The organism is uncultured Tessaracoccus sp. (genome assembly GCF_947286155.1).
In the GTDB taxonomy this organism is placed as follows: Bacteria; Actinomycetota; Actinomycetes; order Propionibacteriales; family Propionibacteriaceae; genus Arachnia.
The window spans coordinates 1-53,382 of sequence record NZ_CAMYPD010000016.1 but is presented as its reverse complement, the minus strand read 5'-3'; the positions used below and the strand labels follow the sequence as shown (position 1 = coordinate 53,382).

The 53,382-nt window shown below is 64.5% G+C and carries 46 protein-coding genes and 1 riboswitch; of the genes, 21 read left to right on the top strand and 25 right to left on the bottom strand.

Annotation, left to right across the window (positions count from 1 at the left end):
* Nucleotides 1-364 precede the first annotated feature (364 nt).
* Both map and Q0X68_RS05855 read right to left on the bottom strand, forming a co-directional pair.
* Entirely contained in the window at nucleotides 365-1,210 is an 846-nt protein-coding gene (map, locus tag Q0X68_RS05860; RefSeq protein ID WP_108869934.1) for a type I methionyl aminopeptidase, read from the bottom strand.
* Between the two features lie 31 nt (nucleotides 1,211-1,241).
* Nucleotides 1,242-2,069: a DUF2510 domain-containing protein gene (locus Q0X68_RS05855; RefSeq protein ID WP_108869932.1), complete on the bottom strand. Its 828-nt coding sequence runs from the start codon at nucleotides 2,067-2,069 to the stop codon at nucleotides 1,242-1,244.
* A gap of 107 nt (nucleotides 2,070-2,176) precedes the next feature.
* Here Q0X68_RS05855 and Q0X68_RS05850 point away from each other — a divergent pair, with 107 nt between their 5' ends.
* Nucleotides 2,177-3,472, top strand: a complete 1,296-nt coding sequence (locus tag Q0X68_RS05850; protein ID WP_297748896.1) for a glutamine synthetase family protein — start codon at nucleotides 2,177-2,179, stop codon at nucleotides 3,470-3,472.
* Here the strand turns inward: Q0X68_RS05850 and Q0X68_RS05845 are convergent.
* Nucleotides 3,465-3,884, bottom strand: coding sequence for a sterol carrier family protein (locus Q0X68_RS05845; protein ID WP_297748887.1), 420 nt, complete (start codon nucleotides 3,882-3,884; stop codon nucleotides 3,465-3,467). The two genes, Q0X68_RS05850 and Q0X68_RS05845, sit on opposite strands and share 8 nt — an antisense overlap.
* 59 nt (nucleotides 3,885-3,943) lie before the next feature.
* Here Q0X68_RS05845 and Q0X68_RS05840 point away from each other — a divergent pair, with 59 nt between their 5' ends.
* The 3 genes from Q0X68_RS05840 (at nucleotide 3,944) to Q0X68_RS05830 (ending at nucleotide 8,789) form a co-directional block, all read left to right on the top strand.
* Complete coding sequence (locus tag Q0X68_RS05840; RefSeq protein WP_297748884.1) at nucleotides 3,944-6,841, top strand: bifunctional [glutamine synthetase] adenylyltransferase/[glutamine synthetase]-adenylyl-L-tyrosine phosphorylase; 2,898 nt, start codon at nucleotides 3,944-3,946, stop codon at nucleotides 6,839-6,841.
* A 33-nt stretch (nucleotides 6,842-6,874) separates the two neighbouring features.
* Nucleotides 6,875-7,008, top strand: a riboswitch (FMN riboswitch).
* 183 nt (nucleotides 7,009-7,191) lie between these two features.
* Nucleotides 7,192-7,881: an ABC transporter permease gene (locus tag Q0X68_RS05835; RefSeq protein ID WP_297748881.1), complete on the top strand. Its 690-nt coding sequence runs from the start codon at nucleotides 7,192-7,194 to the stop codon at nucleotides 7,879-7,881.
* Nucleotides 7,878-8,789 carry an ABC transporter substrate-binding protein gene (locus Q0X68_RS05830; RefSeq protein WP_297748879.1) on the top strand — a complete coding sequence of 304 codons (912 nt, stop codon included), beginning with the start codon at nucleotides 7,878-7,880 and terminating at the stop codon, nucleotides 8,787-8,789. The genes Q0X68_RS05835 and Q0X68_RS05830 overlap by 4 nt, the downstream gene beginning before the upstream one ends.
* A gap of 3 nt (nucleotides 8,790-8,792) precedes the next feature.
* On the opposite strand, the gene Q0X68_RS05825 is transcribed toward Q0X68_RS05830, so the two are convergent.
* Entirely contained in the window at nucleotides 8,793-9,194 is a 402-nt protein-coding gene (locus Q0X68_RS05825) for a hypothetical protein (RefSeq protein WP_297748876.1), read from the bottom strand.
* 79 nt (nucleotides 9,195-9,273) lie between these two features.
* Nucleotides 9,274-10,245: an MDR family oxidoreductase gene (locus tag Q0X68_RS05820; protein ID WP_297748873.1), complete on the bottom strand. Its 972-nt coding sequence runs from the start codon at nucleotides 10,243-10,245 to the stop codon at nucleotides 9,274-9,276.
* A 225-nt stretch (nucleotides 10,246-10,470) separates the two neighbouring features.
* On the opposite strand from Q0X68_RS05820, the gene Q0X68_RS05815 reads away from it, so the two are divergent.
* The 6 genes from Q0X68_RS05815 to Q0X68_RS05790 all read left to right on the top strand — a co-directional run bounded on the left by Q0X68_RS05815 (nucleotide 10,471) and on the right by Q0X68_RS05790 (nucleotide 17,892).
* Nucleotides 10,471-11,973 carry an acetyl-CoA hydrolase/transferase family protein gene (locus tag Q0X68_RS05815; RefSeq protein WP_108869910.1) on the top strand — a complete coding sequence of 501 codons (1,503 nt, stop codon included), beginning with the start codon at nucleotides 10,471-10,473 and terminating at the stop codon, nucleotides 11,971-11,973.
* A gap of 93 nt (nucleotides 11,974-12,066) precedes the next feature.
* Nucleotides 12,067-13,305, top strand: a complete 1,239-nt coding sequence (locus tag Q0X68_RS05810; RefSeq protein ID WP_297748868.1) for an ROK family transcriptional regulator — start codon at nucleotides 12,067-12,069, stop codon at nucleotides 13,303-13,305.
* A 120-nt stretch (nucleotides 13,306-13,425) separates the two neighbouring features.
* Nucleotides 13,426-14,841: a phosphoglucomutase/phosphomannomutase family protein gene (locus tag Q0X68_RS05805; protein WP_297748864.1), complete on the top strand. Its 1,416-nt coding sequence runs from the start codon at nucleotides 13,426-13,428 to the stop codon at nucleotides 14,839-14,841.
* A complete protein-coding gene (locus Q0X68_RS05800) occupies nucleotides 14,838-15,629 on the top strand; it encodes a sugar phosphate nucleotidyltransferase (RefSeq protein ID WP_297748861.1) in 792 nt (263 codons plus the stop codon). Before Q0X68_RS05805 ends, Q0X68_RS05800 begins: the two co-directional genes overlap by 4 nt.
* Nucleotides 15,626-16,810, top strand: a complete 1,185-nt coding sequence (locus Q0X68_RS05795) for a galactokinase family protein (RefSeq protein ID WP_297748858.1) — start codon at nucleotides 15,626-15,628, stop codon at nucleotides 16,808-16,810. Before Q0X68_RS05800 ends, Q0X68_RS05795 begins: the two co-directional genes overlap by 4 nt.
* A 704-nt stretch (nucleotides 16,811-17,514) precedes the next feature.
* Nucleotides 17,515-17,892 carry a hypothetical protein gene (locus Q0X68_RS05790; RefSeq protein ID WP_297748853.1) on the top strand — a complete coding sequence of 126 codons (378 nt, stop codon included), beginning with the start codon at nucleotides 17,515-17,517 and terminating at the stop codon, nucleotides 17,890-17,892.
* A 545-nt stretch (nucleotides 17,893-18,437) separates the two neighbouring features.
* On the opposite strand, the gene Q0X68_RS05785 is transcribed toward Q0X68_RS05790, so the two are convergent.
* From Q0X68_RS05785 to Q0X68_RS13125, 3 genes are all read right to left on the bottom strand, one after another.
* The gene (locus tag Q0X68_RS05785) at nucleotides 18,438-19,079 is read right to left on the bottom strand and encodes a hypothetical protein (protein ID WP_297748851.1); all 642 of its coding nucleotides are present in this window, start codon (nucleotides 19,077-19,079) and stop codon (nucleotides 18,438-18,440) included.
* Nucleotides 19,080-19,495: 416 nt separating this feature from the next.
* On the bottom strand, nucleotides 19,496-21,130 hold the full coding sequence (locus Q0X68_RS05780; protein ID WP_297748847.1) for a hypothetical protein: 1,635 nt from the start codon (nucleotides 21,128-21,130) through the stop codon (nucleotides 19,496-19,498).
* 287 nt (nucleotides 21,131-21,417) lie between these two features.
* On the bottom strand, nucleotides 21,418-21,579 hold the full coding sequence (locus tag Q0X68_RS13125; protein WP_366127838.1) for an aminomethyltransferase beta-barrel domain-containing protein: 162 nt from the start codon (nucleotides 21,577-21,579) through the stop codon (nucleotides 21,418-21,420).
* A 274-nt stretch (nucleotides 21,580-21,853) separates the two neighbouring features.
* Here Q0X68_RS13125 and Q0X68_RS05775 point away from each other — a divergent pair, with 274 nt between their 5' ends.
* The 4 genes from Q0X68_RS05775 (at nucleotide 21,854) to Q0X68_RS05760 (ending at nucleotide 25,393) form a co-directional block, all read left to right on the top strand.
* Nucleotides 21,854-22,483: a YiiX/YebB-like N1pC/P60 family cysteine hydrolase gene (locus Q0X68_RS05775; RefSeq protein WP_297748844.1), complete on the top strand. Its 630-nt coding sequence runs from the start codon at nucleotides 21,854-21,856 to the stop codon at nucleotides 22,481-22,483.
* Nucleotides 22,468-23,601, top strand: a complete 1,134-nt coding sequence (locus Q0X68_RS05770) for a hypothetical protein (RefSeq protein WP_297748841.1) — start codon at nucleotides 22,468-22,470, stop codon at nucleotides 23,599-23,601. Before Q0X68_RS05775 ends, Q0X68_RS05770 begins: the two co-directional genes overlap by 16 nt.
* Nucleotides 23,598-24,257 carry a response regulator transcription factor gene (locus Q0X68_RS05765; protein ID WP_297748838.1) on the top strand — a complete coding sequence of 220 codons (660 nt, stop codon included), beginning with the start codon at nucleotides 23,598-23,600 and terminating at the stop codon, nucleotides 24,255-24,257. Before Q0X68_RS05770 ends, Q0X68_RS05765 begins: the two co-directional genes overlap by 4 nt.
* Before the next feature lie 284 nt (nucleotides 24,258-24,541).
* Entirely contained in the window at nucleotides 24,542-25,393 is an 852-nt protein-coding gene (locus tag Q0X68_RS05760) for a sensor histidine kinase (RefSeq protein WP_297748836.1), read from the top strand.
* On the opposite strand, the gene glnA is transcribed toward Q0X68_RS05760, so the two are convergent.
* Entirely contained in the window at nucleotides 25,381-26,802 is a 1,422-nt protein-coding gene (gene glnA / locus Q0X68_RS05755; RefSeq protein ID WP_297748835.1) for a type I glutamate--ammonia ligase, read from the bottom strand. The genes Q0X68_RS05760 and glnA overlap by 13 nt on opposite strands.
* Before the next feature lie 157 nt (nucleotides 26,803-26,959).
* Between glnA and Q0X68_RS05750 the strand changes: the two genes are divergently transcribed.
* Nucleotides 26,960-27,379, top strand: coding sequence for an RDD family protein (locus Q0X68_RS05750; RefSeq protein WP_297748834.1), 420 nt, complete (start codon nucleotides 26,960-26,962; stop codon nucleotides 27,377-27,379).
* Nucleotide 27,380: 1 nt separating this feature from the next.
* On the opposite strand, the gene Q0X68_RS05745 is transcribed toward Q0X68_RS05750, so the two are convergent.
* From Q0X68_RS05745 to Q0X68_RS05720, 6 genes are all read right to left on the bottom strand, one after another.
* Entirely contained in the window at nucleotides 27,381-28,046 is a 666-nt protein-coding gene (locus Q0X68_RS05745; protein ID WP_297748833.1) for an NAD(P)H-binding protein, read from the bottom strand.
* A gap of 60 nt (nucleotides 28,047-28,106) precedes the next feature.
* A complete protein-coding gene (locus Q0X68_RS05740; RefSeq protein WP_297748832.1) occupies nucleotides 28,107-28,940 on the bottom strand; it encodes an aldo/keto reductase in 834 nt (277 codons plus the stop codon).
* A gap of 165 nt (nucleotides 28,941-29,105) precedes the next feature.
* Nucleotides 29,106-29,687, bottom strand: coding sequence for a TetR family transcriptional regulator (locus tag Q0X68_RS05735; RefSeq protein ID WP_297748831.1), 582 nt, complete (start codon nucleotides 29,685-29,687; stop codon nucleotides 29,106-29,108).
* A complete protein-coding gene (locus tag Q0X68_RS05730) occupies nucleotides 29,684-30,499 on the bottom strand; it encodes an ABC transporter permease (RefSeq protein WP_297748830.1) in 816 nt (271 codons plus the stop codon). The genes Q0X68_RS05735 and Q0X68_RS05730 overlap by 4 nt, the downstream gene beginning before the upstream one ends.
* Complete coding sequence (locus Q0X68_RS05725; protein WP_297748893.1) at nucleotides 30,496-31,236, bottom strand: ABC transporter ATP-binding protein; 741 nt, start codon at nucleotides 31,234-31,236, stop codon at nucleotides 30,496-30,498. The genes Q0X68_RS05730 and Q0X68_RS05725 overlap by 4 nt, the downstream gene beginning before the upstream one ends.
* A gap of 79 nt (nucleotides 31,237-31,315) precedes the next feature.
* The gene (locus Q0X68_RS05720; RefSeq protein WP_297748829.1) at nucleotides 31,316-32,452 is read right to left on the bottom strand and encodes an AAA family ATPase; all 1,137 of its coding nucleotides are present in this window, start codon (nucleotides 32,450-32,452) and stop codon (nucleotides 31,316-31,318) included.
* Nucleotides 32,453-32,586: 134 nt separating this feature from the next.
* On the opposite strand from Q0X68_RS05720, the gene Q0X68_RS05715 reads away from it, so the two are divergent.
* A complete protein-coding gene (locus Q0X68_RS05715; protein WP_297748828.1) occupies nucleotides 32,587-33,498 on the top strand; it encodes a hypothetical protein in 912 nt (303 codons plus the stop codon).
* A 3-nt stretch (nucleotides 33,499-33,501) separates the two neighbouring features.
* On the opposite strand, the gene Q0X68_RS05710 is transcribed toward Q0X68_RS05715, so the two are convergent.
* The 4 genes from Q0X68_RS05710 to lipB are packed head-to-tail and all read right to left on the bottom strand — an operon-like array spanning nucleotide 33,502 to nucleotide 37,641.
* Nucleotides 33,502-35,262 carry an ABC-F family ATP-binding cassette domain-containing protein gene (locus tag Q0X68_RS05710; RefSeq protein ID WP_297748827.1) on the bottom strand — a complete coding sequence of 587 codons (1,761 nt, stop codon included), beginning with the start codon at nucleotides 35,260-35,262 and terminating at the stop codon, nucleotides 33,502-33,504.
* Between the two features lies 1 nt (nucleotide 35,263).
* Entirely contained in the window at nucleotides 35,264-36,037 is a 774-nt protein-coding gene (locus Q0X68_RS05705; protein WP_297748826.1) for a DUF4191 domain-containing protein, read from the bottom strand.
* 15 nt (nucleotides 36,038-36,052) lie between these two features.
* Entirely contained in the window at nucleotides 36,053-36,982 is a 930-nt protein-coding gene (gene lipA, locus Q0X68_RS05700; protein WP_297748823.1) for a lipoyl synthase, read from the bottom strand.
* 17 nt (nucleotides 36,983-36,999) lie between these two features.
* Nucleotides 37,000-37,641 (bottom strand): lipoyl(octanoyl) transferase LipB, encoded by a 642-nt coding sequence (lipB, locus tag Q0X68_RS05695; RefSeq protein ID WP_297748819.1) that lies wholly within the window; start codon nucleotides 37,639-37,641, stop codon nucleotides 37,000-37,002.
* Nucleotides 37,642-37,727: 86 nt separating this feature from the next.
* Here lipB and Q0X68_RS05690 point away from each other — a divergent pair, with 86 nt between their 5' ends.
* From Q0X68_RS05690 to Q0X68_RS05670, 5 genes are read left to right on the top strand one after another with little or no spacing between them, the layout of a single operon-like run.
* Nucleotides 37,728-40,337, top strand: a complete 2,610-nt coding sequence (locus tag Q0X68_RS05690; protein WP_297748816.1) for a choice-of-anchor M domain-containing protein — start codon at nucleotides 37,728-37,730, stop codon at nucleotides 40,335-40,337.
* On the top strand, nucleotides 40,334-41,926 hold the full coding sequence (locus tag Q0X68_RS05685; protein WP_297748815.1) for an anchored repeat ABC transporter, substrate-binding protein: 1,593 nt from the start codon (nucleotides 40,334-40,336) through the stop codon (nucleotides 41,924-41,926). Before Q0X68_RS05690 ends, Q0X68_RS05685 begins: the two co-directional genes overlap by 4 nt.
* On the top strand, nucleotides 41,923-42,960 hold the full coding sequence (locus Q0X68_RS05680; RefSeq protein ID WP_297748812.1) for a choice-of-anchor M domain-containing protein: 1,038 nt from the start codon (nucleotides 41,923-41,925) through the stop codon (nucleotides 42,958-42,960). Before Q0X68_RS05685 ends, Q0X68_RS05680 begins: the two co-directional genes overlap by 4 nt.
* Nucleotides 42,950-43,738, top strand: coding sequence for an anchored repeat-type ABC transporter ATP-binding subunit (locus Q0X68_RS05675; RefSeq protein ID WP_297748809.1), 789 nt, complete (start codon nucleotides 42,950-42,952; stop codon nucleotides 43,736-43,738). The genes Q0X68_RS05680 and Q0X68_RS05675 overlap by 11 nt, the downstream gene beginning before the upstream one ends.
* Complete coding sequence (locus Q0X68_RS05670; RefSeq protein WP_197709338.1) at nucleotides 43,732-44,598, top strand: anchored repeat-type ABC transporter permease subunit; 867 nt, start codon at nucleotides 43,732-43,734, stop codon at nucleotides 44,596-44,598. The genes Q0X68_RS05675 and Q0X68_RS05670 overlap by 7 nt, the downstream gene beginning before the upstream one ends.
* A 16-nt stretch (nucleotides 44,599-44,614) precedes the next feature.
* Here the strand turns inward: Q0X68_RS05670 and Q0X68_RS05665 are convergent, their stop codons facing one another.
* The 6 genes from Q0X68_RS05665 to sucB all read right to left on the bottom strand — a co-directional run.
* Nucleotides 44,615-47,593: a glycoside hydrolase family 2 TIM barrel-domain containing protein gene (locus tag Q0X68_RS05665; protein ID WP_297748806.1), complete on the bottom strand. Its 2,979-nt coding sequence runs from the start codon at nucleotides 47,591-47,593 to the stop codon at nucleotides 44,615-44,617.
* Nucleotides 47,594-47,620: 27 nt separating this feature from the next.
* Nucleotides 47,621-48,634: a LacI family DNA-binding transcriptional regulator gene (locus tag Q0X68_RS05660; RefSeq protein WP_297748802.1), complete on the bottom strand. Its 1,014-nt coding sequence runs from the start codon at nucleotides 48,632-48,634 to the stop codon at nucleotides 47,621-47,623.
* An 11-nt stretch (nucleotides 48,635-48,645) separates the two neighbouring features.
* Nucleotides 48,646-49,530, bottom strand: a complete 885-nt coding sequence (locus Q0X68_RS05655; protein ID WP_297748799.1) for a carbohydrate ABC transporter permease — start codon at nucleotides 49,528-49,530, stop codon at nucleotides 48,646-48,648.
* Nucleotides 49,527-50,357 carry a carbohydrate ABC transporter permease gene (locus Q0X68_RS05650; protein WP_297748796.1) on the bottom strand — a complete coding sequence of 277 codons (831 nt, stop codon included), beginning with the start codon at nucleotides 50,355-50,357 and terminating at the stop codon, nucleotides 49,527-49,529. The genes Q0X68_RS05655 and Q0X68_RS05650 overlap by 4 nt, the downstream gene beginning before the upstream one ends.
* A 91-nt stretch (nucleotides 50,358-50,448) precedes the next feature.
* A complete protein-coding gene (locus Q0X68_RS05645; RefSeq protein WP_297748793.1) occupies nucleotides 50,449-51,717 on the bottom strand; it encodes an ABC transporter substrate-binding protein in 1,269 nt (422 codons plus the stop codon).
* A gap of 469 nt (nucleotides 51,718-52,186) precedes the next feature.
* Nucleotides 52,187-53,382, bottom strand: a 1,196-nt coding sequence (gene sucB, locus Q0X68_RS05640; RefSeq protein ID WP_297748790.1) for a 2-oxoglutarate dehydrogenase, E2 component, dihydrolipoamide succinyltransferase, incomplete at its 5' end; no start/stop codon positions are given.

The window sequence follows — 53,382 nt, the reverse complement described above, 5'->3', positions numbered from 1 at the left end:
ATACGGGCCTGCGGCCCTACTCGACGGTCGGGGGGGGGCAGTCGCTTCAGCACCGGTGGTTGAGTGGCCACGAAGTGGCGTGTCGAAACTCGTTGCTGCGTCTCGATACGGGCCTGCGGCCCTACTCGACGGTCGGGGGCAGTCGCTTCGGCACCGGTGGTTGAGTAGCGACGTAGGCGCGTATCGAAGCCACATCTGGCGGATGATTTCGACTCGCGGGCTGCGCCCGCGGCTCAATCATTGGAGGGAGAAACTGCAAAACTCGCCATCAGACGGAATTGTCCCCGCTCAGGTGAGCGTGAGGCATCCAGCTGTTGTCGAGTTTTGCAGTTTTGTTTGGGGCGGGGAAACAGTCGGGAGCAGCTCAGGCGGTGAGGATCTCGGCTCCGTCGTCGGTGACGACGAGGGTTTGCTCGAACTGGGCGCACCACGACTTGTCGAGTGTGGTGACGGTCCAGTCGTCGTCCCAGACCTCCGACTCGTAGTTGCCGAGCGTGAGCATCGGCTCGATGGTGAAGGTCATGCCCGGCTCCATGCGCGTGTCGAGGCGTGGCTCGTCGTAGTGCAGCACCACGAGCCCGGAATGGAACTGCGTGTGCACGCCGTGGCCGGTGTAGTCACGCACCACCCCATAACCGAAGCGCTTGGCGTAGCTTTCGATCACCCGCCCGATCACGGACATCGGCCGCCCGGGCTTCACTGCCTTAATGCCGCGGTTGAGCGCCTCCTGCGTGCGCTCGACGAGCAGCTTGTGCTCCTCGGACACATCACCACACAGAAACGTGTAGCAGTTGTCGCCGTGGACACCGTCGTAGAACGCGGTGCAGTCGATCTTCACGATGTCGCCGTCTTCGAGCGGGCGGCTATCCGGAATGCCGTGGCAAATGACCTCGTTCACCGACGTACAGATCGATTTCGGGAAGCCGCGGTACCCCAACGACGACGGGTAGGCGTGGTGGTCGAGCATGTACTCGTGCGCGATGCGGTCGAGCTCATCCGTCGTAACGCCGGGCGCGACGGCCTTGCCGGCCTCGTGCATCGCGTCGTGGGCAATCTTGCCAGCCACCCGCATGCGCTCGATCACGTCGTCGGACTGCACATGCGACCCGGTGTAGGGGGTCGGCCCTTCCTTCCCGACGTACTCCGGCCGGGCAATCGACGCGGGAACTGGGCGGACGGGGGAGACGGTATGCGGGGTAATGATGCTCACAGTTTCACCCTAGCGCTTGTCTCGAGCGGGTTCACTCGACGGCGATGCTGTCGAGCGACTGGCGAACCTCCTCGATGGAGGAGGCATCGTCGATGGTGGCGCAGCCCGCCACGACGCTGAGCTCACCGTCGCGCCCGAGATCGAAGACGTACACATCCAGTAGGTCGCCTTCGATGCCGTCCTCCCTGTCCACATAGATGTTCGTCTGAATATGCCAACCTGTGACCCCGGAAATCTCCACCTGTTCATTGACCAGGTCTTCGCGACCAGTGAAGCCGTCGTACATCCACGACGACGCCATGCACGACACCATCGCCGCCGCAGCCTGCTTCGGGTTGCGGAACCCGTCCTCGGCGCGCACGGTACCGATGTCCATCGACGCCACCCAGCCCGGCACGATTTGCCGTGTCACCGAGTTTTGCTCCGCCATCCACGGCATATATGTGGGCTCGTTGCTCCAACCGTCGGCGCTCGGAGCCACGACGGTGAGCCCGCCGCCATGCAACAGCCCATTCGCGTCCACTTCACTCGTCGGGTAACCGACGGTGGGGCAGTCCTCAGGTTTGGCGCCGCCGTCCTCGGTGGGCGCGGGCTCGTCGGGTTCTCGCGTGCGCTCATCCCACGGCTTCACGCTCGGACGATCGGAGCGGGAATCTTCTGGCGGCGCAGCGAGAGGTTTCATGATGCTCGAAGGTTGCAATACCAGAACGACGATCACCGTCGCGATGAGCAGCAGGCCGCCGACGATCCAGCCCGCAGGCGACGACTTCTGGGGTTTCTCGTCGTGCCATTGGGCACCATCCCAGTACCGCGGCGTACCGCGGCCTTCCGGGTTGGGGTACCAGCCGGGCTGACTCATACCCCGCAGTGTAGTTGTCCAACAAACCGTGGTGTGAGCGCCGCGACGGTGCGCCGTACGGCACACTTGGGCCCATGGACACTCAGGCCGAAACCGTATTTCGACTCATCGAAGAGCATCAGGTTCGATTCATCCTGCTGTGGTTCACCGACGTGCTGGGCAACCTGAAATCCGTGGCTATCGGGCCGGGTGAGGTTGAGGTGGCGCTCGCGGAAGGCGTCGGCTTCGACGGCTCGGCCATCGAGGGTTTTGCCCGCGTGTTCGAGGCCGACATGGTGGCCCACCCGGACCCCTCTACGTTCCAAGTGCTGCCGTGGATGACCGAATCCGGCCTTGTCACGGCACGCATGTTCTGTGATGTGCGGCTCCGTGATGGGTCCCCGAGCTTCGCCGACCCCCGCTACGTACTGAAACGCGCCGTCGACAAAGCCGCCGACGCCGGGTTCAGCCTGCAGGTGCACCCCGAGATTGAGTTCTTCGTGCTGAGCCAGCTCAACCCGCCAGTGCCCTTCGACAACGGCGGATACTTCGACCACACCACCCTGAGCAGAGCCAACGACGTGCGACGCGAGGCCATTCTTGGCCTCGAGGACATGGGCATCTCCGTCGAGTTCAGCCACCACGAAGGCGCCCCCGGACAGCACGAGATCGACCTGCGTCACGCCGACGCGCTCACGATGGCGGACAACATCATGTCGTTCCGGGTGGCGGTGCGCGAGGCCGCAGCCTCACGCGGTCTGCATGCCACGTTCATGCCGAAGCCGTTCACGCAGTATCCAGGCTCGGGCATGCACTCGCACCTGTCGCTGTTCGAGGGCGACACGAACGCGTTCTTTGACGCCGCCGACGAATACCAGCTGTCGAAGGTGGGACGGCACTTCATCGCGGGGCTGCTGCGGCACGCTCCCGAGATCACTGCGGTGACGAACCAGTGGGTGAACTCCTACAAGCGCCTCGCCGCAGGCGACGAGGCCCCGAGCTATGTGTGCTGGGGGAGAGCCAACCGGTCCGCCCTCGTGCGCGTTCCGCAGTGGACGCCTGGCAAGGCATCGAGTGCGCGCGTGGAGTATCGGGCGATCGATTCCGCCGCGAACCCGTACCTCGCCTACGCGCTCCTGCTTCGCGCAGGGCTGCAGGGTATCGAGGGCGAATACCCCCTGCCGACTGAGGCGGAAGAAGCGGTGTGGACGCTGTCTCGTCGCGAACGCCAGGCGCTGGGCATCGACGAGCTGCCCCGCAACCTCGACGGCGCGTTGCGGGTGATGGAGGGCTCGGAACTCGTCGCGGATACCCTCGGCGAGCACGTCTTCGAGCACTTCCTACGCAACAAGCACGAGGAGTTTGAGGACTACCGCCGCCAGACCTCGCAATGGGAGATTGACCAAAACATCGCCGTCATGTGAGCGGGAACGCCTGCGCCACCTCGTGCGCGTGGGCGCCCGATGCCCGGACCGCAGCGTCGGCATAGGCCACGCGCCCCGTCACGAGGGCGAGAAACACCGTCGGATCAATCTCGACGACGTTGGGCGGGGTACCACGCGTGTGCCGCGGGCCGGAACCGAAGCTCAACTGCACCGCCGCAAATGGCGGCACGCGCAACTCGATGGCGTGGCCGCCGAAACGCTCGCCCAACAGCCCACACGCCGCGCGCGTAGCCGCAGCGACGAGGGGGCGCGGCAGCTCTGCATGCTCCGACGCCGCCCGCAGCAGCAGCTGCGTCAGGTCGGGGCGTTTCGCCGACAATTCCGCATCGAGATCGCGCTCATCCACGAGCGGGCGGAGCGCTTGCGTGACGGCATCGGTGGGGCGAAACATGCATCGAGCCTAGCCGGGCACGCCTGTAGCCGACGCGTCGAGGGCCGTAGACTCCTTCCATGGCGCGGCTCCACTCACCCCAAGCTGAGTTTGCGCGGCGAGGATTCGCCCAACCCACCTCGGCCGCGCGTATCTGGCAATCCTGGCCGGACGACGTCCGCGCCAAGTTGGATCTCGACTGGTTCGCCCCGGTAGGCGACCGCTTCGGGGCACTCCACGCCCTCGACGCCATCGTGCAGGCCGGGCGGCATCGCGAGTTGCTGGGCGACGCGGATTGGGCGCGACGCGTGCTCCTCGTCGCGGGTGCATCGTCGGTGCTGGCCACGGCGCTCGGGCGCGAAGAGCACCTGCTGGATCTCCTGCGCGACCCACCGCGCCCGCGCAGTGCCGACGACTGGCGCCGCTTTTTTGCGGAGCGCCTACCCATCGTCGACGGGGTCTGTGCCGACACCGCAGACGAGCTGCGCGTGGCAAACCGAGCCGCGCTCACGCTCATCGCCGCGCGAGACCTCGAGGCAGAGGATCCGACGGCGCTCCTCGCCGACATCACGCACGAGCTCGCGCACGTGGCTGACGCCGTGCTCGACACGTCGCTCGCACTCGCGCGCGCCGAGGTGCCGCAGTGGGCCGACGCGAAACTCGCGGTGATCGCGCTCGGCAAAACCGGCGCCCAGGAGCTCAACTACATCTCGGATGTGGACGTGCTCTACGTCGCAGAGCCCGCCCGCGACGACGTGCCCACCGACCACGCCCTCGCCGTCGCCACGCGCATCGCGGCCGCCCAAGCGCGCATCTGCTCCGCCCGCACCAGCGCCGGCACCATCTGGACTGTCGACGCCGCGCTGCGCCCCGAAGGCAAAGCCGGGCCGCTCGTACGCACGCTCGAATCATGCCGCCACTACTACGAACGCTGGGCCAAGCCCTGGGAGTTCCAGGCCATGCTGAAGGCACGCCCGGCCGCCGGCGACCTGCAACTGGGGCAAGCGTTCGTCGACATGCTTGCGCCCAAGGTGTGGCAGGTCGCCCACACCGACGGTTTCCTCCCCGAGATGCGCGCCATGCGCGAGCGGGTCATCTCACTTATCCCGAAGTCGCAGGCCGACCGCGACATCAAACTCGCCAGCGGCGGCCTGCGCGACACCGAGTTCTCCGTGCAGCTCCTGCAGCTCGTCCACGGCACCTCCGACGAACGCATCCGCTGCCAAGGCACGCTCGACGGCCTCGAGGCCCTCGTCGCACACGGATACATCGGCCGCGACGACGGCGCCAAGCTCGCGCAGGACTACCGCATCCAGCGCGTGATCGAGCACCGCATCCAACTCGCCCGATTGCGGCGCACCCACCTCGTTCCCGACGACGAGCACCAGCTCGCGGAACTCTCACGCACCGCGCGGATACCGGACGTGTGGGAGCAGTGGAAAACCACCCGACGAGATGTGCGACGTCTGCGTCAGCGCATCTTCTTCTCGCCCCTGCTCGATGTGGTGGCGCAATCACCGTCGGGTGCCCTGCTCAGCCAAGACGCTGCCCGAGCGCGCGCGAAGGCGCTCGGTTTTCTCGACCCGCGAGCCGCACTCACCCACATCGAGGCGCTCACGACGGGTACGTCGCGGGCAGCGGAGATCCGTCGGCACCTCATGCCAGCCATGCTCGAATGGATCGCCGACGGGCCGAACCCCGACTTCGGGTTGCTCTCGTTTCGTCAGCTCTCGGAAGCGCTGGGGGAGGAGAGCTGGTACCTGCGGGCACTGCGCGACGAGGGCTACATGGCCAGGCGGTTCGCGACGGTGGCTTCCACGAGTCGGTTCGCCGTCGCGCTGCTCCAGCGGGTGCCGCAATCCGTGCGGCTGCTGGCCTCCGACGACGACCTTCAGCCACGCCCGCGCGACGAGCTCGTCGCGGCCTTCAAGACCACCGCCGCCCGCCACGACGACGCCGACCGCGCCGTCGCGTCCATGCGCGCGCTGCGGCGTTCCGAGCTCGCCCGTATCGCCATCACCGACGTGCTGGGCCGCGTCGACGTCGCCCAATGCGGCCAGGCGCTGTCGTCGCTGGCGGACGCGACGCTCGAGGCTGCGCTGGATATCGCCCGACGCGAACACGCCGCGCCGGAGCTCGGCATCATCGCGCTCGGACGTTGGGGTGGCTCGGAGATGAGCTACTCGTCAGACCTCGACGCGATGTTCGTGGTACCCGACGGCACCGACGCCGCCGGACTGGAAGCGGCGACGAAACTCGTCCGACGTGCCGCCGAGATCCTCGGGCGTCCTGGCCCAGACCACGGGCTGACGCTGGATTCCGACCTGCGTCCCGGCGGGAAGAGCGGCCCGCAGGTGCGCACCCTGGCCTCATACCGTACCTACTACGAGCGATGGGCCGCGACGTGGGAGCGGCAGATGCTCCTTCGCGCCCGACACGGCGCCGGCGATGCCGCGCTCGTCGCACAGCTGCTGCACGACGCAGACCCCTACCGGTACCCGCCCGAGGGGCTCGCGCCGTCGGAGGTGACAGAGATCCGTCGACTGAAATCGCGCATGGAGCGCGAGCGCATTCCGCGCGGTATCGATCGCGACCGCCACCTCAAGCTCGGCCCGGGCGGGTTGGCCGACATCGAATGGACCGTGCAGTTGCTGCAGCTTCAGCACGGCCATGCGAACCCCGAGTTGCAGACCACGTCGACGCTCGCAGCCCTCGACGCCGCCCGCTCGCTCGGGCTCATCGCGGCCCCCGACGCGGACGCGCTGCAGGAGGCATGGCGGCACGCCAGCAGCGTTCGCGACGCGGTGATGCTCGTGCGTGGCCGCGCCGCCGACGCGCTCCCCACTGACCCCAGAGACCTCGCGGCCATCAACACGCTGCTAGGCATCGACGGGCCGGCGAGTGAGCTCGTCGAGATCACCCGACGACACGCGCGCCGAGCGGCGGCCGTCGTCGAGCGCTACTTCTGGGGCGAGTGACGATGCCGAGGTGCGGTGGGGTACAGTGAGCGGCACGTATTCCGGGGTCGGTGAAAGTCCGAACCGGCGGTGACAGCCCGCGACCCTCGCGCTGCCTTACGCAGCAACAGGTTGACTCGGTGAAACTCCGAGGCCGACAGTCAGAGTCTGGATGGGAGGAATGCGAACGGCTCGCGCCCTACATCGCGCGTGCCCGCTTGCTGCCCCGGTATTGGAAGAAGGGACACCGGATGGCAGCGAGATCGCGGTTCTGGACCGCATTCCCCGCGCGTTCGCGCCCCCGAACCAGTACCGAACGCATCGTCGTGCCCACAATCTCGGCGGTCGTCTTCGTCGCCTGTTGGTGGGTAGTGAGCCTCTTCGTTCCGACGCTACTCCTGCCGAGCCCCTTCGACGTGGCCACCCGCGTCGGGCAGCAGGCCGTGAACGGCGTCGCCTCCCAATACTTGTGGCCGACGGTGGGTCCGGCCCTGCTTGGGGTCGGTATCGCCGTCATCGCGTCGGTGACGATCGGCATCCTCGTCACACACTCGCGCCGGTTGGCGTCGGTGTTTGAGCCGTGGGTGGCGCTGTCTCAGACCGTGCCGCTCGTCGCTATCGCCCCTCTCCTCGTCCTCTGGCTCGGATACGGCACCGTGCCGATCGCGTGCTTGTGCGCGATCGTCGCGTTCTTCCCGATGGTGACCACCACCATCGTCGGGTTCCGGAATCTCGACATGCGCGTCCTCGAACAGGCCGTGCTCGACGGCGCCTCCCCCTGGCAGCGCCTCATCGTCGTCGAGATCCCCATGGCCGCGCCCTCCGTGTTGGCGGGCATCCGAGCCGGATCCGTGCTGGGCATGACGGGCGCCGTCGTCGGCGAATTCGTCATGGGCGGCACGGGGCTCGGCACTCTGCTCACGCTGTCTCGGCAGGCCTCCGACACCGTCGGGGTGTTCACCGTGATCGTGTGGATTTCAGCGGTGGCCATGGTGCTCTACTGGCTCGTCGCGCTGTGCGAGCGAGCCGCCACCAACCGCGTCCAAGGAGAGGACACATGACCATCAACCGCCGCACCTTCATCACCGGCGCGAGCCTGGCTGGGCTCGCCGCATGTAGCCCGTCGCAGCAGCCAGCCGAGCGCGAGGCGATCACAGTCGGGCTCACCTATATCCCGAACGTGCAGTTCTGCCCGTTCTACCTGGGGGTGCAGGAGCGCCTGTTCGACAATCTCGACGTGACGCTGCGCCACCACGGTGAACAAGAAGGGCTGTTCGAGGCGGTGAAGCTGGGACGCGAAGACATCGTGTTCGCCTCAGCCGACGAGGCCGTTATCGCCGGCGACCTCGAGGTGGTCGCCACCGCCTACCAGCGCTACCCGGCCGAGATCATGATCGCGGGAGGAGCATCGTCGCTGGAGGACCTACGCGGGAAATCCCTGGGCATCCCCGGTCGCTTCGGCTCCAGCTACTACGCCGCGCTCGCCGCGCTGGATACCGCCGGACTCACGGAACAGGACGTGAAGCTCGTGGAAATCGGGTTCACGTCGGTGGCGGCACTCTCGACGGGCAAGGTGGACGCCATCGTCGGATTCAGGAACAACGAGCTCGTGCAGTTCGAACAGCAGGGGATCGAAGTGGCCTCGCTGCCCATCGCGCCCAAACCCGTACTCGTGGGCCCCAGCCTCATCACGACGAAGGAGCGCGCGAAGGAGCCGTGGGTGCGGGCAATCGTCGACGGGATGCTCGAGGCAGAGCGGCGCATCGTCGGCGACCCGAAGGCCGCGATCGACGCCACGGCGAAGGAAGTGCCCGCGCTGCAGGAGGCCGAGCAGCGTGCGAGCGCCGAGCGGGTACTCGCGGCCACCGCAGAGCTCTGGAAGGGCGACGCGGACGCGCCACACGTCGACGTTGATCCGGCTGCGATGCAGCGGATGGAGGAGTTCCTGCAGAAGGCAGGCATCAAGTAGCGCTCAGTCGCGGGGCGCGTACGACTTCGGCTTGAACACCAGCGCTGCCACGATAGGCGGCACGACGAGGAACATCACCGTGCCGAGCGGCTCGGGCAGCGCGCCGCGCAGCGCATAGGTGAGGCTCGATACCAACACTGTCAGCAGCAGCCACCACAGCCCAAGCCGCAGCCACACGCACAGCACGATCACCGCGACGATCGCGACGCCGGCCGCCACCAGCCCGTAGACCAGCCACGGGGGAGCGGCGAGTGGATCCGCGACGGTGGAAGCCCCACCATGCGTTTGTTCCCACACCAGCCGACCCAGCTGCGGACTCGCCATGATGATGAGCCACAACACGACGGCCACCATCACCCACATGGCGACAGCTATCGGATCACGCCAGGTTTCGTTCTTCGCCACGCGTTCATCCTATGGCATCGCGACGGGGTGGCCGGGGCACGCGACGGGCGCCGCGCCAGCCTGGGTGAGCTGTGCCCGATCAGTCGCCCACACGAATGAGGGTGCGGCCGTGCCGCTTACCGGCGAGCAGTTCCTCGCCGGCGGCGATCGTGTCATCCAACCCGACGCACGTGGTCATCTCGTCGAGCAGCTGCTGATCGACGCCCTGGGCCAGCACGCGCCAGGCATCGGCGCGGTCGTCGGCATCAGCGGTGACCGAGTTGATGCCCGCGAGCGTCACGCCGCGCAAGATGAACGGCATCACGCTCGACGGCAACTCGTGCCCGGCTGCGTTACCACAAGCGGTGACGGTGCCGTCGGGCACGGTTTGCGCGATGGCGTTCGCGAGCACTTCGCCGCCCACGGAGTCGACCACACCGGCGTAGGTGGCGCGCTGGAGCGGCTTGCCGCGGCCTGTGAATGCGTCGCGGTGCAGCACCTCGTTGGCGCCAAGCCGGGTGAGCAGGTCGCCGAACTCATCGGGGCGCCCTGTCACCGCCGCCACCTCGAACCCTGCGGCCGCGAGGAGCATCGTCGCAATGGAGCCGACGCCGCCCGTCGCCCCAGTGACCAGTACCGGACCCTGGTCAGGGGAGACGCCTTCCATCACTAGGCGTAGGACGCTGAGTGCGGCGGTGAAACCGGCGGTGCCGAGCGCGGCAGCACGTGCGGGGGAGAACGCTTCGGGCAGCGGCACGGCGAGGGTTGGATCGACTTTGGCGACGGTGGCGTAGCCGCCATGCAGCGTCTCGGACAGCCCAGCGCCGTTCAGGATCAGCCACTCACCGGGTGCGAAGCGCTCGTCGCGAGACTCGCGGACCACGCCCACCACATCGATGCCTGCGATGAGCGGATGGGTGCGAACGACACCCTTGCGGCCAGTCACGGCGAGGGCATCCTTGTAGTTCAGATCAGACCAACGCACGTCGACGGTGACGGGCGCGTCGGGCAGAAACGCCTCCTCGAGATTCTCGACGGATACGGACTCTTCACGAACGACGATTGCGCGCATAGCCTCATGCTACGCGACGAAGGAGGGCCGGCGTCGGCGCCCAAAACGCAGCCGATATATTCATAGTTGCGAGTTCGAGCAACGCGACCGGCATGGAACACGTCGCCCGCGACGGTTCTCTTGCGCCTGTTTTCGTGCCAGACTAGACGAAACCTGTCCGGTCCAACGTCCGATCTCGCAGTGGAGCGAGTCTCTTCTATAGGACAGAACAAGGAGATTGAGCACATGTCCCGTATCGACAACGCCGACCTGCGCGGCAAGGTCATGTCGGCCGACGAGGCCGCCCAGTTCATCAACCATGGTGATCGCGTCGGCCTGTCCGGATTCACCGGCGCCGCCTACCCCAAGGCCCTGCCCACCGCCATCGCGAACCGCGCCAAGGCTGAGCACGAGGCAGGTCGAGAATTCCAGATCGACGTCTTCACCGGCGCTTCCACCGCGCCCGACTGCGACGGTGTGCTCGCCGAGGCCGACGCGGTGCGCTTCCGTTCCCCCTACCAGTCTGATCCCGTCATGCGTAGGGGCATCAACGCGGGCAAGATTCTCTACGACGACGTGCACCTCTCGCACGCCGGTTGGCAGGTGCGCTACGGATTCTTCGGCCAGATGAACGTCGCCATCGTCGAGGCCACACGCATCGACGAAAACGGCAACATCATCCCCTCGTCTGGTGTGGGTAACAACGTCGAATACCTCGACTCCGCCGAGAAGATCATCATCGAGGTCAACTCCTGGCAGTCCGAGAACCTCGAGGGCATGGCCGATATCTACCGCATCGGCAACACTCCCGGCCGCAAGCCCATCCCGATCACCGAAGCCGGGCAGCGCATCGGCACCCCCTACATCGACATTGACACGTCGAAGGTGGTCGCCGTCGTCGAAACGGACGCTCCCGACCGCAACGCACCGTTCAAGCCACTCGACGACACGTCGAAGCAGATCGCGGGCCACTTCCTCGACTTCCTCGAGGGTGAAGTCGCCGCTGGGCGCCTCAAGTACGACCAGTACGTTATGCAGTCCGGCGTGGGCAACGTGCCGAACGCCGTGATGGCAGGCCTCCTCGACTCGAAGTTCGAGAACATTCAGGCCTACACCGAGGTCATCCAGGACGGCATGATCGACCTGATCGACTCCGGCAAGATGTCTGTGGCCTCCGCGACGTCGTTCTCGCTCTCGCCCGAATATGCCGAGCGGATGAACGAGAACGCCGGCTTCTACCGCGAGCACATCGTCATGCGCCCGCAGCAGGTGTCGAACCACCCCGAGGTGATCCGTCGCCTCGGCCTGATCGCCACGAACGGCCTCATCGAAGCCGACATCTACGGCAACGTGAACTCCACCAACGTGGCAGGTTCGCGCATGATGAATGGCATCGGCGGCTCGGGCGACTTCACCCGCAACGCCTTCATCTCGTCGTTCATCTCCCCGTCGGAGGCCAAGAACGGTGCCATCTCCGCGATCGTGCCGTTCGCGTCGCACATCGACCACACCGAGCACGACGTGATGGTCGTCATCACGGAGTACGGGTACGCCGACCTGCGCGGCCTCGCGCCCAAGCAGCGCGTCGAGAAGATGATCTCCATCGCTCACCCGGACTTCCGTCCGCTCCTGCAGGAGTACGTCGACATGGCGAACCAGAAGGCCGGCACCATGCAAACCCCGCATGATCTTGCGCACGCCTTCGACTTCCACACCCGGTTCCTCGAGACCGACACGATGCAGAAGTAAGAAACCCACGAGAGCCCTGGTGGGGCTGCACCCCTGTCTTTCCGGGATGCGGCCCCACGGCCTTTGTGGGCACGACGTAGGTAGTAACGCATCATGGACGAACATCACGGTTTTGGAATTCCGCACGCGGGCCATCAGCGACCGATCGGGCACGCGCAGATGCGTGCCGCCAACCTCGGCTTGGTGCTGAGGTATCTCCGCGACCATGGCGGACGCTCGAGGGCCGAACTCGCTGCCGAGACAGGGCTGTCGAAGGCCACCATCACGAACGTCATCGCCGGGCTCGCCGGTGTGGGTCTCATTGAGGAAGGTGACGTCGAACATCACCGACGCGTGGGGCGCCCTGGCATCGAAATTCGGCTCCGCCCCGACGGTGCCCGCGGCCTGGGCATCGAACTGGCACAGCACCATCTGGCTCTCTCAGTGGTGAACTTCGTCGGGGAACCCGTGGTGGAACACACGGTGGCGCTTTCCGCGGACCCCGGCGACGCGGAGGGCGTCGTACGTGAGGCCGCCGAGCTGGTACGCCGCGTCCTCGACGAACTGGACGCCCCGGTAGCGGCCTGCACACTGGCTGCTCCCGGGCTCATCGACTATCAGCGCGGCACGGTGCGACTGGCGCCAGCCTTGGGGTGGACCGACGCGCCGGTGGCACCGTCGTTTGCATCCGAGCTCGACGGGGCGCTGCCTATCTACATTGAGAACGACGCGAAACTCGCCGCGCTGAGCTCCCTTGTCGACCACCGTGACGGGAATGTGCGCGACCTGGTGCACGTCACCGGTGGGGCGGGTATTGGCCTTGGCGTGATCGCCGACGGGCGCCTCCTGCGCGGAGGCGCTGGGTACTCGGGCGAGCTGGGGCACACCACGCTGGATGCCGACGGGCCGCGTTGCCCGTGCGGGCGCCGGGGCTGCTTGGAGCTCGCCGTCGGCTGGCCAGCGTTTTGCCGCCGGTTGGCGGAAGCCGGTATCAACGTGAGCCCCGATGGTTCGCTCGGAGAGCAGCTCGACGAGCTTCGGGCGCAGATGCAGGCGGGTGATGAGGCTATCGCATCGGCGGCGGGGGAGACTGCCGAGGATCTGGCGCGCGGGCTGCAGAGCGTCGTCGATTTGTTCAATCCGAAGGTGCTCGTGCTGGGTGGTTACTTCGGCTACTTCGGAGAGCTGCTGGTGCCGGTGTTGCAGCGACGGTTCGATCAGGCCAGCATCGACCCCGGTACTCACGTCGACGTCACGACGTGTGGGCACGGCTTGCAGGCTGCGGCGAGGGGCGGCGCAGTGATGGCGCTCGAGCGGGTGTTCCGGGACCCGACGGTGGTGCGCGCAACGTAGGTGCGTGATTTCGTCTCGAATGCAGACATGATGTACTGTCGTGCGCTACATTTGGTTCAAGATCTAAACCTAATGGCGGGTGGAGGCTGCACAGGCTGAGCCCGGGAAGATTGGCTGGGCATGATCAAGTTTGGCACCGGTGGCTGGCGGGCCATCATCGGCGATGAATTCAATCGGGCAAATATTCGGCTCCTGGCACAGGGGCTCAGCAATCGTATGCACCGCGAAGGCGTGGTAGACCGGGGGCTCGTGATCAGCTACGACCGTCGCTTCCTCTCCGACGTCGCGGCGTGGTGGGCCATCGAGGTGCTCGTCGCCAACGGCATTCCGGTGACGGTGATCGGACGCCCCGTACCCACGCCCATGGGGATGTGGACCGTCCGCAACAAGGGCTGCGCGTACGGCTTGGCTGTCACAGCATCCCACAACCCGGCCCTCTACAACGGGTTCAAGCTCTTCACCGAAGGCGGGCGCGACGCAGAGCTCGCCATCACCGACGAGCTGGCCAGCGAATGCAACGCCCTCACCGAAGACGACGTGCGCAGCGTCGAACCGCACGAGGCGAAGGCCTCCGAACTGGTGACGGTGCAGACGTCGATCAACTGGTACCTCGACGCCATCATGGACAGCCTTGACCTCGACGTGATCCGCCACGCGCACCTTCACATCGTGCTGGACCCGATGTTCGGCGTCGCGCAGACCGCGCTGCAGACCGTGCTGCTCACGGCCCGCTGCGAGGTGGACGTCATCAACGAACGCCACGACCCGCTGTTCGGCGGGCGCATGCCGTCGCCGGCTGCCGGAAGCCTGGACTCGCTGCGACGCGCCGTCGTCGATTCCGGTGCCGCCATGGGCATCGCCACCGACGGCGACGCCGACCGTCTGGGAATCATCGATGACAAGGGTAACTACCTCACGCCTAACCAGGTGCTCGTGCTGCTGTATGAATACCTGGTCACGCAGAAGGGTTGGGAAGGCCCTGCGGTGCGCAACATGTCCACCACCCACCTCCTCGACAGGGTGGCTGAGGCGCACGGGCAACAGTGCTATGAGGTGCCGGTGGGGTTCAAGTGGATCAGCGCGAAGATGGCGGAGACGAACGCCGTCATCGGCGGCGAATCCTCTGGCGGCCTCACCGTGCGCGGGCACATCCCCGGGAAGGACGGCATTCACGCCGGCAGCTTGCTCGTCGAAGCGGTCGCCGCGTCGGGCAAGAAGCTGTCCGAGATGTATGCGGACTTCGTCGAACGCTACGGAGAGCTCGTCATGGTGGAGGCAGCCTACGGGTTCACCCCGAGCCGGAAGGAAGCGCTGCAGGAGCGCGTCTTCACCGACCACGACCTTCCCGCATTCGACCACGAGGTCGACCACATCAGCTGGGAGGACGGCTGCAAGGTGTACTTCACCAACGGCGGCTGGACCACGATCAGGTTCTCCGGCACCGAACCCGTGCTGCGAGTCTTTGCTGAAATGCCCACCCGCGACGAAGCAGACGCCATCGCGCACGCCGTCGCCGAACACTTGGAGCTCGTATGATTACCACCGCAGTTGTTCTGGCCCGTGGCCTTGGAACCCGCATGCGTGCTGAGGGCAGTGGCGAGCTAAGCGACGCGCAGCGCGCGGCCGCGTCTGCCGGCTACAAGGCGCTCATGCCGATTGGCCAGCACCGTCTCGTCGACTACTCGCTTTCCGCCTTGGCCGACGCCGGGATTCGCCGCGCGGTGCTCGTCGTCGCGCCGGATCACGACGAGTTCCGTGCCCACTTCGAGCAGGTGCGGCCACAGCGCCTTGACGTGGCATTCGCGGTGCAGGAGGAGCCCCTGGGCACCGCTGATGCAGTCGCCGCCGCTGCGGATGCCGTAGCGGGTGAGGGCTGCATCGTCGTCAACGGCGACAACCTGTACCCAGCTGACGGTCTGCGTGCCCTGGCTGAGCGGGGCGGTAACGCGCTGCTCGGTTTCGACCGCAGCGCGCTGGTGGAGCAGAGCAATATTCCGGAGGAACGGATCGCCGCGTTTGCGCTCATCGACGAATCGGAGGGCAGGCTGCGCTCCATCGTCGAGAAGCCCGATGCCGCCGTCGTGGAAGCTGCGGGGCCGCATGCGCTGGTGAGTATGAACTGTTTCGCGTTCACCCCGGATATCTTCGACGCCTGCCGGCGCATTGCGAAGTCGGCGCGTGGGGAGTACGAGATCGTGGACGCGGTGGCCTTGCTCGACGACGTGGCTGTCGTTCCGTTCGCGGGTGGCGTGCTGGATTTGTCCCGCCGCGATGATATCGCTGAGGTGGAGCGCCGGCTGGCCGAGTTCCACGTGCGCCTATGAGCGCAGGGTGGTGGGTTCCCGGCCGTATCGAGGTGCTCGGCAAGCACACCGATTATGGCGGCGGGCGAGTGTTGGTGTGCGCGGTGGAGCGCGGTGTCACCGCTGAAGCGGAGCCGGGCGGCGACGGGGTGCGCGCCCGCACGTCGGTGTTCCCCAACGACGTGGTGGAGCTGCACGCTGGAGTGTCCCCGGCCTTGCCGCCGGGGCATTGGGGACACTATGTGCAGACGGTCATTGACCGGCTAACCTCGAACTTCGGGCCGGTGGCGCCGGCGTCGCTCACGATCACGGCGGATCTCCCGCCGGCATCGGGCATGAGCAGCTCCTCGGCGTTGCTCAGTTCCGTGGCGCTCACCCTCGCCGACATGTCTGGATTCACGAAGAGTGAGCCGTGGCGCACCCATTGCGACGACCGCATGGCGCTGGCCGGATACTTGGCGGCCATTGAGAACGGCGGACGCTACGGGGATCTCGCCGGCGCGGCAGGCGTGGGGACGAGCGGCGGTTCGCTCGACCACACCGGCATGTTGGCGAGCACCGCAGGCAAAGTGTCGTACGTGCAGTTCGACCCGACGTCGAAGCTGGGGCAGGTCTCTCTGCCCGACGGGTGGGTGTTCGTCGTCGGCGTGAGTGGCGTGCTAGCAGAAAAGACGGGGGCTGCGCGAGAGCTGTACAACCGCGGCCCGGCCACGCTGCGCTCGTGGTTGGCGAACTGGAATGAGCGTACCGGTGCGGAGGCTTCGAGCGTTCAGCAGGTGTTGGAGCGAGTGGGCCCCGACGAGATCCTCGCCCGTACTGCGGTTGGATACGAGCGACGTCGGCTCACGCAGTTCGTGCGCGAGTCTGGGGAGTTTGTGCCCCGAGCGTTCGACGCATTGGAGCGAGGCGACGTCGACGAGTTCGGCGCGCTGTGCGCCGAATCGCAGGCGCTTGCGGTGATCGGACTGGAGAACGAGATTCCGGAGACGAAGGCGCTCGTCGAGACGGCGCTGCGCGGTGGGGCCGCGGCGGCTTCGTCGTTCGGTGCGGGCTTCGGTGGCAGCGTCTGGGCGCTCGTGCGCGCCGCCGACGCCGAGGCCTTCGCCGATGACTGGCTCGAGCGATACCACGCCGCGATTGGCGCGTGCCAAGGCTCGACACTGATCACCGGCGCGGGCGCCCCCGGCCACCGCATCGGTTGAGCTTACTGCTCAACCACCGGGTGGTCACCTGATCGTCGAGTAGGCGACGGCCCCTAACCCGCTCATCGAGTAGGCGACGGCCGCACTTTTCCCGGCCATCGAGTAGGCGACGAAGTCGCCGTATCGAGATGCAGCGAGGTGGTTTCGATACGCGAGCTGCGCTCGCTACTCAACCGCCGGGCAACCCCGACCGTCGAGTAGGCAGCGCAGCTGCTGTATCGAGACGCCTCACGAAACCAACCCAATACTCACATGGGTTTCCCAAAACAAGGGAAAAATGCCCTCCTGAGCAAACGCGTGTGGATATTGGGTTAGTTGCCGCGGGCGCCTTGGTAACGACGTCGCATGAGTTGCAGAAGCCGTAGCTTAGATGGCAAAACAGGCAGAATTCAGGTTCAGGTAGGAGGCGAGGCTCACAGCCGTGCGATCCTGAGGCAGAGAAACGGCAAACGACCATTGACGGACACCAGCCGTGGAGTTTGGCTAGCGTTCACGTTAGAGAAGGCATGGCAACTATAAGGTTTCGACTCGCTCGGCTCGAGAAAGTGAACTGTCACCTTGTCTATAGGCTTAACCACCCCGATGTTCCTCAGTTACAACAAAGAAAGGAAGCATTGAACGTGTCTTGGAAGCTCCCTCGGCGATGGATCATTCTCGGCGCCTTGGCAATGGTGGGCTGCGCACCTTCGAGGAAAGAGGAACCCATGCAGAAACAAGGCGATGGTGTGTTGCGTGACGATCTCGAACCACTTGTGCGACGCTTACCGAAGCTGGCAGGCGCTACTGCCGCGAGTTGGACGAGCGGCACACTCGGTGATTCCAGGGTTCCCGGGCCAACCCTGTACTGGATCGATGCTGTGGTTGAGCTGGACGATGCAACGGCGGTCGCAGCACGAGCGGTCTCAGCTGATGAGGTGGGGCTGCCTGATGACCTCCATGACGCGGTTCGTTCCCGTGCCCCGGAGGGGCCGTTCGTGGCCTCGCAGCAGCTCGATCAATTCTTCTCGGATGGCGCATGGCACGCCAAGGCGTGGCTCGCTGTGGGGGAGCCAATAGTGGTGCTGGCGATCACGGGCGAGTGACCGACGAGACCACGGTTTCGCGGTTTCGAAGCGGTTTGAGCAGCTGTGTGTGGGGTGCATCCACACTCGACATTGCGACTATCTACGAAAGTAGGTAGTCGGTACGGCCTGCAGTTCGTAGGAGGCTCCGTAGCATACTTCGTGATCAGTGAGGACCGGGGCATGAGAGCAGTGAAGCTACTTGCCTTGGCCCTTGTCCTTACCTCGTTGGGCGAGGTGGTTCTTGTATTTCCAGATAGGTACAAAAATCTTATCTCGGCCGGGAACGCCGGAACTTGTCTCAGTCCCAGGGTGTCTGGTGCAGCAGTTCATCCGGTGAGTTGGACCTCTTTGGCGTGCCGCTGGTGTGAGTAGTTCATCGATGTTGTTGGAGACGTCGGGTTCGGCTCCATCAGCGGACAGAGCCTCGCTCATTGAGTAGGCGACGAAGTCGCCATATCGAGCTACCTTTCCGTGCGTGGGGTTTCGATACGCCGCCTTCGGCGGGCTACTCAACCACTGTGGTGTGGCGGGCTGCTCAACCACCGGGTGGAGGTGCGCCCTCGCTAGGTGTTCATCCGGCGCACACGCGGCCCGTAGGTAAGGCAACCAATAGCCCAGGTCACGCCGGTTGCGATCACTCCGAAGACCAGCATTCCCAGCGACGACGAACTGTCAACCTCGCTCAGCAATTGAGACTCGAGGCGACCAGTCGGGTCAACGAGCAGGATGGTTGTGGAACCCTCGACCAGTCCGTCGTAACCGCCGTCATCGCGGTACACGATGACGCCGGGATCCGGGCCGCCGTCTAGACGTTCGAAAAAATAGGTGTAGGTGACGGTGGGGCTCGAGTCGTTGCCACTCGGAGGTCGTTCTTCACGATCGATCTCGGTCACCCGCACCTCGACGGGCTCACCAGCGTTCTCCAGGGCCAGGTTCGGGCCGAGCTCACCTGCACCGAGCATGAACGGCACCATGGAAAGAATCAGCAGCACACCCAGCACCCACTTGGACAGCGCCCGTGTGGTGGTCGCGCCATAACAGATGAGGCCGACCACCAGTGTCGCCACGATCGCTGCGATCATCGCCGCCATGCGCAGCTGCGGGAACAAAAACCCGACACCAACAGGGATCGCCATGAGGATGGGCATCACGAACGACCAGATGACAAAGAACCGACGACGACCTAGGCTGACAGTGGACTGCATAGGCTTTCCTCTCCATCGCATCGCCCAGATCATCTGCAATGATCCGGCGTCACTTCGGATGCACTTGGATAGAGTGAAATGGTACATCCGCCCTTGGCCACAACCCTCGGGCGACGACTTGGAGCACTAGTCCGATCGGAGTGATCTTCCCATCTCGAAGATCCTCTCTCCCTCGGGGCCAGCGCTGAAGAGTCCTGGGTTTTATTCCGCTTCTTTTGAGCCCCTGTGATGGTGAGCAGAGTGCGAGACCTTGGCCCCAGATCAACGTTGATTGACTCCACGCCCGATTGCGCCCCGTCAAGCGCTGACTCTGACGCCACTGCGCTCGCCACCTCGGCCACTTCTGCAATCAATCGAGGACGAACGAGGGGGTGCCGCCAACGATCGTCCAATACCGGCCTCACCACCGACCGCTCTCAGGGTTCCGAGCATGACGCCCTGTAGGGATGTGAGCGGAGTGCATCGCTGAGAACTCTCGCTTTCTTGAGTGCAACACTCGAACCTTTCTGCGAGACAAAGGTGTGCAGGCCATTCCACGCGTCCGCGGGAATGTAACCGCGTCGGGTGGCTTCAGCAAGGATCTGGTGGTGCAGAGTTATCACGTCGAGTACCCGGTTGACCCATCTGGGCACAGGTGCGTGTTCGGCAGCGAAAACCAATGGCTCGGTGAGCATGGGCCACAGCGCGGGAAGGAGTTCCGGTTTCGTCTCGAGATCGTGAATGGCACGTGCGGGACTCCACGCCCCACCTGGCATCAATTGGGGCACTACGGCTCGGACGGTCTCCCATCCGAGCTTTCCCGAGACGACCAACTGCTCTACTTCATTACGCGGGATAGTCACATCACCGTCAGTCGCAAGATCGGTCAAACACACGCCAAACAGTGAATCTGAACGCGTTTGTTGGTCGGTGATTCGCTTGTTCTTCCGGCGCTGCCACGCATTGCGTTCCTTGTTGCCGAACGGTTCAGCAACCACCTGCGTACCGTCAAAGAACACGCGCTCGTCCTCGGTAGATAGAACCCACCCTTCACTCAGGAATGCCCCCGTGAAGGTGCTCAGTGTCAATGTCTGGTTCGTGGGGAGTGTGAGGTGGCACATCAACCTGCGGTGACTCGCATGAGGGTCGTCCCAGCGTGCACTGATGAGGACGCCGTCGTCGATACGGGAAGCAGTTCCCGCATCAGGTGGCCACACTCGGTTGAACTCCTCGGCGTCAAACTCTTCGGCCTTACAACCAGGAGCCGTGCGTGTGGGGAGTTCTTCAACAGCGAGTTTGGTGACCACTGCTCCCCAGCCGTCCAGTACCCGTTGTGCCTGCTTCGCTAACACCGCATTGTTCTCCGCAGTCAGCTCGCCCACCCGGTCCACAAGCTGGTCAATCTGCTCAGGCCCCAAGTCGTTTCTGCGTGCCAGTGCCTCAACCACCGCACGCTTTGCCTTAACTGTTTTGGCATACAGAGCAGGCAGCGTGACCTCAGCAACTCCCTCGGGAGGGACGAATGAGATGAGCCGAGGTGCGAGCGCCTCCACCACCGGCCCCTCACCCGCACTGATCGCAGGAACCAATGCAGCCACCCGGTCTAACAGTTCGGTATCGCTGGCGCTCAACTCATCCGTGATAATCCGCACCAGTTCCTTGCGGTCCCCAGGTTTGGGGGCGGTGTCCAGTCCGGTGATGGCGTGTTGAAGGGCCTCATCACGACTGATGAGGCCCTGTTGAACCCCCATGAGCAGCACTGCACCCAACGGGCCGTCCACGGAGACAACCAGCGCCAGTGCGGCGCGCAGGTGAGTGGCAAATGACGGGCGCAGATCGTCGAGGGACGGAATCCATGTGCCGCGCCCAGGTGTTTGACCTGTGAGTCCTTGGTGAGCCGTCACAGTCCAGGCTTCGAGGGACGGAAGTGTGTAGGGCATCTCCAAGCCGTGTTTGAGGATGAGTCCCACAGCCACGTTTTCGCTCATTGCATCCGTGTTCGCCCACAGCCAGCACGCGCGTTCGGCAAACGCGAGCGCGAACTTCTCATCGCGTTGCAGAAGGCAGTCCAAGAGCGCTTGGTCTGAGCCCTTGGCGAGTTCGGCTGCCCTGCGCCCGTTCACCCCCAACCGAATAGCGAACATGCCGAGCATTCCAGGGTCAATGTCCACGCTCGGGGTCCCCTGTTGCAGGCCCGCGAGCGCGGTACGCTGTTGGTCGTTCGTCCCCAGCGGAAGGGTAGGGGCGTCCTCGCGGGTGGCTGCATCCCAGCCGAGGTCTATGAAAATCTGTACCGAGCGGTCAATGGGCCTCATGTGTGGTCCTCAGGATCAGGGCGGCGCCCAATTATCACGCAGGCTTATGCTATCCGGTCTACCCGGTCGATTGTGGTCTGCGTCAGTACGTGGGTACCTTCGTAGATCACCATGGTCTGGCCGGGTGTCACGGCAGAAAGCGGTGCCTTCACCCCAACGTGGAGGGTCTTCCCTGCCGACCGAGGATGTGGGTGCGTTGGATTCAGACTCCGGAGCCCGCGTGACTACTTCCCCCAGCCACACGTCGCTCGGGAGCGGGTTCGGTGTGGATGCGGATCTGCACTTCGCAGTCCAGTTTCGATACGCGAGCGTCGGGCGCTACTCAACCACCGGGCTCGGCGGAGAATCGAGCATCGAGGCGTCACTTGCTGTGCAAGAGCTCACAGCGACCTTGCGACTACCTACGAAAGTAGGTAGTCGGCGTGCTTTGCAAGTCGTAGGGTGATCTGTACTGTAATTCGTCATCAGTGAGGAGCGGATATGAGGGCAACGAGGCTACTTACCGTGGTGCTTGGCCTTACCTTGTTGGGCGGGGTGAGTGCTTACGCCGAAGAAAGCGGGCAGGCAGATCAGGAATTGGCAGAACAAATACGTATGGCCGATAACCTTCCTGTGGAACCAGATAAGTTCCAGTCTTCCCCCGGACGCATAGGAGAACCGATACCATACACGGCATATGGGAAGTATCCTCGAAGGAAAGGGGTGATTCTTGTGACTCCAGATAGATATAAGCACCTTATTCCGACGGGGCATGCCGGAATTATTCTGAATGCAACTCAGGTAGTGGAATCAATTGATATTGGAGTGACGCGTGGCAATAATGATTGGTACCGTAGTAAAGGGCAGGCGTATGGGGTTACGGTTAGATTTACGTCAGGAGCTCAAGATGGTCGGGCTGCCGACTGGGCAAATAAGCAATACGGAAAACCATATAACTTTAATTTCTTGAATAAGAAGACGCGAAAACGTTTTTACTGTTCTCAGCTAGTCTGGGCATCGTTTAAAGATAACTTCAACATCGATCTTGATACGGCTGCGTGGGGTCCAGCAATTCATCCCATGGAGCTTGTTACCACGAGCAAGACGCAACTTGTATGGAGAAAGAAATAGTATTGATGCGCAAAGTGGTGGCTGCAGCCATGATCGTATCGGTGGGAGTAGCGATGAGCGCCTGCTCCCACCAGCGCATGTCGCAATCGTGTCCGGATGATGCCACGCATGCTGTGTTGTGGTCGAGTGAGTCGAGTGATGCCAAGTTGCAGATGTTTCGCAACACAGAGCTGCTATGGGAGGAGGACATTGCCGTGAAGGGCTTGCAGCCTTCACGGGGCATGGAACGCGATGGGGATACGCTGATCGCTGTCGCCACCGGTAATCAGCGACGTGACGAGTCTCATATCGTTTTGTTCGATCCGCAACTGTGTAAGGTCAGTACTGTTCCCATTGATGCGCGCGGCATTTTTGGTTGGGCAGCCGGTGAAGGATCTGTCGTCACTATGGATACGGTGGACGATGTGGCACATGTGGCTCGTTTTTCGCTCGATGGCGCCACCGTCGCAGAGGCTCGCTTCGCGAAAGAAGGAACCTCGGGGGTCGGCGTGAGCGAACATGATGTGGTGTTGTTCACGGACATTGCGAGTGACTGGCAGTCCGGCAATGGATCACCAAACAGATTCATTGCGCGTCGCCTCAACCCAGATAACCTGCGTGAACGTTGGAAACAAGAGATTCCAGTGCCTCCACTGGGTTGGCAGAATCCGGTTATTGTGGATGATCACGCCATATTTACTGGGGCATTCGATGAACAGCGAAATGAGGAATCACGGGAACTCTACCGGCTAAACCTGCATTCTGGGTCACTTGAACGCTTCGAACTTGCCGCAACATCACCATTTTGGTTGACCCCAGTGGTGAACGTCGGAGATCGCAAAATCTACATCGCTCATACGGCGATGAATCCGAGCGTCCGTCCTCTTTCTGATTACCACGACGTCTCCGTCGTCCAACTTCCCTCGATGGAAGTAGCAACCCTCAGACTCCAGCGAGGCATTGCGCAGTTGTCCGTGCATGGAGACTTGTTGGCTGCGTTTGGTGATCATGATGTTGATGGTCTCCACGTTGATGCATATGCAACGGGGAACCAAGCGAAGCCATTGTTTCAGCAAGATCTGACTGTGCCTGGGGGCATGCGCGACGCATACGTGTCAGCTGTGGTGGCGCTCGGATGATGCAAGACGCAGTCCAGCCACTGTGCCATACGGTGGTGCTCGTCGATGACGAACCAAGCACGCTTGCTGCATATCGAGCTATCCTCAACCGCCATGCTCCCAACCTCGAGGTGCTTGCAAGTATCGACGATGGCTCACAAGCAGCAGAAACCATCATTGGTACAGCACCCGACATTGTGCTCCTGGATCTGCACATGCCTCGAGTTGACGGATTAGAAGTCTTACGACGGCTGGCCCCATACCAGCTACACACTAAGGTGATGATCTCAACAGCGTTTGATGATCGCTCTCTGGTGGTTACTGCCTTACGGTTGGGAGCAGCAGGATATCTGTTGAAAACCGCGTCAGCGCAGCAGCTGGTTCGGGCACTGTACGCCGCTGCGGCAGATGATCTGCCGTTGTCCCCCGAGATTGTTCGAATGCTTATTGGTGGCAGCCAATCCTCGAGAAGATATGGCACCGTATTATCACAACGTGAAATTGATGTGTTGCATGCTTTATCCGATGGAGCAACTAACAAACAGATTGCAGAGCGACTCTTTCTAGCAGAATCAACGGTGAAGCAATATGTGAGTACGATTGCGAATAAGCTGGGCGTTCGTACTAGAACACAAATCTTGATTGCAGCAGCGAAGTCTGGCTTGATCGCATGGTGAGGCCGGTAACCACGATGGGGATGTGGGCACTCCGAACAGTGAGGGTATTGCTGCCTGTCGCTGGTGCGGGACTGTTACTCCTGGAATTGTGGTGGGCAATGAACGTCGTGGGTCAACCAGACGACCCGGTGTTGTATTGGGGAGGGCTGCTGACTGCGTCCATCGCGATTTCCCTATCACCGTGGCATCCGCCTGGATGCATTATTGCTTTCCTGCTCTCGCTCGTATTTGGACTTGCACTGGGCGACATGTCGCTTGCTCAGTTCACTTTGGTTCCTGTATCTGTGAGCGTGTTCGCCTCGATGTCTGGCGGGAAGGCTGCGGCATTGAGCGCGCTTACCTGTGTACTGCTTGCGCTCGGGAATCCCGTCGGACGGATGTCCGCTCAGATGGTACTAGCGCTAGTACTGGGCGTCGTTGGAGCTCTCATCGGACTTGTGATTCGACGGACGTTGCTTGCGGAAGTTGCGCGCCGCCAGAGCGCACAGCAGCTGTCTGCCTCTTTGGAGGCGATGCGTCGTGATGAGCGAGTTGCGCTCGCGAGGAAATTGCACGACCTTGTTGGGCACAACCTGGCGAGTATCTCCCTACAGTTGGAGGCAGCCGACGGCAGCGATGACGTCGAAGAGCTGACTGCGGCGCTGACAGCCGTTCGCCGATACACGAGCAATGCTGTGCAGGAACTGCGTGAATTAGTGCAGCTCCTCAGGGATAGCCGCCAGTCTGATCACGGCGCTGACGAGAAGCTATCTGATTTGCTTGTAAGGCTGACTACCACGCTGCGTGAAGCTGGGTTTGAGGTGGACGTCGAAGGAGCGGAACTTCTCGAAGACCTCGCTCAGGCGCAGAGCGCTGTCCTTCGGTACTTCATGCTGGAAGCTACGACGAACATCCTTCGGCATGCGCAGCGACGCTCGGCGTGCGAGGTGCGGGCGCGGCTCGTCGCAGAGGGCAGAGGAATCCAGGTGACATTTCGCAACGCTGCTGGGAACGAGTCCCCCTCCGCAGGGGTGGGGTTGCAGGGGCTCCGCGAGCGCGTCGCACAGGTTGGCGGGGAACTCACCGCTGCCAGGCATGCTGGGCAGTGGGTGCTAAGTGCGTCTCTCCCCGTAGCCCAGCCACCTCAGAGCGCGTAGTACAGCTCGAACTCGTAGGGGTGAGGGCGCTGCGCGATCGCGGTCACCTCTGCGCGCTTGAGCTCCACCCAGGTGTCGAGGAGATCGTCGGTAAACACGTCGCCTGCGAGCAGGAAGTCGCGGTCTGCTTCAAGCGCGTCGAGCGCGGCGGGCAGGCTCGTCGGCACCGTCGGAACCTGGGCGTGCTCCTCCGGGGGAAGCTCGTAGAGGTCCTTGTCGACGGGGTCGAGCGGCTCAATCCGGTTCTGGATGCCGTCGAGGCCGGCCAGCAGCATGGCGGAAAAGGCCAGGTAGGGGTTCGACGACGGGTCGGGGCAGCGGAACTCGACGCGCTTGGCCTTGGGGTTTGACCCGGTGATGGGAATCCGAATGCACGCCGAGCGATTGCGCTGCGAGTACACCAGGTTCACCGGCGCCTCGAACCCAGGCACCAGACGGTGGTAGGAGTTCACCGACGGGTTGGTGAATGCCAGCAGCGCGGGCGCGTGGTGGAGCACGCCGCCGATGTACCAGCGCGCGACGTCGGACAGCCCGGCGTAACCGTGCTCGTCGTAGAACAGTGGCTGATCGTCGTTCCACAGCGACATGTGGCAGTGCATGCCGGAGCCGTTGTCGCCGAAGATGGGCTTCGGCATGAAGGTTGCGGTCTTTCCTGCCTGCCAGGCGGTGTTCTTCACCAAGTACTTGAACTTCATGACGTCATCGGCGGCAGTGAGCAGAGTGTCGAACCGCCAGTTGATTTCCGCCTGCCCCGCAGTGCCGACCTCGTGGTGGGCACGTTCCACGACGAGCCCCGCATCGCCCATGTGGCGCACGATGTCGTCGCGGAGGTCCCCAAAATGGTCGACGGGGGAGACGGGAAAGTAACCGCCCTTGTACTTCACCTTGTAGCCGCGGTTACCGCCGTCCTCGACACGTCCCGTGTTCCAGGCGCCGGCCTCTGAATCAATGTGGTAGTACGAGCTGTTCGCAGACACGTCGAAGCGAATGTCGTCGAACACATAGAACTCGGCCTCGGGCGCGAAGAACGCCGTGTTGGCGATGCCCGTCGAAAGGAGATAGGCCTCAGCTTTACGTGCGATGTTGCGCGGGTCGCGCGAGTAGGGCTCTTTGGTGAGCGGATCGTGCACGAAGAAGTTCACGTTGAGCGTCTTGGACCGGCGGAAGGGATCGAGGTAGGCCGTCGTCGGATCTGGCAGCAGTGTCATGTCCGACTCATGGATCTTCTGAAAGCCAGTGATGGATGAGCCGTCGAAGCCGAGGCCATCCTCGAATACCTGCTCGTCGAAGGAGGCTGCAGGCACAGTGAAATGCTGCATCACGCCGGGCAGATCGCAGAATCGGACATCGACGGTTTCGACGTCCTCGTCCTTGAGGTAGCGGATCAGCTCGGCGGCGTCGTTAAACATGGGAACCCCTTCATCCTTCAGTTTCCACACATCATGCTACGGACCCCAGTTTTCGGATCGTCAGCGGTGTCCACGGGCGGAGCCATCACGCTCGACGCGGTTCGAACAGTGCTAGCGCGAGTGGCTGACAGCCGTGCGACCGGCTAGGCTCACGCGCGTGGACAACGACGAAGGGTATCCAGGGGAGAGCATCGGCCTCCCGGAGACGGGGCGCGGCAGCCTGGCGAGTTGGGGAGCGCGATGCGCAGCGGTCCTCGTCGACTGGCTTGCGTCGATGCTCGTCGCCATCGTGCTCTTCGGCACCGAGGTCATGACGGGGTCGGGCTGGCGCACATTTGTGCCGCTCACCGTGTTCTTCGTCGAATCCTCCATCTTCACTACGCTCACGGGGTCGTCGTTCGGGCAACTATTGGCCCGCATCGGCGTGACCCGCGTGGATGGCGGCCCGTTGGGCTGGTGGCGTCCGACGGTGCGCTCGCTGCTGAAATGCCTCGTGCTGCCCGTGATCGTCATTGGTGCCGAGCGCCGTCACCTTGATGACCTGCTGCTCGGCACCGTCGTCGTGAACAGGAAGTAGTTCAGAGGCTCGCTACTGGGTCTGTTCCATCGGTGAACGCAACAAACCTGTCGTCTGGAAGCTGATCTGCTTCAACCAGGTGAGCCAGCACCTGAGCAACCAGTTCCCGGCTCGTGTCCGTGCATTCCGGCACAGCGCTGGTGGGATCGAAGCGCCGCACACCGGTGGGCTCATCGTCATCCGTGAGGGCACCTGGGCCGACGATGGCGTAGTCGAGGTTGGTGCTCTGGAGATGCTGGTCGGCGGCACGCTTGGCCAACACGTAGTGGTGGAAGGGATCATCCTCATCGACGGGGTGCACGAACGACGTCGCGAAACTCACCATCAGGTACCGGGGCTGCCTGGAAGCGCGGGCAGCTGCGTCGATCGACGCGATCGCAGCATCGCGGTCGATGGCATACGTCTGATCAACGCCGTTTCTGCCACCGTTGCCCGCCGCCCAAATGACGACGTCCTTGTCACGCAGCAGCGCATCCCACTCGGCGTCATCAAAGTTGAGCATCTCGGCAATGTGAGGCCGTGCACCACGGGCCACGATGTCAGGCTCATACTCGGTCTTCCGGATGAGCGCTTCCACATCGTGGCCGGCAGTGGCGAGCAAGGGCAGCGTTCGCAGCGCAACCCGCCCGTGGCCACCAATCACGAGGACGTTCTTCGGCATGTTCATATCAACAACCCTACGCGCGGGGACCAATGTGACTCGCGGTGCGCTCGTCGCGGACGGACCTCACCACTCCTCGTGCTCGCGGCTGTCCCAGGCGTGTTCTTCCCCGAGGTCGAGGCTGGCGAGCAGCGCGCGGTCATCGTCGTCGAGCTCGAAATTGAAGGTGGCGTTGGAGGCCTGACGCTCCGGATTCTTCGACTTTGGAATCACGACGATGCCTCGATCAACAATCCACTTCAGCACCACCTGGCGGGGGTCGACGCCATGCTTGGCAGCGATCTTGTGGACGACGAGCTGGTCAAGAAGGCCTTCACGTTTGCCGAGCGGGCCCCATGCCTCGGTGACGATGCCGTGCTCAGCGTGGAACTCGACCGCCTCGTGACGGGCCAGCGCGGGGGAGAGCTGAATCTGATTCATTGCCGGCCACACCCCAGTGGCGTCATGCAACTCGGTGAGCTGCTCGGGGCGGAAGTTCGACACCCCGATGTGGGTGATGGCGCCTTCCTCCTTGAGCTGCACGAGGGTTTCCCACGTCTCGACGGTGAGCCCGCGCGACGGGTTCGGCCAGTGAATGAGCATGATATCGATGGTGTCGACGCCCAGGCGGCGACGGGACTCGTCGACGGCGGTGCGCGTCGCGGCTCGGCCGTGGCTGCCGCCGGCCACCTTCGTCGTGATGAGCACTTCGTCGCGAGGCACGCCGCTTCGACGAATACCCTCGCCGATGGCAGTCTCGTTGTTGTATTGGGCGGCGGTGTCGAGCAGACGGTAACCCTGTTGGAGGGCGGCAGCGACGGCGTCGGCGCCAGGGTTGCCCTGCAGCCCGTACGTGCCGAGCCCGACGAGCGGGATCGGTGTGCCGTCGGCAAAGTTGATGGTTGGGATGGTGAGCGTCACGGTGCCTCCTAGGAATCGGCGTTCGCATCGAGTCTATGTGGTCTCAAACAAGCCAGCCCGCCAGCACTGGGCGTTAGGTGGCAGATCAGCGCCCATAGTTGGGCGGCGATCTACCACCTAAGGTCGGGGAAAGTGTGCGTTGCGCGTGTCAGAGGGCTCCGGCGTTCACCGCTCGTCGCTGAGCTCCCCGGTCAAGTAGTGCTGGACTGCGGGGCCTATCAGCGCCACCACCTGGTCGGCTGTGAGGCTGGCGAGCGGCTCAATGCGCAGCACGTGCCGTGCAAACAACAACCCGGACATCTGCGTAGCAACCAGCGATGCTCTCAGTATCCCGTCCTCATCGTTCGGGAGGTGTTCAACCAATCGCCCCAGGAGCGCCCTCGTCGCGAACTGGCGGACGAGCTGGGAATCGTCGGCGAACGCACGACGCATGATGGCAATCACCCCCTTGCCAGCCTCAGAGGACCACAGCTTTTCGGCGGTGCGAACGATCGTCGCACCTAGTTCGGTGACATCGCCGCTAAACATCTCAGCTGCGATTGCGTCGACCCCGATGGACTGCTCGAGCATGGCCTCAAACAGCCCTTCCTTGGAGCCGAAGTAGTGGCTGATGAGCGCCGGGTCCACTCCCGCTTCCTTTGCGATTGCGCGCATGCTCACAGCATCGAACGACTTCTGTGAGAACAGCGTCGAGGCAGTTTCTAGAATTCTGCGACGGGTCTGCTCACCCTTGGCGGGGGGCGTCATTTGGTCTGCCTCGGCATGGAACGTGCCGCCAGGAACAGTGCCGCCACCACGGCGACGGCGAGCCCTCCGACGCGCCACCACATGCCGGCGCTGAGCTCGGCGTTGGTGAGTATGTCGCGCACCACATCGACAGCCCAGGTCATGGGAAGAAACTTCGCCACTGCTTCTAGCGCGTCGGGCATGTGCTCGATGGGCACAAGCAGGCCACACAGGAAGATCTGTGGGCCGACGAACGCCGGCATGAACTGCACGGCCTGGAACTCCGTCGTTGCAAAAGCGCTCGCGAGTAGCCCAAATGCGACGCCGAACAGGGCGTCGAGCAAGGCAATAACGAAGAGCATGACCCACGGGCCTTCGAGCTCCACTTCGAACGGCCCGAGAATGAGCCAGCCGAGAATCGCTGCTTGTACGAGGGCGAGGACGCCGAACACCGCACCGTAGGAGGCGACGAGGTTCCAGCGCGACAGCGGTGTGGTGAGGATGCGCTCGAGCGTGCCGGACGTGCGCTCGCGCAGCATGGCAACGCTGGTGACGATGAACATGAGGATCATCGGAAGCACCGCGAGCATGATGGGGCCGACGCTGCCGAACACGGGCTTCTGCCCAGGCGGCACGGGAGCGTCGAGGAACACGTAGTAGAGCAACACGAGTAACAGCGGCGGGACGACGAGGATGAGGGCGACGGTACGCCGGTCGTTGCGGAGCTGGGTGGCTATGCGGCCCATCGTCGTGAACGGGTGGCTGCGCCTGCGCGACGATGGCGTTTCGGCAGATGCGCCTGCTGGTGACATGTGGCGAGGGGCGGTGGTCATGCTTGCTCCTTGGCGGTGGAGTGTTTGACGAGGGCGAGGAATGCGTCTTCGGGGTTCGTGGTGCCGGTGCGCTGCTGAATCTCAGCCATCGGTTCGTGGGCGAGAAACCTGCCGTCGCGCATGAGCAGTACAGAATCGCAGCGGACGGCCTCGTCCATCACATGGCTGGAGATCAGCAATGTCGTATCGGAGGCGGCCAGGGAGCGAAAGGTAGTCCAGAGCTCCTCTCGGGTGAGGGGATCGAGGCCGACGGTGGGCTCGTCGAGGATGAGCAGCTCAGGGCGGCCCACGAGAGCACATGCGAGTGAAGCTCGCCCGGCCTGGCCGCCGGAGAGCTGATCCACGCGCCGATCTGCGTAGTCCGAGAGCTCGACGCGCTCGATGGCCATGTCGATATCGTCGCGGCTCGCTCCGACGAGCTGGCCGAAGTGCCTCACATTCGCGCACACTGAGATATCGGTGTAGATGCTGACTGACTGGCTGGTGTAGCCCACGCGATGTCGTAGCGCTTTCTCGCCGGCCGGGAGGCCCAGTACTCGCAGCGAGCCTGACGTGATGTGTTGGACGCCGACGATAGCGCGCATCAGTGTGGTTTTTCCGCAGCCTGACGGCCCAAGCAAACCGGTGATCGACCCTCGAGGAAGGCTGCAAGAAATGCCGTGAAGTATCTCCACTTTGCCTCGTCGGATACGGAGATCCTGCACTTCTACCGCAGGTTCAACACTCGTTGAATTCATCATGTGTTGAACTTTAGTACCGCGCTGTGGAGTGGATCAAACAGGCGCACGAACCCGCACTCGCCAGGGTGACGAAGCGTCAGCGGCGTCCCCATTCCCACTGCGGCTTCGAGAGCAGCCCCTGCCCCTCGACGAGTGTCTCGCCCAGGTCTTTCGTCAGGCGGATGTGTTCGGTGTCGGGACCCTGCTCGAGCGCGGCTGCTAACTCGTCGTTGTGTGTGACGGCGATGATCTGCGTGCGCTGCGCGGCGCTCACGATGAGGCGCGCGAGCGGCTCGATGAGGGAGCGATGCAGGCTCTGCTCCGGTTCGTTCAGCGCGATGAGCGCCGGCGGCCGGGGCGCGTGCAGGGCCGCGACGAGCATGAGGTACCGCAGCGTGCCGTCGGACAACTCGGCTGCCCGCAGTGGGCGCAGCATGCCGGGCTGGGTGAGGGCGACGTCGAACAAGGCGCCGTCGGTGTGGATATGTAGTTCGGACCCGGGGAAGGCGTCGTCGATGAGTGCCCCGACGGGCGCGCTCGCGGCTTCGATGATGGTCTGCAGTGTGGCGGCCAGGTTGCCGCCATCGTCGGACAAGCTGGGGGAGCGGGTGCCGACGTGCGGGCGCCGGGCGGGAGCGTCGGGGTCAGTGCGCAGCCAATCGTGGAAGCGCCAGCTGGCGAGCTCGTCGCGCATGTCTCGCACCACGTCGAGTGCGGTGGCGTCGAGGAGCGACTCGTAGGGGGCCAGCGCTGCGACACGCTGCCAGGCTTCGTCGCGGACTTCCGCCGCGGCGTGTTTGCGGCGGGCAACGATGGTGCTTGGGCGCAGGATAGGCCCTAGCCAGACGGCTTCTCGTTTGATCTCCGGGTCGAGGTTGAACGCGGTACTGCGGCCTTGCTGGGGCAGACCTAGGTCGATGAGGTAGCTGGTGGCCTGCCCGCCCACGCCGATGCGCAGGCTGACGGGCCCGGAGCGCACCGTGCCCTCCACGCGTCCGGTGCGTCTGGCGCCGCTGAGCTGTTCTGGGCCTGCCCATAACACCGACGGGAGCCCGCCCTCTGCGGCGAGGGCCCCGACCACCCCGCCCCGACCGCAGGCTGCCAGCAGGCGAAGGGCCTTGTAGAGGTTGGATTTTCCTGTTCCGTTGCCGCCGGTGACCACGGTGACGCGCCCGAGCGGCAGCACGACGTCGCGCAGCGAGCGGTACCCGGAGACAGCCAATGTCGTGTACATGTGCCCAAGGGTAGGTATGGCCACTGACAGATTGAGACGCCAGACCTTCGACATGGCGAAGATAGATCAAGTTCGTGGCGGGCAGACGCACCACGAACTTGATCTATCTTTGGGTTCAACGGAAAGGTACGGGCATGAAGGTGTCGAAACTGCTGCGGGGCCTGGGGTTTGTTGGGCGTGTCACTGCCGGAACGGCGGCGCAAGGCGCCCAGAGCGTCGCCCGGATCGGCCTGGAGGAGGCTCTCGTCGAGCAGCTCCGCACAGTCGACGGGGTCGTCGAGGCGAGCGTTGACCGCCCAGTGACGGCGGGCGGGCTCGCACGCACCTACCGGGCCCACATCACGCTTCGGCCCGACCTCGACGCGGTGGCGGTGCGACGCGCCGTCGAACAATGCAAGACGATCTTCGACGAGGGCCGCGCCCGCAGCATCCTGGACCCACGGCTAGAAGTCACGCTGCCCGCCAGTGCCGCCACCGTGCTGCTCAAACTCTCCCGGTGGAAGCAACGATGGACCAGCCCCGTCGACGACACCGCGCTGCAAACACTGCTCGACGAAGCGCGCATCGGAGGCGGATCCGCTGAGGCCAGCGACGGCAACGTGCGCCTTCGCTTCACCGCTTCGCTTGATGCGGTATCGCCTCTGCTCCTCACGGCGCGCCCCGACGGTGCTCGCGCCTGGTTACGCTCGTGGGAGCGCGACGACGCCCGCGTCGTGGTGCGCTCCGCGCCCGAACCGATACCGCTGCAGCCCACGCTGTTCACCTCGCTTGTGCACGCAGACGTCCAGCGCATAGACGTATCCCCGGAAGCCCGACGATGCACATTGCACCCACGCGATGAGCCGGACGAGCGCCAGGTCGCAGACTGGCTCACCTGCTGGCGCGAATCAGTCACGGACGTCGAGGCGTGGGAGGTCGTCGTCGCTACCGTCGGCGCGTGGTGTGTGGCGCCCAGCGGCGTCGAGGTGTTGGAGCAGCCGCACACGTCGGAGGAATGGCACGCCCGCAGCGCCCGCATCGCCGCCATGCTCAGCGACGGTGCGTAACGGCTACTGCGCTGCCTCTAGCCAGGCTTCCTCGATGGCGTCCCGCCGAGACTCAGCGTCTTGCAGCTCGGCATTGAGCGTGGCTAGGCGTTCGTAGTTCGTTGCAGCCGCCGCCATCTGCTCGTGCAGCTCGGCGATCTCTCGCTCGACCTTGTCGAGCTGGCCTTCGAGCTTCGCCAATTCCTTCTTGCGCGCACGCTCTTGGGCAGCGTCGGAAGGCTGCTTCTGCTTCGCCTGCGGGGCGGGCTCGTTCGCCGCCTCCACCGCCGCACGCCGGCGTGCCAGGTATTCGTCGACCCCACCAGGCAGTAGCCCGCACGTGCCGTCGCCGAGCAGCGCGTAGGTGACGTCGGTGACGCGCTCCAGGAAGTAGCGGTCGTGGGAGACGACGATGAGCGTGCCCGGCCAGGTGTCGAGGTAGTCCTCGATGACGGTGAGCGTGTCGATATCGAGGTCGTTCGTCGGTTCGTCCAAGATGAGCACGTTCGGCTCGGTGAGCAGCAAGCGCAGGAACTGCAGCCGTCGCCGCTCGCCGCCGGAGAGATCTCCGATGCGTGCGACGAGCTTGTCGCCGGTGAACCCGAATTCCTCCAGCAGATTGGATGCACTGGCCTCGCGCCCGGTGGCGAGCTTGGTTTCCTGCTTGAGCCGCTGCACGGATTGCAGCACCCGATCGTCGTCATCCAGCTCGCCAACGGCCTGCGAGAGGTAGGCCAAACGGATGGTCTGGCCGCGCTTGATCTTGCCCTGGCTAGGGGAGCGGAGCCCCGCGAGCAGATCCAACAGCGACGTTTTCCCCGCCCCGTTCACGCCTACGAGCCCGATGCGCTCGCCAGGGCCGATCGACCAATCCAGGCCCTGCAGCAGACGCTTGCCGCCCACCTCGTAGCTCACGTTGATGAGGTCAAAGACGTCCTTGCCCAGGCGCGCGGTCGCGAACCGCTCCAGCTGCAGCTTGTCGCGTGGCTCCGGCTCGCCCTTGATGAGCTCGTTGGCGGCCTCGATGCGGAACTTCGGTTTCGACGTGCGCGCCGGCGCCCCGCGCCTGAGCCATGCGAGCTCCTTGCGGGCCAGATTCTTCCGACGAGCCTCGTTCGCCGCCGCCTGGCGCTGGCGTTCCACGCGAGCCAGCACGTAGGCCGCGTAGCCGCCGTCGTAGGCGTCGACCATGGCGTCGTGCACCTCCCAGATCCGGGTGCACACCACATCGAGGAACCAGCGGTCGTGGCTCACGACGAGCATCGCCAGCCCTGCGCGGGTGCGTTCGGCAAGATGCCCTGCTAGGAACGCGATGGCCTCGACGTCGAGATGGTTCGTGGGCTCGTCGAGCACGAGGAGGTCGTGCGGGCCGAGGAGCACGGAGACCAGCCCCACGCGACGGCGCTCGCCACCCGAGAGCTCACCTAGCGGGCGGTCGAGATCAATGCCAGGCAGTAGCGCTTCGACGACGGCGCGCTGCTCGGCGTGACGGGCGAACACGTGGTCGGGCTCGCCGCCGAGGGCGACGTCGCGGATGGTGTCGGTGTCGTCGCCAATGTGTTGCTGGCCGAGCGTGCCGATCGATGCGGAGTTGGAGACGGTCACCCGCCCTGCATCGGGCGTGAGCGAGCCGGTGAGGATGCGCAACAGCGTGGATTTGCCGTCGCCATTGCGCCCGACGACGCCCACGACGTCCCCGGCTCCCAGGCCGAGGGAGACGTCGTCGAGGAGAATCCTGGTGCCGAAGCCGTGCGTGATACCTTCGGCGTTGACGATATTGGCCACGTCAGTGGCCGCGCATGGCCTTGCGGGCACCCTTCATATTCATGGGCCCCTTCGGAATCGGCATCTTCGGGCGCATCGCGTCGAGCGACTTCAGCCGCTGGCGCGTCTCCTGGATTTGCGAATCCGTCAGCTGCTTGGGCAGCTTCTTGATGTGGTCGGTGAGCTTCGAAAGCGGCACCTGACCAGCCCCATTGCCCATCTGGATGACCTGCGCTTGGACGCCGTAGAGGATCTGGTCGTGCTTCTTCTTTTCGCTCGCGAGCATCTGCTTCAGGCGCCCCGGCTCGCCGTCACCAATCAGGATCAATCCGCCGGGGCCAACGGTGCGGTGCACGACGTCGAGCTGACGGTTCGCGGCAACACCGGGGGTGGAGAACCACTTCTTCTCCGGGAGCATCGACAGGGCGACCTCAGCTGACCCGGCCTGCCCCTCGTAGCGGGTGATGGTGGCTTTCTTTGCGCGTTGCGTGAGCACGATCGTCATGCACATGATGCCGGTCATGACGGCAAGCACGCCCCACAACACGATGCCGAGCCAGCCGTTCGACAGCCAGATCGTCAGGCCGAGGATGATGGCGAAGGGGATGAGGAAAGCGAGCGCGAGGTACAGCGGCAGCTTCGGGTCTTGCTCCTTGGTGACCCGGTAGACCTCCCTGATCTGTTTGACCATGCCCCAGTCTTTGGGGTCGGAGGAATTCTTTTTCGCCAGCTTCCTCGCCTTGGCCTCCGCCTTCTGCTTGGCCGCTAGCGCCTTCGCGCGTTCACTTTTCGCCATGGTGCCTTTCCGAGCTCACTTCTTCCGAGCTTCCATCGCGGTTCGGTACAGCCGACCCGCGCGATACGACGACCGGACCAGCGGCCCGGACAGCACACCAGCGTATCCGATCTGTTTGGCCTCCTCCGCCAGCTCATCGAACTCCTGCGGCGTCACCCAGCGGTCGATGGGCAACAGCGTCGGCCCAGGGCGCAGGTACTGCGTGATGGTGATGAGTTCCGCGCCTGCATCGTGGAGATCCTGCAACGCCTGGGAGATCTCGTCGCGGGTCTCACCCATGCCGAGGATGAGGTTCGACTTGGTGACGAGCCCCTCGTCGCGGGACATGCGGAGCACGTCGAGTGAGCGCTCGTAGCGGAAACCGGGGCGGATGCGCTTGAAGATACGGGGGACTGTCTCGACATTGTGCGCGAACACCTCGGGCTTCGCGTCGAGCACCTGGTGCACGAGCTCTCGCTTGCCCGAGAAATCGGGCGCGAGCATCTCTACACCAACACCGGGGTTGACCTGGTGGATCTGGCGGATCGTTTCGGCGTACAGCCACGCGCCCTCATCTTCCAGATCGTCGCGGCACACACCGGTGACGGTGGCGTAGCGCAGCCCCATCTTCTTCACAGATGCGGCGACGCGTAGCGGCTCGGTCGGGTCGTAGCCCTCAGGCTTCGCGGACGTGATCTGGCAGAAATCGCAGCGACGGGTGCACTGGTCGCCGCCGATCAGGAACGTCGACTCCCTGTCTTCCCAGCACTCATAGATGTTGGGGCAGCCCGCCTCCTGGCACACGGTGTGGAGGTCGCCCGACTTCACGATGTGCTGCAAATCGTTGTAGTTGGGGCCCATCTTCGCCTTGGTGCGGATCCACTCCGGCTTGCGCTCGATGGGGGTCTGGGCATTCTTGGCCTCAACTCGAAGGAGTTTCCGGCCCTCAGGCTTCACGGCAGTCACGATGCAACCCTACTCAATCAGTCCGCGAAAGAAAGCGCTGCGGTGAGGTGGGGGCGAATATCGCGGGCAACCTGCTGCACCGTCCACTCGCCGGGGAGCTCTTCTTCGATCGACGTGACATCCGCGTCCTCGATGCCACAAGGGATGATGTTGCCGAAGCGCTCGGCGCTGGAACGCACGTTCAGTGCGAAACCGTGCAGCGTGGTGCGTTTGCTCACGCGCACTCCGATGGCGCATATCTTGCGCTCGAGCCTGGTGGGGGTGGCGGGCAGCCACACCCCGGTGCGGCCGGCGACGCGACCGGCAGCGATGCCGTACTCGTCCAGCAGGTTGATGATGGCTTCCTCGAGTTTGCGCACGTGGTCGACCACACCCATGCCCTCTGCGAGGTGGACGATGGGATAGCCGACGAGCTGCCCCGGCCCGTGGTACGTGATGAGGCCGCCGCGGTCGGTGTCGACCACCGGCGTGCCGTCGCGCGGCTTCATCTCGTCGGTGGTGCGACGCCCGGCGGTGTACACCGGAGGATGCTCGACGAGTAACACGTGCCCGCCGCGCTTCCCGGCGGCCACTTCGTCGTGAATGGCGCGCTGGTACTCCCAAGTCTCCATGTACTCCGCGTCGGCTGCCCCCAAACCGAGCTCCTCGAACGTCAGCATTCGAACATCCTACGCCCGTTGAACTTGAAAACCACCCGGAGCTAATGATAATGATTTTCATGAATGCCAGAGATTGGAAGTGACACATGAGCATACGAAGCAGCGCGCCCGCCGCCTGGCGGGCCGTGGCCATCAGCTTGATCGCCGCGCTCCTCGCCGTGGCTGTGCCGACGGCAGCGAGAGCTGACAGCGCCCCGCTCATCCTCGACAAGGGACACGTTGATGCGTTCAACGTGACGGTGAAGAACGGTGCACTGCAACTGAACCTTAAGGAAGACGCGACGGGTAGCCACGTGCAGCGCGCGCCTGAGAGCGTCGAACTCCACGTGAAATCCGCAGCGCTGCAGGACATCCCCGATGGGGTTCCCGGCGCACCCAAGGCCTACTGGCTGCCCATGACGCAGGATCAGAACCTGCTGTGGCCGGGTTGGGACACCCTAGGCATCCAGGGCACGGGCTTCGATCAGGCCGTCGATTTGGTGTTCCAGGACGTCAAGGGCCCGGGCAATGTGCATCTGTTCAGCACCGGCTCCTTCGGCGGTGTTGAGCCGCTGCTCGAAGGCGGCACGCTGGATCTGAAGAGCGGCGCCGTCCGCAAGCAGACTTTCCCTGCCCACACGCACGCCCACTGGATATTCACCAAGCCCGGCGTCTACAAGCTCAAGGTGAAAGCTGCGGGCACGAAGAACGGCAAGAAGGTGGAGTCCGCCTCGCAGCAGTACGTGTTCACCGTCGGCGATGAGTTCCGCGGCAAGGGATATGCCACCGACGCGCCCAAACCCAAGCCTTCGCCGAAGCCAAGCGTGAAGCCGACGGTGAAACCTTCGCCCGTGCCCTCGGTGAAGCCTTCGCCGAAGCCGACCGCGGAACCGACGGCCAAGCCGACAGCCAAGCCTTCGGTGAAGCCGACTGCGAAGCCCACGTCGAAGCCTGTGCCAACTGCCAAGCCGTCGCCCAAGCCCGCGCCGACTGTGAAGCCTGCTCCCAAGCCTGCGCCGCAGGCGATGACGGTGTTTGACCGCGGCCACGTCGATGCATTCAATGTCACGGCCAAGCAGGGCGCGCTGGCGTTGGATCTCAAGGAAGACATCACGGGCTCCCACGTTCGTAGAGACCCGGCCAAGGTGGAACTCCACGTGAAGTCTGCCGCCTGGAACGAGAAGATTCCGGCCGGATGGCCAGGCGGCCCGAAGGGGTACGCGCTGTCCATGACGCAAGATCCGAACCTCCTGTGGCCAGGCTGGGACACGCTCGGCACGCAAGGCGGCGGCGTCGATCCGAAGGTGACGCTGCGCTTCCAGTCCGTCGAAGGCCCGGGAGCCGTCCACGTCTACGGGCAGACCTCATTCGGTGGTCCGTCGGCGCTGCTGGATGGCAACCAGTACCAGCTTGTCGACGGGGCGACGCTTCCCGTGAATGCCCCGGCGCACGTGCATGCGAACTGGATTTTCGCCAAGCCAGGTGTCTACAAGTTCACCGTCGTGGCGGAAGGTACCGCGGGTGGCAAGGCTGTGAACTCTGAGCCGAAGACCTACACGTTCACCGTCGGCGACCAGTTCCGCGGCAAGGGCAACGCGGACGCATCCACCGGTGACGGCAAGGCCCAACCTCCGGCAAGCGCCCCTGATCGCAATGATGCTGACAAGACGGGCGGCAAGCCCGCAGGCGAGCATCCCGCAGGCGGGTCGGCGCCTTCGACGAGCACACCGTCGGACAACGCACCCACCATGAAGCCAAGCCTGGGGGAGTGCAAGAAGCACACCAACGTGCGTCCCGCCACGAAGGAAGAAATCGCCGCTGCCAAGACCGCCAAGCAGCCCTCGGGGCCAGGCGGCAAGTCCGGTGGCTCGGTGACGATCCCCGCCAACACCCATGTGCACCCGAACTGGGTGTTCTCCGCTCCGGGTGACTACGCGCTCACTGTGAAGATGTCCACCACGTCGAAGTCCGGCCAGCCCATGGCGACGACGTCCACCCTCCGCTTCAAGGTGGGGTCCGGTGGGCAAGGCGCGACGAACGGTCACTTCGACTTCGGACCCAAGATCGAGGGCGGCAAGCTCGTCCCATCGCTCAAGGACGACCGCAAATCTCCCGCACAGTGGGTCGACCCCGCGTCGCAGACGTTCATCGTCGGCAACGCGGCCAAGGCCACGGCTCCCGCCGGCATCGACTTTGTGGCCAGCAAGGGCAGCCCGGTGTGGATGATTGCATCCGCGCAGGTATCGGGTGTGCCGTGGCTCGGGGCGAACACCATGCACGAATCCCTGCTAGCTGGAAGCACCGGCGAGGTGCGTTTCTCCCTCGTCAGCGCCTCCGGGCCGGGCAAGGTAGGGGTGTTCACCTCTGGAAACTTCGGTCAGGTGGTGGACCAGCTGTGGTTCACCAAGTCTGGCGGAAGCGCACCGCAATCCAAGCCAGCAGGCAAGCTTGCTTCCTCCCAAGCTGAAGCCGGCGACGGCGGTGTGTTCATGAAGGATGGCAAGGCCATGATCAACGAGGTCACCTGGGCCTACGCCAACGGCTCACCGTGCAAGCCGGGCGCGGGTATGCCTCAGTCGGGCGCTGACGGCGCAGAGGTGCTTCCCCCTGCCTCCGCTGGGTCAGCTTCCTCCGCAAGTGCGGCATCGACGGCGGCTGTTGCGCTGCTCACCTTCATCGGTGCGGCCGCCGTGCTTGCCCGCCGGGCCAACCGGTGAGCAAGTGGCTGAAGGCGGCGGCGGTGGGGCTTGCCCTCACCGTCGCCGTCGTGGCGCCTGGACGTTCACCGTCGGCTGCATCAGACGGGCGCCTCACCGTCGTCGCCACCACAGGCATTCTCGCTGACCTCACTGAAGGAGTGGCGGGCGACGCTGCGCAGGTGGTGGCACTCGTGCCGCCTGGCGCAGATCCACACACCTACGAGCCGAGCCTTAGAGACGTGCGCAGCATCGTCAACGCCAAGCTCGCGTTCTCCAACTACCTGATGCTGGAAGAGCAGTCGCTCATTCGTTCCATCGACGCGAACCTTCCCCGCAACGCGACACACATTGCGCTCGCGGAGGAAGCCAGCGGGTACTCCGCGGAAATCATTCCGCTGGTAGAAAACCACTCGCTCGACACCGTGTGGCTCGGATTGCGTGTGCATGGCACGAAGCCTGGCGCCACCCGCTCGTCGGCGGTGGAGATGGCTCTCGTGGAAGCCGACGGCCCGGGCGGGGCGCACGGCTTCGTCACCGGCACCTTCGGGCAGCCCCAGAGCGTCTTTAATAGCGCGGACGGGCTCGACTCGTCGAAGGGTTTCGACGGCGACCGCACGACGCTGCCGATGGACGCCCACACGCACATGAGCTGGGCATTCACGAAGCCGGGCGTGTACCACTTAACGTTTCGCGCCCAGTACTTGAGCAACCCCAGCGCGCGGCCAGTTGACGCCATCACCGGCACGCTCACCGTCGCGGTGGGCGTCGACCCCGCATCGACGGGCAAGAAGGTGGTGCTGTCTGAGGGGCACGCGGACATCACGGCAGACCTCTCGGCGGGACGGCTGCAACTGTTCACTGACAAGGAGTCCGACGGCGCCGGCGCCCCGCCCGGAATGGGTGCGGTGCCCGTCGAAGACGTGGTGATTTCGGTGCCGCCGAAAGCCCTCATGCCGGTGCCAGGAGACCCCGCGTACCGCTTCATCGCCCGTCCTGGTCAGGATGTGTACCAGCTTCCGCAGGCCGTGCTCGGGCGGCACGTGCACGGCGAGATCGACCCGCACCTGTGGCAAGACGTCCGCAACGCGCAGGCCTACGTCCAGGTCATCCGGGATCAGCTCATCAAGGCCGACCCTGCCAACGCGCAGACCTACCGCGCCAACGCCGAGAAGGAGATCGCGGAACTCGATGAGGTGCACGACTACGTACAGCGATCCGTCGACTCCATTCCAAAGCGCAACCGCCACCTCGTCACCACCCACGACGCGTACGGCTACCTCGCCCACCGGTACGGCCTCGACATCGCCGCGGTGGTGGCCCCGTCGCCCGTGCAGGAACCGTCACTGGCAGACCGACGCCGGCTCACCCGCACGCTGACCGACCTCGGCGTGCCCGCGGTCTTCGTCGAACCGAACGCCAGCCAGCAGGCAGGCGCTCTGCGCGAAGCGGCGAACCACACAGGTACCGCCATCTGCCAGATCTGGGGCGACGCCTTCACGCCAGAGGTGTCGACCTACGCAGACATGATGCGGGCCAACGCAGATTCACTCGCCCGCTGCTTGGGCGGTACACCGCTCGGCAACCACGACACAAAGGACAACCAATGAGACGTACGCTCCTCGCCGCAGCAGCGGCCTTCCTCGCGCTGATGCCCACGATCGGGCACGCGGACGAGACCACGCCGTCACCCGATCTCGGCTCCGACGAACCGGGCCTCCAGCAGCGCGTCGAATCCGACGAGGCGATGGGCGAGGGGAACGTGACGATCGGTGAAGGCCACGTCGACCTCGGCCCGCGTCTCATCGACGGTAAGTGGACCTTCCTCGCCCGCGACGACACCGCGAAGCTGCAGGGCGGTAAAGCCGTGTGGCGCAAGCTCGACGACGTCGTGTTCAAGGTGCATGACAAGGCCAAACTGTCGCTGCCAGAGGGCGACGAGTACGCCTTCACCGGTGCGAAGGCCGGCGACGAGGTATGGGCCGTGCCGCAGACCGAGGCGCCGGGTGTGGTCTGGCTCGGGTGGAACACGCAGGACCCGGAGGTTGTGAAGAGCACCGAGCGCGGTGTCACGCTGCGCATCCTCGAAGCGAAGCAGATCGACGGCGACGGCACCCTGACGCTGTTCCTCCAGCCGGGCAACTTCGCCCCGCCGCAGGTGCTATTCGACGGCAAGCAGCCAGGCGACATCTGGGTGGACCTCAACACCCACACGCACGCTAACTGGGTGTTCACCAAGCCCGGCACGTACCTGGTGAAGGTGGCCATCGACGCCACTGGTACCGACAAAACCGAGCGCTCCGCCGAAGCCGTACTGCGATTCAGCGTGGGCGACAGCACCGACGAGCAAGCCGCGAGGGACGCAACGTGGCCGGGCGCCGAGTCCTCGGACAAGGGGGACGCGAGCGCGTCGGACAGCCCCTCTGCTGCGCCGTCTGCAGCGTCGACTGGCGCGGCATCGAAGGGCACCGAATCCGCCAAGCCAGCAGCGCAAGAGGATGCGAACGAACAAGCCGACGGTGCCTCGTCACTGCCCTGGGTGGCTGGCGGGGTCGCGCTGGTGGTTATTGCAGGCGTGGTCGTGGCGCTCGTGATGCGCAGGCAGAAGCGCATGACCGACGAGGTATTCAACGATGCCGAGTGACACCGCCGCACTGAGCGTGCGTGACCTCAGCGTGACGCTTGGCGGACGCCGAGTACTCACGGACGTGAACCTCGACCTGGAGACGGGGGGCGTGCACGGACTGCTGGGCCCCAACGGAGCCGGCAAGACGACGCTCTTCCGCGCCATTATGCGCCTGATCCCCGCGTCGTCGGGAACCATCGCCACACCCCGCGGCGTGGGGTACGTGCCGCAGCGCCACGACGTGATGTGGGACTTTCCCATCACCGCCCAGGAAGTGGTGATGACGGGCCTCACCCGCGACATCGGTTTCCTGCGCCTGCCTCGACGGCGGCACGTGCAGGCCGTGGCGGAGGCGCTGCAGCGGGTGCGCATGACGGACCTGCGCGCCCGCCCCATCTCCGAGATGTCCGGTGGCCAGCGTCAGCGCGTGATGATCGCCCGCGCACTGGCCCGGCACCCAGGATTGCTGCTGCTCGACGAGCCGTTCACCGGCCTCGACATGCCTACGCAGGAGCTGCTCACCGGGCTATTCGCCGAACTCGCCGCGGAGGGGACGACGCTGCTCATGTCGACGCATGACCTCACCCACGCCATCGTCGCCTGCGACCGTCTCACGCTGCTCAACAAAGAAGTCATCGCCACCGGGCACCCCGACGCGCTGCGTCAGCCCGATCTGTGGATGCGCACCTTCGACGTGTCAGCGCACTCTCCGCTGCTGAAACAGGTGGGCATGGTGCACCACGCGACGAACACCCACCAGCACGCACATCCGGAATTGGAGGCTGAGGCATGCTGACCCCACTGGATTTCCTCTCCGACCTCACCAACCCCATGCTCGCGTTCTTGCCGAAGGCGCTGATCGTGTCGGTGCTGGCGGCCGCCGTGTGCGGCGTGATCGGCTCGCACGTGGTGCTGCGCGGCATGACGTTCATCGGCGACGCGGTCTCCCACTCCGTCTTTCCCGGCATCGCCGTGGCGTTCGTGCTGCAGGGGTCGCTCGTCGTGGGCGGCATCGTCGCGGGCGTAGTCACCGCCGTGTTGATCGCGGTGTTCTCGCAGACCAAGCGCCTGCGGGAGGACTCGGTGATCGGCGTGTTCTTCGTCGCAGCATTCGCGCTGGGCATCGTCGTCATTTCGCTCTCGCCCGGCTACGCGGGCTCGCTGACGTCATTCCTCTTCGGTTCGATCACCGGCATTCCTGACGAGGCCGTCTGGTTCTCGCTCGCCATGACCATCGGCGTGCTCGCCGTGGCGATGGCGCTGCACAAGGAACTCGTCGCCGTGAGCCTCGACCGGGAGTACGCGCGCTCGCTGGGCATGCCGGTGCTGGCACTCGACATTGCGCTGTACGTGCTGGTGACCCTCGCCGTCGTGATGAGCATCCAGACCATCGGCAACGTGCTGGTGCTCGCGCTGCTGGTGACGCCCGCTGCGTCAGCACGAATGCTGACCGACCGCCTCGTTCCCATGATGCTCACCGCAGCTGGAATCGGAGCGGTGAGTGCATTCGTCGGGCTGTACCTGTCGTGGGCGCTCGACGTACCCACCGGCGGCACGATCGTGCTGGTGTGCACGGCGATGTTCTTGCTGGCCTGGGCTTTCGGGCCCAGGCACGGCCTGCTCGCGCGGGCAAAACCCGTTGCGAGGGCCGCCTGAACTCCGTGTGCTGTGCTCAGCGCCCGACGACGAACCCGAACTCGGCGTTGCGCGGCCACAGCTGATAGCGCGGTAGTACGTCGGGGCCGCACGAGCGGCTGCCCAAACCGTGCTGGAACGCGTCGAGGTACAGGTGCACGCCGCGGCTGGGCGGCAGCTCGTGCGGGTGCTCCGCTGCCGTCAGCTCGTGGGCGTCGTGGCGCAGCAGCGAGAAGCCCGGCAGGTTGGGGCCGAAGGTCTCGAAGCGCAGCGGGTGGCTGGCGCCGTCGATGGTGAGCCGACGAAGCCCCTCGCGGTGGCCGGTTTCCTGCGGACGCGAGTAGGGGAAGGCCAGCTCGTCGATGGAGGCCTCGTAGGCGCCAACGACGGCTGCCGCCCGCGAATCCGGGTAGTTCTCGCCAGGGCCGCTACCGAACCAGGATGCGCGCTCGAAGGCTCCGGGCAGCATCATGTGGTAGCCGATGCGCGGCCACGTCACGTCGGTGCGTGGGCGGATGGGCGCGACGAGGATGTGGCAGCGAGCGCCGTCGTCGGCCACCGCCCAACGGTAGGTGACCTCGGCGCCGTGCCTACCCTGGGCCGGGATGAGGCGCTCCACGACGACGAACTCGTCGCCCACCACTTCCGCGCGGGTGGTGCGGCGAATCAGTCGGTCGAGGCCCTGATCGCGCCAGCGTTCCGCTGACGACGGAGCTGCTTCCCCGACGCCGCGAGTGGTGTGGTAATCGCCCACCTCGTAGGAATTGAAGTCCCCAAGGGAATCGTTATCGGTCGGGGGACGCCACAGCTCCACCACGGCATCCTCGACGGCGTGGTCACCCAGCGCGAGGAGCCGCCCGGTGCGCGCGTCGAGGGTGGCCGGGCCCACCTGCACGTCGGCGGCAATGAGTGGGGTGGCCGTCGGGCGCGGGGCGCGCGGCACAGGGGTGTCATCGAGGCGCTGCTGCGCCACGAACACTGGGTGCCCGGCGGGCGCCCAGGGGCGCTCGTCGCGTTCCTCGATGCAGACGGTGAGGAACGACTGCGGCGCGGTAAGAGCTTCGTCGGGGAGCGTCGGGAGCGGGAAGGTGGCGCTGGTATTGGCGGCAACCTCGAAGCCGTCTATGACGCCCTCGGAGCGCACCTCGCCATCCACCTCCCAGTGCCAGCGTGCGACCAGGTGGTCGGTGCCGACGGCGTGGTAGCGGTTGTGCACGGTGAGCTCGTCGCCGATCTCGACCACGACGGGGGAGAAGTGCTGCTTCACCTCGGCCATCGCGGGCGACGGGGTGCCGTCGGCGTGCACCAGGCCGTCCATGACGAAGTTGCCGTCGTGGATGACTTCGCCGAAGTCGCCGCCGTAGGCGTAGAACGGGGTGCCGTCGGGGGTGTGCGTGGCGAGCCCGTGGTCGCGCCACTCCCAGATGAAGCCTCCGTGCCAGCCGGGGAGCGTTTCGAACGCCTCGACGTACTCGCCGAGGCTGCCCGGCCCGTTGCCCATGGCGTGCACGAATTCGCACAGCATCTTCGGCTTGTTGCGCAGGCTGGATTCGGGGATGTGGCGCTCGTGTTCGGTGGTGGTTTGCCCTTGCGACAAGGCCTCGAGCTCCGGAATGGGGCTGTACATGCGCGAGACGACGTCGGTGTAGGCGGATTCGTAGTCGCTCTCGTAGTGCACGGGGCGGGTGGGGTCCAGACGGTGCGTGGCGTCGGCCATGGCGGCCAGGTTCGCTCCGCTGCCCGATTCGTTGCCCAAGCTCCACGCGATGATCGACGGATGGTTGCGGTCGCGGTGGATCATGCGCTCCATGCGCTGCACGTACGCGTCGCGCCAGTTGGGATCGTCGCTGGGGTTGTTCTCCCAGCCGACGAAGCCGAACGCGTGGGTCTCCAGATCGCATTCGTCGATCACCCAGAAGCCCAGCTCGTCGGCGAGGTCGAGCAGGCGGGGGTGCGGCGGGTAGTGGCTGGTGCGGATGGCGTTGAGGTTGTGGCGCTTCATCAGCAGCATGCCCTCGCGGCAGTCTGCCTCGTCGAAGACGCGACCCTTCTTGGGATGGAATTCGTGGCGGTTCACGCCTCGCAGCCTGATCGGAGTGCCGTTCACGAGCCACTGGTCACCGCGGATCTCGACGGTGCGGAACCCGACGCGTTCGGTGACGCGATCCGTCGCGTTGGAGAGCTCGACGGTGGTGAGCGCTGGGCGGTCGGGGCTCCAGGGGGTCACGTCGTCGATGGTGATGGGCTGCACGTCGGCAGGCGAGTTCCAGGTGACGTCGACGTCGAGCTCGGCTGCCTGGACGCGCACCGGGAAGGCGTCGTCGGGCACTTTGACGGTGAGCGTGCCGGAGCCGGTGGCGTGATCGTAGGCGGCGTCCACCCAGTGATCGGTGATGCACCCTGCGGGGCGCGCGACGAGGGTGACCGAGCGGAAGATGCCGGGCAGCCACCACTGATCTTGGTCTTCGACGTAGGTCTGCGCCGACCACTGCGCGACGCGCACGTGCACGGTGTTCGTGCCGGGGCGTACCACGTCGGTGATGTCGAGCTCAGAAGGCAGCCGCGAGCCGCGCAGCACTCCGACGTGCTGACCGTTGACGGCGACGATGCCGAGCGACTCCACACCGTCGAAGCGAAGCAGTACCTGCTGGTGTTGGTCCCAACCTTCCGGCAGCTCGAACGTGCGACGGTGGTCGCCGATGGGGTTCTCGTCGGGCGCGTGCGGCGGGTCCATGGGGATGGGCAGGTTGATGTTCGTGTACGCCGGCCGCCCGTACTTGCCGTCGCCTTCGAGCACCCAGTGGCACGGCAGGGTGAGCTCGTCCCAGGCGCTGTCGTCGTAGTCTGCGGCGTCGCAGTCAGCGGGCGCCTCCGCCACGCTGGGGGACAGCAGGAAGCGCCAGGTGCCGTCGAGGGAGTAGCTGTACGGCTCGTCGCGTCGCCAGGCCCTGGGCGGAACGCCATCGCCGGGGGTGGTGGACTCGAGAATGCGGCGGGTTTCGTCGGGAGTCGACATGGGTTTCCTTTCCGAAAGCAAGGACGTTCAGCGGGCTGGATTGAGAGTGGAATCACGCACGACGAGGTGTGTCGGAAACAAGCGGTGACCGGGGTCCTTACCTGCGATCATGGACTGCAGCATGAGGATCGCCTGTTCCCCGACGTGCTGGATGGGTTGATGGATGGTGGTCAGCGCGGGCATGAGATCCCGGCTAATCTCGTGGTCATCGAAGCCGACGACTTGCACGTCGTTTGGGATGCGCTTTCCATGAGCCTCGAGGCTACGGTATGCACCGGCAGCCATGCGATCCGATGCGCAGAAGACGGCATCGATATCCGGATGGTGTTGGAGTAGGTCCTCCATCGCCGCGGCACCCGAGGTGGGGCCGTAGTCCCCGTGGCGGACGAGCCGGGGATCGAAATGGGCGCCGAGCCCCGAGCGTGCCCCCTTGAGCCGGAACTCGGCGCCGGGTGCATCCTCCGGGCCGGTGATGATCGCCACCCGGCGGGCACCGCAGGCCAGCAGATGCTGGGCGGCTGCGGTGGCGCCGGTGAGGTCGTCGATCGTCGCCGTGCGAACGTTCGGCCCCAGGAACCGCTCGGAGAGCCGACCGCACACGGCAACGGGGAGATCCGCGGCAATGATGCGGTCTAACAGGGGGTCGGTCATGTGTGGCGTCAGGTGCACCACGCCGTCGATACGGCGACGGTCGAGGAATGGGGCGGTCCTTCGTCGTTCCACTTCGCTACCTGCGAGCAGGAGCAGGAGCGCGTCCGAGCTGTCGCCGAAGCCCTCCGATACTCCCTTCACGAGTTCGTGAATGGTCGGATCGTCGAACAGTTCGTCGGAGGGTTGCGTGAGCAGTACTGCAACGGCATGGTTGCGGCCGGAGGCGAGCGCGCGGGCGTGGGAGTTGAGGCGATAGCCCGTCTGCTCAACCGCCTCGTTGACCGCTGCACGTGCAGCTTCGGAGACGTTCGACGCACCGTTGAGCACACGGCTCACAGTGCCACGAGAAACCCCCGCGACTCGTGCGACGTCCTCGATCGTGGTGCTCATGCGAATTGTTCCTATCCCTTCGTTGAGCCCAGCGTGAGGCCGGCGACGAACTGCTTCTGCAGGATGAAGAACACTGCAAGTACCGGTAGGGCGGCGATGATGGATCCTGCTGACAGGAGATTGTAATCCGTGAAGAACGCGCCCTTGAGGTTGTTCAGAGAACTTGTCACAGGGAACTTGTCTCCCGACTGCATCAGCACCGTCGCCCAGAAGAACTCATTGTAGATCCACGCGGTCTGCAGTGTGGCCAGGGCGGCGAGTGGCGGCCGTAGCAGCGGGATCGTCAGCCCCGCGAACTGTGTCCAGATGGATGCGCCGTCGAGCATGGCGGATTCGTAGATCTCCTTCGGCAGCGTCTTGATGTAGTTGCTGAGCACGAAGGTACAAAACCCGGTCTGGAACGCCACGTTGACGATGATGACGCCTAGGTGCGAGTCCAGCAACGAGCCGGAGGACGAGAGCCAATAGGGCAGCTCCACTGCTCGGAACATGCGGTAGATGGGGATCAGGAGGGACTGTGGCGGCAGGAGGTTGGCCGCGACGAACACCGCCAACATGGAGAGGTTGAAGCGGAAGCTGTAGCGGGCCAGCACGAAGCCGGCACACGAGGAGAGGACCAGTGTCAGCACGACAGCCGTGAGCGTGATAATGGCCGAGTTGATGAAGCTGTTGGTGAATCCGCCCCGCTCCCAGGCCTGTACGTAGTTATCCAGTGTGAATCCACCGAACGATAAGTATCCGTGCTGCAGGGTGTAGCTGTAATCGCGGAACGAGTTGAACAGTGCCCAAAGCAGCGGGAACAGCCATAGGAGAGCCATGATCATTAGGAAGATCTGAAGGAGGATACGCATCGGGCGATTGCCCTGGTTGCGTTTGCCGGCGGTGGTTGTCGTCATGACTCTTCTCCCTTCATGACCACTCGGAGTTGGATGACGATGAAGATGGAACTGATCAGCAGCATGATCGTCGCCAGCGCAGAGCCGAAGCCGATACGACTGGCCTCACCGACGACGTTGGTGGTGACCAGCGTCGAGATCAGCTCCAGTCCGTTGCGGCCACGGTTGATGATCCACGCGATGTCGAATGCCCTCAGCCCCTCGATGAAGGTGATGGTCAGCACGATGATGTTCACTGGACGCATCACCGGGAAGATGATCTGCAGGTAGGTCTTGGTCTGACTGGCGCCGTCCATGCTGGCAGCCTCACACAGGCTTGGGTCGACGCCCTTCAGCCCTGAGAGGTACAGCAGCATGATGTAGCCGGTGTGGCGCCACCCGTTGGCGATGATCGCCGCCCACAGGTTGATGGAGGAATCCCCGTACCAGTCGATCGACGTGCCCAGCAGCGCGTTCAGCAGACCTTGGTCGCGGCTGTACATGAGTTGCCAGACGAATCCGACGAGCGCTGCGGACAGGACCACGGGAAGGTAGAACGCTGTTTGATAGAAGCGGGTGCCGCGCAGTTCCTTGTCCAGAAAGACCGCGAAGAGCATCCCCAGCGGAGTAAACACCGCGAAGAGGACGAGCAGCCACAGCACGTTGTGCCACAGCGCAGGCCAGAAGGGAGGGTATATGGTGGCCAAGTCCACGTAGTTCTGGCCACCCACCCACTTGATGTCTGAGAGCCCGCCGATGCCGTCCCAGGACGTCATCGACAAGGCAACGGTGATCAGGGCCGGTCCCCAGACGAGTCCGACCACAACGAGGACCGGGATACCCAGCATTAGGCTCAGGACTACCTTGTCTGTCCTGGACAGGAGAAGGTTGCGGTGTCTCCGTCGTTTGTCAGTGGTGTTGCTCATGGATGGGTTCCTGTCACTCGTTCCCGAAGATCGACTTCTTCTGGGCCTCGACGTTGGTGAGGATGGAGTCGATCTGTGCAGGGTCCTTGACAAAGGACTGCAGCGCGGGGCCGACGACAGTGTTGGCGAAGTCAGGGCGCGAGTCGCGATCCAAGAACTGCGAAATAGCCTCGGCTTGCTCAATGATCGTCACGGCCTTCTTCTGAAGTGCGTTGTAGGTGCTCTGGTCGGCCTTTGAATTGGCGGCGATCACCGAAGGATCGGACTTGACCGTGACGTCGACTGCCTCGGGTGTGGCGAGGTACGCGAGCAGCTCCTTGGCGAGCTTCTCGTTCTTGGGCTTAGCTGCCATCATGAAGCCATCGACGGGGGCTTCCACCACTTTGGCGCCGATCTTAGAATCGAACTCAGGGAAGACGAAGAAATCGAGGTCGTCCTCCAACCCAGCCTCAGCGAACTGCTGCTGCAGGAACATGCCCATCACGTAGACGCCGGACTTGTTCTGGATGAGGCCCTGTGCGGCCTCCTGCCAGGTGCGTCCCAGCGCGTCCGGCTGGTGGAATGCCAGAAGCTCCTTCCACGCCTTGAACACGTTCTTGACCTGTTCCCCATCCCAGGCCTCCTGACCAGCCATGAGCGAGACGTGGTAGTCGTAGCCATTGACGCGCAGGTTCAGCATGTCGAATGTGCCCATAGCCTCCCAGCCATCCTTGTCTGCGAAGGCGATGGGGGTGATGCCGTCCTTCTTCATCTGTTCGGAGAGGGTGAGCCACTCGTCGATTGTCTTGGGCTCGGAGTAGCCGCGTTCCTTGAACAGGCTGGGACGGTAGAAGACGGCCCATGGGTAGTAGGTGCTGGGAATGAAGATCTGTCGACCCTTGGAATCCGAGGACGCGACCTTCATCGAGTCAGGCATGCCCTCGATCTTCTCCCAGACGTCTGAGAGATCGCCGATGAGCCCCTTATCCGCGAAGTTACGGGCGCGGTAGCCAGCAAACCAGGTGAACGTGTCGTCGGGATTCCCTTGGAGATAGTTGTTGACTCCCTCCTTGAAAGTCTCGTGCTGGATCGTGTTGATCTTCACTTCACCCTGCTTGAAGCCAGCCATCATCTCGGCGAAGGCCTTTTTAGGGACGTCATCGGACTGGTACGAGCCCATGGTGACGACGCCGTCTGGGTTGCTGGGTCCCGACCCGCAGGCAGACAGCAAGGAAGTGCCTGCGACAAGACCGGTCGTACCGAGAAAACCACGGCGAGAAACTGGAGTGTGCGGTGTGAGCATGTGATCCTCCTTTGGATCGATATGGGAGCGCTCCAATAACGTGACGCGCAAAGATGGCGTGATTCACGGAGGGAGCAGATGGTTCTTGAGTTGTGACGGGCTATTGCTGCACATCTCTGTGTGAGCGCTCCCACAGTAGCATGGCGTGTTCCCTTGGCGTCAAGGGGGATCGTATTGGCCCACGGGTTGCACGACAGCTCGCCCCGCCCAGGCACCTGCAACCTGTGCGGCAACAGAGCGGATCATGTGTCACCTGCTTCCCGACGGTGCCTCGTCACCGCTAGGCAGGTGACACATGTTCCGGGACAGAGCCGCACAGGTTGCCCCTGCCTGCGTAGCGGTTGCCCCTGCCGGGGGTAGGCAGCACGCGCACACCCGACGGGGTCCGCGCCGGGCCGGCGGGGTGTCAACAAAGCGGCGGGCGGCCGGGGAAAGCCCCAGACCGCCCGCCGTGAACGCAATCGCGAGCTTAGAGCCCGAACTCGGCTCCGAAGTCGCCCTCCTCCAGGCGCGCCTTGATGGCGGAGAGGAAACGGGCGGCGACGGCACCGTCGATGATGCGGTGATCGTAGGTGAGCGAGAGGTACATCATGTCGCGCACGGCGATGCTGTCAGTGCCGAACTCGTCGGTTACCACCACGGGGCGCTTCACGAGCGCACCCGTGCCGAGGATGGCTACCTCAGGCTGGTTGATGATCGGCGTGTCGAACAGGCTGCCAGCCGAACCGTAGTTCGTGATGGTGAACGTGCCGCCGGCCAGCTCGTCGGGGCCAACCTTGCCCTCGCGGGTGCGAGCGCCGAGGTCGCCGATCTTGCGGGCCAGGCCGGAAACGTTGAGGTCACCGGCCTCCTTGATGACGGGCACGAGCAGGCCGCGCGGCGTATCCACGGCGATGCCGATGTTCTCCGCCTCAGCGTAGGTAACCGTGCCGGCCTCGAAGTCCACCGTCGAGTTCACGACGGGGAACGCCTTCAACGCTTCCACCGTCGCTGCCGTGATGAACGGCAGGTACGACAGCGACGCGCCCTCGCGGGCCTTGAAGTCGTCCTTGGCCACCTTGCGGATGCGGCTGATGGCGGTCATGTCCACCTCGACGGTGGCGGTGAGCTGCGCAGCCGTGGCCAGCGACGCGGTCATGCGCTCGGCGATCACCTTGCGCAGACGCGACAGCTTCTCCGTCTTGCCGCGCAGAGCCTGTGCCTCGGCGCTGGGCTCGGGCTTCGCGGGTGCCGCCTTCGCCGGAGCCGGGTTGGCAGGCGCCGCGGCCGGGGCCTGCTGCGCAGGAGCCTTCGCGGCATCAAGCACATCCTGCTTGCGGATGCGGCCACCCACGCCGGTGCCCTGCAGCGAGGTCAGATCGACGCCGTGCTCCTTGGCGAGCTTGCGCACCAGCGGAGTGACGTAGGTGCCATCCGACGACGCCTCAGCAGCGCGGCGGGCAACGGCGGCCTCGACGGCGGGGGAGTGCTCAACCTTCTCCTGCTTGGGTTCAGGCTTGGGCTCGGGCTTCGGTTCTGGTTTCGGCTCAGGCTTGGGCTCCGGCTTCGGCTCGGGTTCAGGAGCGGCTTCCTCCTCAGGAGCGTCGGCCGAGCTGTCGCCGTCGGAGGGTTCCCCGACGATGGCGAGCACAGCGCCTACTTCGGCGACGTCGTCTTCTTCGAAAC

Excerpts from the sequence above, each read along its gene's own strand:
- Q0X68_RS05855 (WP_108869932.1), bottom strand. The coding sequence starts at position 2,069 with ATGAGTCAGCCCGGCTGGTACCCCAACCCGGAAGGCCGCGGTACGCCG.
- Q0X68_RS05845 (WP_297748887.1), bottom strand. The coding sequence starts at position 3,884 with ATGTTTCGCCCCACCGATGCCGTCACGCAAGCGCTCCGCCCGCTCGTG.
- Q0X68_RS05840 (WP_297748884.1), top strand. The coding sequence starts at position 3,944 with ATGGCGCGGCTCCACTCACCCCAAGCTGAGTTTGCGCGGCGAGGATTC.
- Q0X68_RS05830 (WP_297748879.1), top strand. The coding sequence starts at position 7,878 with ATGACCATCAACCGCCGCACCTTCATCACCGGCGCGAGCCTGGCTGGG.
- Q0X68_RS05820 (WP_297748873.1), bottom strand. The coding sequence starts at position 10,245 with ATGCGCGCAATCGTCGTTCGTGAAGAGTCCGTATCCGTCGAGAATCTC.
- Q0X68_RS05815 (WP_108869910.1), top strand. The coding sequence starts at position 10,471 with ATGTCCCGTATCGACAACGCCGACCTGCGCGGCAAGGTCATGTCGGCC.
- Q0X68_RS05810 (WP_297748868.1), top strand. The coding sequence starts at position 12,067 with ATGGACGAACATCACGGTTTTGGAATTCCGCACGCGGGCCATCAGCGA.
- Q0X68_RS05805 (WP_297748864.1), top strand. The coding sequence starts at position 13,426 with ATGATCAAGTTTGGCACCGGTGGCTGGCGGGCCATCATCGGCGATGAA.
- Q0X68_RS05800 (WP_297748861.1), top strand. The coding sequence starts at position 14,838 with ATGATTACCACCGCAGTTGTTCTGGCCCGTGGCCTTGGAACCCGCATG.
- Q0X68_RS05795 (WP_297748858.1), top strand. The coding sequence starts at position 15,626 with ATGAGCGCAGGGTGGTGGGTTCCCGGCCGTATCGAGGTGCTCGGCAAG.
- Q0X68_RS05790 (WP_297748853.1), top strand. The coding sequence starts at position 17,515 with ATGCAGAAACAAGGCGATGGTGTGTTGCGTGACGATCTCGAACCACTT.
- Q0X68_RS05785 (WP_297748851.1), bottom strand. The coding sequence starts at position 19,079 with ATGCAGTCCACTGTCAGCCTAGGTCGTCGTCGGTTCTTTGTCATCTGG.
- Q0X68_RS05775 (WP_297748844.1), top strand. The coding sequence starts at position 21,854 with ATGAGGGCAACGAGGCTACTTACCGTGGTGCTTGGCCTTACCTTGTTG.
- Q0X68_RS05770 (WP_297748841.1), top strand. The coding sequence starts at position 22,468 with ATGGAGAAAGAAATAGTATTGATGCGCAAAGTGGTGGCTGCAGCCATG.
- Q0X68_RS05765 (WP_297748838.1), top strand. The coding sequence starts at position 23,598 with ATGATGCAAGACGCAGTCCAGCCACTGTGCCATACGGTGGTGCTCGTC.
- glnA (WP_297748835.1), bottom strand. The coding sequence starts at position 26,802 with ATGTTTAACGACGCCGCCGAGCTGATCCGCTACCTCAAGGACGAGGAC.
- Q0X68_RS05745 (WP_297748833.1), bottom strand. The coding sequence starts at position 28,046 with ATGAACATGCCGAAGAACGTCCTCGTGATTGGTGGCCACGGGCGGGTT.
- Q0X68_RS05735 (WP_297748831.1), bottom strand. The coding sequence starts at position 29,687 with ATGACGCCCCCCGCCAAGGGTGAGCAGACCCGTCGCAGAATTCTAGAA.
- Q0X68_RS05730 (WP_297748830.1), bottom strand. The coding sequence starts at position 30,499 with ATGACCACCGCCCCTCGCCACATGTCACCAGCAGGCGCATCTGCCGAA.
- Q0X68_RS05725 (WP_297748893.1), bottom strand. The coding sequence starts at position 31,236 with ATGAATTCAACGAGTGTTGAACCTGCGGTAGAAGTGCAGGATCTCCGT.
- Q0X68_RS05720 (WP_297748829.1), bottom strand. The coding sequence starts at position 32,452 with ATGTACACGACATTGGCTGTCTCCGGGTACCGCTCGCTGCGCGACGTC.
- Q0X68_RS05715 (WP_297748828.1), top strand. The coding sequence starts at position 32,587 with ATGAAGGTGTCGAAACTGCTGCGGGGCCTGGGGTTTGTTGGGCGTGTC.
- Q0X68_RS05705 (WP_297748826.1), bottom strand. The coding sequence starts at position 36,037 with ATGGCGAAAAGTGAACGCGCGAAGGCGCTAGCGGCCAAGCAGAAGGCG.
- lipB (WP_297748819.1), bottom strand. The coding sequence starts at position 37,641 with ATGCTGACGTTCGAGGAGCTCGGTTTGGGGGCAGCCGACGCGGAGTAC.
- Q0X68_RS05690 (WP_297748816.1), top strand. The coding sequence starts at position 37,728 with ATGAGCATACGAAGCAGCGCGCCCGCCGCCTGGCGGGCCGTGGCCATC.
- Q0X68_RS05680 (WP_297748812.1), top strand. The coding sequence starts at position 41,923 with ATGAGACGTACGCTCCTCGCCGCAGCAGCGGCCTTCCTCGCGCTGATG.
- Q0X68_RS05675 (WP_297748809.1), top strand. The coding sequence starts at position 42,950 with ATGCCGAGTGACACCGCCGCACTGAGCGTGCGTGACCTCAGCGTGACG.
- Q0X68_RS05670 (WP_197709338.1), top strand. The coding sequence starts at position 43,732 with ATGCTGACCCCACTGGATTTCCTCTCCGACCTCACCAACCCCATGCTC.
- Q0X68_RS05665 (WP_297748806.1), bottom strand. The coding sequence starts at position 47,593 with ATGTCGACTCCCGACGAAACCCGCCGCATTCTCGAGTCCACCACCCCC.
- Q0X68_RS05660 (WP_297748802.1), bottom strand. The coding sequence starts at position 48,634 with ATGAGCACCACGATCGAGGACGTCGCACGAGTCGCGGGGGTTTCTCGT.
- Q0X68_RS05655 (WP_297748799.1), bottom strand. The coding sequence starts at position 49,530 with ATGACGACAACCACCGCCGGCAAACGCAACCAGGGCAATCGCCCGATG.
- Q0X68_RS05650 (WP_297748796.1), bottom strand. The coding sequence starts at position 50,357 with ATGCTGGGTATCCCGGTCCTCGTTGTGGTCGGACTCGTCTGGGGACCG.
- Q0X68_RS05645 (WP_297748793.1), bottom strand. The coding sequence starts at position 51,717 with ATGCTCACACCGCACACTCCAGTTTCTCGCCGTGGTTTTCTCGGTACG.